Origin of the sequence: Pseudovibrio exalbescens DSM 16456 (genome assembly GCF_000422785.1) — a bacterium.
Classification (GTDB): domain Bacteria; phylum Pseudomonadota; class Alphaproteobacteria; order Rhizobiales; family Stappiaceae; genus Pseudovibrio; species Pseudovibrio exalbescens.
In genome coordinates this window covers 1-57,671 of the sequence record NZ_KE383919.1, presented here as the reverse complement: position 1 = coordinate 57,671, position 57,671 = coordinate 1, and the positions used below count along the sequence as shown (strand labels likewise).

The following is a 57,671-nucleotide window of genomic DNA, read 5'->3' as shown; positions in this document are numbered from 1 at the left end:
CACAGGTAGGACGCATTCTCACCGGCGATGCCGAGGCGTTGATGGGCGGTCCGCCCGTGACTGCCATGTTAATCCAGAATACCAATCCCATGTCGGTGGCGCCCGAACAGGAGCTGGTCAAAAAGGGATTTGCGCGTGAGGACCTGTTTACCGTGGTGCACGAACAGTTCATGACGGAAACGGCGGAGATGGCTGATATCGTGCTTCCAGCGACCCAGTTTCTCGAACATGACGACATCTACAAGGCGGGCGGCCAGCAAAGCATTCTGTTTGGTCCCAAGATCATAGAGGCGCCGGGGGAGGCCCGAGAAAACCTTTATGTCGTCAATGAGCTGATTGCCCGGCTGGGTGGCGCGCCCTTGGATTCTCATGAGTGGAGCGCACGCGAACATGTTGACTGGATGTTGCAAGCCTCCGGGTATGGTGGGCTTGAGCGTCTGGAGCGCGAGCGCTGGATCGATTGCCAGCCCGGGTTCGAAGAAAGCCACTACCTGAACGGGTTCGGTTATCCTGATGGCAGGTTCCGCTTCAAACCCGATTGGCTGAAAGTCCCTGCACCCAATGCCGGTCCGATGGGGCCTTGGCAGGATCTACCTGCTTTGCCCGATTACTGGGAAACACCGGAACACCCCAGCGCAGAAGAACCGTTCCGGCTCGTTACGGCGCCGGCCCGTTCGTTCTTGAACTCCAGCTTCAACGAAACCGAGTCCTCATTGAAAAAGGAAGGCAAGCCCGTAGCCATGCTGCATGCAGATGATGCGCAGCAGCTCGGCATTGCACAAGGGGATCTGATCGCACTTCAGAACACCCGCGGGGAGGTGCATTTGCACGCCGCCATTGGCGAGCATGTGCGTCAAGGCACCGTGGTGTCCGAAGGGCTTTGGCCGAACAAGTGCTTCGTCAATGGCAATGGCATCAACACGTTGACAGGAGCGGATCAGGTTGCCCCGTTTGGCGGAGCCGCGTTCCACGATACCCGCGTTGCGATCAGGAAACTTTCGAACTAGCAGTGCGCTGGGCTCGGGGGCGCAAAGCCAGGGCGTCCAAACCCGGCCCTTGGTGGTGGTCAGTTGTCACGCCGTGATCCTACCGATTGAAGCAGGGATTGATGCTCGCCTATGATTTGTAGTGGCGGTGGTGTTCCACGGGGAGAGGAGGCCACACGCCACACATCATACCTTGGGGCGCGGGAGGTCATGTGCTGCAGGACGATATCAGCGACATACGGACGCGTATCACGTGCACTCTCATTGAGTTTCTCGAATCTGTAAATGTCGACAAACCCACCAACGGCGCGGTGATCTACCGTGGCCAATCCCGTTCCGGCAATCTCTTGCCGTCAATTGCCCGCCACATGCCCAACTGGAACAGCACGCGCATTGAACAACAGATGATTTCCAAGCTGCGAGAAGTGGGAGCGCCCCATATCTCCGCCAAAGAAAGTGACTGGGAAGTCCTGGTGAAGGCCCAGCATTATGGTCTCAAGACGCGCCTTCTGGACTGGACGTCGAATCCGCTGGCTGCGCTTTGGTTCGCATGCAACAGCGTGCTGTCTCACAATCGCGCCTACACCTATGTCTATATGCTTGATACACGCAATTTGGACATGCAGCCGGACTTGGCGTTGGGGCCGTGGGATCAGGAGAAAACACGGGTATACCGTCCGGTGCGCAACAATCCGCGCATCATCGCGCAGAATGGGTACTTTACCGTCCACCAGTTCTCGGATGCGTATGGGCGGTTCCTGTCCCTTGATCACAGTCCGGAGGTTGGGGCCAACGTTACGGAGTTCAAGGTACCGCGTGAGTGCGTGCGGGCCATCATGGCCTCCTTGAGCTACCTTGGCATTGGGGCGGCCAGCCTCTACCCGGACCTGCAAGGGGTGTGCAACGCCATCAATCAGCAGTTCTTGTATGATCTGGATCTTGAGTGAATTAAATTCAACAGTTACAGGTCGCGCGGGGAGGCGGAGAGCGCTTGCAGGGCAGCCTGTTGCTCTCTGGAACGGAAGGTGTCTCTCTACAAGACGGCGGTGCGCTGGGCCGTGGATTTGAACGCATGAAATGACAGTTTCGCGCAAACGAACGCACGAATGAACGCATCCAACGACACAAAAACGAAATAGGGGACAGGCCGCGTCAGCTCAGGAGATACCCAACTCAAGGTCAAAGATATCCCCTGACGCAAAAGGGGATTACACCGTGGGTGCAATCAGGTCGTCATCCAGATCATCGCTGCCGATAATGGTTACCCGTTGGCCTTCAATGCGTGTCCGGTCTGCAGCCACCAGTGCCAGAGCCTCTGGGTATATCTGGTGTTCAACGTCAAGAACGCGTGCACCGAGGGTCTCCGGTGTGTCTTCGTCCAGTACAGGGACAGCACCTTGCATGATGATTGGCCCGGCGTCCATGTCACTGGTTACGAAGTGCACGGTGGCACCATGCAGCTTGACACCCGCCTCTAGCGCTCGTTCATGAGTGTTCAACCCCGGAAAACTGGGCAGCAAGGCGGGGTGGATGTTGATCATGCGACCTGCCCATTCCTCGGTGAAACCGCGCGTAAGAAGGCGCATGAAACCCGCCAGCACCACCAGATCGACCTTGTGTTGCTTCAACTTGGTGCTGAGCGCGGTGTCAAACGCCTCGCGATCCTTGCCAAAGGTCTTGTGATCCAGTGTAAATGTCTCAAGGCCTGCTTGAGAGGCCTTTTCCAGTCCCGGTGCATCTGGGCGGTTCGATCCCACGACCACGACTTCGGCCGGGTAACCGTCCTGGGTGGCGGCCTCAATCAAAGACACCATGTTGCTACCGCGCCCGGAAATCAGGATGGCGACGCGCTTCTTCGTTTGTTCCGTCATTCTTAAAGACCCAAAGTCCCTGTAAATTCAACGGCATACGCGCCGCGCTTCACCATTTCTCCGAGGCGGAAAACGCGCTCGCCAGCCTGAGTAAGACAGGTACTGACGGCGTCTGCTTCGTCCGCGGAAACAACCACAACCATGCCAACGCCGCAATTGAATGTACGCAGCAACTCGGCTTCCTCGATCTGACCGGTTTCAGCCAGCCATTTGAATACGGAAGGAGCCTTGATCGCCGTCAGGTCAATGCGCGCGCTCAAGGTGTCCGGAAGCACACGCGGTAGGTTTTCCGGCAGCCCGCCGCCTGTAATGTGGGCCAACGCCTTCACGCCGTTTGTGGTGCGTATGGCCTCCAGCAAGGGTTTGACGTAGATGCGTGTAGGCGCCATCAAGGCACGGCCCAAGGTGGTCTCGGCGTCAAACGGTGCAGCGTCGGTCCACTCTAGGCCTGAACGCTCGACAATCTTGCGCACCAGCGAGTAGCCGTTGGAGTGCACGCCATTGGAGGCGAGACCAAGCACCACATCCCCCTCGGCCAGATCGGCCCGCGGCAAAAGAGTGCCCCGTTCCGCAGCCCCGACGGCAAATCCGGCCAGATCATAGTCATCCTTGGCGTACATACCCGGCATTTCTGCGGTTTCGCCGCCAATCAGCGCGCAGCCAGCCTGTTTGCAGCCTTCTGCGATACCAGCCACCACGTCTGTGGCGCGGTCCACATCCAGCGATCCGCAGGCAAAATAATCGAGAAAAAACAGGGGTTCTGCGCCCTGAACAATCAGATCGTTGACGCACATGGCGACAAGATCGATACCAACCGTGTCGTGGGTGTCCGTATCGATGGCGATCTTCAGTTTCGTTCCCACGCCATCATTTGCCGCGACCAGTACCGGGTCCTTGAACCCTGCGCCCTTAAGGTCGAAAAGGCCGCCGAACCCGCCAATGTCGCTGTCAGCGCCGGGACGCCGTGTGGCCTTCACCAGAGGGCTGATCCGTTTGACAAGCGCGTTGCCTGCATCAATGTCCACACCTGCCTGAGCATAGGTGAGGGGAGAACCGCCATTCTGGCTCATGTTTCAGCTCCATATTCTAAGAGAGGCCACAGGCCACACGCCTTGTTGAATGTGCGCGCATAGAACCCAAAAACAGGGGCGAATGCAAGGGACAGGCCGCCAAATCCCATGGAGTTCGTCCCCAACGTGGCCCCGGGGTGGTCAATCGGCGCAACGCGGCGCCCTCGAGGCGGGGAAATCAAGCATGCCCATTTGGGTTTATGCCCGTTTAGGGATAATCTGCCTTGGAACTGGTGAAAGCCTTGACCCTCCATTGGCGGGGTGCTTAACACAGCAGGGAACGCAATTGGTAATTCGCGTTTAAAGTGTAGCGGGAGGGTGTTGAAGAAATGACTTTGCGTCAACAAGTGTGGTTCTGGGTCGCCACCTTCATTGGGCTTGTGCTGTTTCTCCTCGTTTTCAGCAGCATCCTTCTCCCGTTTGTAGCCGGCATGGCATTGGCCTACCTTCTTGATCCAGTTGCAGATTTTTTTGAAAGGCACGGCTTCGGCCGTCTATTGGCCACGCTGATTATCCTCGTTCTGTTTGTGGTCGTATTCATTTCGGTTCTACTGATCATCGGTCCTCTCGTCGGCAGCCAGATTGCTGGTTTTCTGGAAGAATTGCCCCGTATTGTGACCGGGCTGGAAGCTCTCATCACCGATCACATCGGGCCCTGGTTGCACGACAAGGGGTTGATCTCGCAGGCGCAGGTGCAGTCCTCCCTGGGGGATATAATGGGCAAGGCGGCCAGTTGGTTGGCGACGGTCCTGCAATCGGTGTGGAGCGGCGGACAAGCTTTGTTGTCCATCATTTCGCTTTTGGTGGTCACCCCGGTGGTTGCTTTTTATCTCCTTCTGGACTGGGACGACATGATTGCCCGCATTGATAGTTGGTTACCCCGTGCGCACCAACAGACCATCCGTGAATTATGCGGACAAATGGATGCGGCCGTTGCAGGTTTCGTGCGTGGTCAGGTACTTGTGTGTCTTATATTGGGAACATTCTATGCGGTGGGGCTGTTGCTGGTCGGACTGAAGTTCGGCCTGCTGATCGGGCTCACGGCGGGATTGGTGAGCTTTATCCCCTATGTCGGCGCTCTGGCGGGCTTTCTGATGTCAATCGGTGTCGCCTTGTTCCAGTTCTGGCCAGACCCGCTGATGATCGGAGCCGTCCTTCTGGTTTTCGCCACGGGCCAGTTTCTGGAGGGGAATATCCTGCAGCCCAAGCTTGTTGGCCATTCGGTGGGACTGCATCCCGTATGGCTGATGTTCGCCTTGTTCGCGTTCGGAAGCTTGATGGGGTTTGTCGGGATGCTTATTGCCATACCTGCCGCAGCCGCAGTTGGTGTGTTGGCGCGATTTGGACTTAGACAGTATTTGTCTAGTCCATTTTACGCTGCGGCACCGAAAGCTACAAATAAGTTGGAAGAATTGGAATGAACGGAACGATCACACCACAGCAATTGCCGTTGGTTTTGCCTCATGAGGAGGCATTGGGTATTGATGATTATTTGGTGAGTTCGTCCAATCAGGTCGCATTCAACCTAGTTAATAGTTGGCCGGAATGGCCTTCCCCTGTAGTTCTTCTTGCAGGCCCCATTGGGTCGGGCAAGACCCACCTGGCCAATGTGTGGGTCGAAATGAGCGGCGCCCATATCGTGCGAGCCGTTGATCTGCATCGGTTCGATATCAACACCCTGGCCGAAAGCGGCCCCGTGGTGGTGGAGGATATTCACGTCGGTTTTGACGAGCGCAGCTTGTTCCACTTGTTCAATGCGGTGCGCCTTCACGGCAGCACAATGCTGATCACAACCCGGAGTTGGCCGCAGTCGATGAACCTGCAACTCCCTGATCTTGCTTCCCGTTTCCGGGCCTGTACCCCCGTGGAGATCGAGGAGCCGGACGACATGCTGTTGCGCATGGTATTGACCAAGCTGTTCGCCGACCGACAGATTGCCATTGACGCCAACGTGGTGGATTTTCTTGTGGTGCGGATCGAGCGCTCCTTGAATACGGCAGCGCAGATGGTTGATCGGCTCGATCGACTGGCGCTGGCCAGCGGGCGCAAGATCACACGGGTCATGGCTTCGCGCATGCTGGAAAGTTTAGATGAATAAGTAGAGTTTTTGCCCGCACTGACAAATAGTTGTAACTATTTGGGTTGATTGAGGTCTTAACAGAAATTCCCTCCGGAGGTGCCAGAAATGAGTGAAGCAACGGAATTGAGCGCGCAGCCTATGACGACGCGCGAACAGGAGTTCGTCAATCTGGACGATGGTGCGGAGTTGATGCGTTCTCCAGAGCGCTTCGTCAACCGTGAGTTGTCGTGGTTGCAGTTCAACCGGCGGGTTCTGGAAGAGTCCATGAACCCCAGCCATCCGCTGCTGGAACGCCTTCGGTTCTTGTCTATCTCCGCAAACAATCTCGATGAGTTCTTCATGGTGCGCGTTGCGGGTTTGCGCGGCCAGCAGATCGCGGGGGTAACCAAGCGGTCGGATGATGGCCTGACCCCCAGCGAGCAACTGGAGAAGATCTCAGAGGCAACCGATCGCCTGCAAAGCGACCAGCAATCCCGATTCCGCCAGTTGCGCACCGAGCTGGCAGAAGAGGGGATTTTCATCATCGATGGCGAGGATTTGAGCTCTGATGAACGTGTTTGGTTGGAGGATTACTTTCTGGCTCACATCTTTCCGGTGTTGACGCCTCTGGCACTTGATCCTGCCCATCCATTCCCGTTCATTCCAAACCTTGGTTTCTCTCTGGTACTGGATCTGAAACCCGTGAAGGGCGGGGCCGGCATGACTGCGCTGTTGCGCATGCCGGGTCAGATCGGCCGCTTTGTCATGCTGCCGGAAACCAGCTTGGATAACGGTACCCAGGTCACCCGGTTCATCCCGGTCGAGACGATCATAAGCTTGTTCATACAGCAGCTTTTCCCCGGGTATGAAGTGCGCGGCAAAGGCGCGTTTCGCGTGATCCGCGACTCGGATCTGGAAATCGAAGAAGAAGCCGAAGACCTCGTGCGCCTGTTTGAAAGCGCCCTGAAGCGCCGCCGGTTGGGATCTGTCATTCGTCTGGAAATCGAGGAAGGCACGCCTGCAAACCTGATGCGTTTCGTGGCCGACGAACTCAATATCGTTGGTACGGAAGTGTTCAAGGTCAATGGAATGCTGGCTCTCAACGAGCTTTCTCAACTGATTGACATCAAGCGCGATGATCTCAAGTTCCCGAAGTACACGGCACGTTTCCCGGAACGTATTCGCGAACATGGAGGCGACTGCTTTGCTGCGATCCAGCAAAAGGACATTCTCGTCCACCACCCTTATGAGAGCTTCGATGTGGTGGTGCAGTATCTGCGTCAGGCCGCTCAGGATCCGGACGTTCTGGCCGTAAAACAAACACTCTATCGTACCTCCAACAACTCACCCATCGTCAAGGCGCTGATAGAGGCCGCCGAGGCCGGCAAGTCGGTAACGGCTCTGGTGGAGTTGAAAGCGCGGTTTGACGAAGAAGCAAACATTCGCTGGGCGCGAGATCTGGAGCGGGCGGGTGTGCAGGTTGTCTTCGGTTTTCTGGAACTGAAGACACATGCCAAGCTGTCCATGGTAGTGCGCCGCGAGCATGGTGGGCTTCGCACCTATTGCCACATCGGTACCGGCAATTATCACCCGATCACGGCTCGAATCTACACGGACCTGTCGTGGTTTACCGCAGATCCTGAAATCGCGCGGGATACTGCCAAGATTTTCAATTTCATCACAGGCTATGCAGAGCCGGGCGCGCTCGAGAGAATAGAAATCTCTCCAATGACCCTTCGCCAGCGGATCATTGACCGGATTGAAGCGGAGATTGAACATGCCCGCGCAGGTCGTCCGGCGCAGGTGTGGATGAAAATGAACTCGCTGGTCGATCCAGGCATTATCGATTGTCTGTACCGAGCTAGCCAGGCCGGGGTTCAGATAGATTTGATCGTGCGCGGAATTTGCTGCCTGCGTCCGGAGATTCCGGGGCTTTCAGACAATATCCGGGTAAAATCAATTGTTGGGCGTTTTCTTGAACATAGCCGAATTTTCTGTTTCGGAAACGGTCATGGGCTTCCATCTCGCGAAGCACATGTGTATATCGGCTCAGCGGACCTTATGCCGAGAAACCTTGATCGCCGCGTTGAAACGTTGGCGCCGGTGGTCAACCCGACTGTGCACGAACAGATTCTGGATCAGATTATGGTCGCCAACCTTGAAGATAACCAGCAAAGCTGGCGCTTGCTTCCAGACGGCAGTCATGAGCGTATCATCGCTGCGCCTGATGAAGATCCGTTCAATGCACACATGTACTTCATGACGAATCCGTCACTGTCTGGACGTGGCTCATCACTCAAGGGTGATAGCCCGAAACTGTTTGTGGAGCGCCCGAAAAGTGCCTGAAGGTTTAGAGGGTGAGTGTATTCGGGGCCGATTTACAGAAAACGGCCCCGTTGCCATCATTGATATCGGATCCAATTCTATCCGACTGGTTGTTTATGAGCGACTGTCACGCAGCCCCACGTCGCTCTTTAATGAAAAAATGCTGGCCGGACTCGGCCGGGGGCTGGGTGAGACGGGGCGATTGGCTGATGATCGGGTCGATGCGGCCCTGAAAGCCATTCGGCGCTATCGCCGCGTCTGCGACCACGTGGGTGTGCAGCAGCTTCATATTCTGGCCACTGCGGCGGCACGAGAAGCTGAAAACGGCCCCGATTTCATTCAAAAGGTCGAAGAAATCTGCCAGACGCCAGTGAAGATACTGTCTGGCAAGGACGAGGCCTACTACTCCGCAAAAGGCGTGGTTTCCGGCTTCTATTATGCTGACGGAATGGTCGGCGATCTTGGGGGAGGCAGCCTGGAACTGGTCAATCTGAACCAAGGCGAGATTGGGGAGGGGCGCACGTTCCCCCTTGGCGGCATCCGGCTTCAGGAAACCTCCAAGAAAAACGTTGCAAAGGCAGCCAAGATAGCCGCTGGCGAACTGGAAAAAGCAGAATGGCTCAAGGAAGGGAAAGACCGCACCTTCTTTGCAATTGGCGGCACATGGCGCTCTCTCGGACGCCTGCACCTCTTCCGAGAAGGATATCCGCTCCACGTAATGCACGACTACGAGATCCCCGCAGACGAGGCAATGGCTTTCTGCGAGCGCGTCATGCGCGATGAGGAGGTCTCTATGCGCGGTATCCAGTTCATCTCCAAAGCTCGTCGCGCATTGTTGCCTTACGGGGCAGCGGTCATGCGGCATGTCCTGCAGCAAAGCCGTGTTGACAAGGTTGTGTTCTCCGCTCTCGGCGTGCGCGAAGGTTTGCTTTATGAGTTGCTGGATGAAGCAGAGCGGGAGAAGGATCCGCTGATCGAAGCATCGCGTGAACTGGGTGTGCTTCGTGCCAGATCCCCGCAATATGGCGCGGAACTGGTTACATGGACCGACCGCATCATGAAGCTGGGGCAGGTGGACGAAACCGCCTACGAGCGCAGACTGCGCGTTGCCGCCTGCCATCTTTCGGACATCGGCTGGCGCGCCCATCCCGATTATCGAGGCGAACAGTCGCTCAACATCATCTCCAACGCGGGCTTTGTTGGCATTGATCATCCTGGCCGGGCCTATCTGGCCTTGTCTGTTTTCTATCGCCATGAAGGGTTGGTCGACGATGCCGTGTCCCCGCAACTGCGTGAGTTGTGTGATGAACGTCTGCTACAGCGCGCCAAGATACTCGGAGCCGCATTGAGGGTCGCCTCTTTGCTAAGCGCCTCGATTGCTGGTGTTCTCTCGGAACTGAGGGTCAATCTCGCAGATGGCCAGCTGACATTGGAATTGCCCGAGGGCTATTGGGACTTTGACGGTGAGCGGTTGCGCAAGCGTATGAATCAGCTGTCGCGACTTCTGGAGCTCGAGTCCCAAATCGTCCAGGCAGCAGCGTAAATTGAAACGCTTTACGGCTTATAAAAATGGCCCCGCCAATCGGCTGGGGCCATTTTTTATCAGGCATCGGAATTTGCCTTGGTATCCGTTTGTTTTGTCCGCGGTGGACGCGTGCGCCGGTTGCTGCTTTTTCGACTGGTGACAATCCGCTCGACGGGTTCACCTTGTTCGCAAAGGGTTACCTGGCGGCCATTGAATGCCAAGGCGACTTCTCCGCGCTTCAAGCGCAAGGCAGGCTCGCCAAACAGCTCTCTGCGCCATCCCTTCAAAGCGGCAACCTCGGCCTCGTCGTCTGCGGCAATCTTTTCAAGGTCTTCCACTGTCGCAATGATCTTTGGTGCGACACCGGAGTTCTCGCTTGTCATTTTCAGGAGAACCTTGAGAAGATCGACTGCAGCACCGGATCCATCGGGCGCAGGCCGTCCTTTGGGCAGCGACGGCAGATCATCCTCTGGAACATCCATGGCGCGTTTGACTGCTTGCAGGATGCCATCGGCATGCCGTGAGCGTTCAAATCCTTTGGGGATGGTCCGCAACTGGCCTAGTGCAGCTGCTGTGGTTGGATGCTGCACCGATATCTCGTAGATCGCATCATCCTTCAAAACGCGGCTTCGCGGAATATCGCGTCCTTGCGCTTCAGCCTCTCGCCATGCAGCCAGTTCCTTGAGAATGGCAAGATCTCGCGGCTTCTTGATGCGAAGCTTCAAGCGTTGCCAGGCTTTGGCGGGATCTGATCGATAGGTTTCTTCGGAGGTGAGGGTTTTCATCTCATCTTCGACCCAATGGGCGCGACCCTGTTCATCAAGGCGTTTGATGAGATAGCGATACACATTACGCAGGTGAGTGACGTCGGCCAGAGCGTAGGCAAGCTGTTTTTCGGTCAATGGCCGACGCGACCAGTCGGTAAAACGCGATGACTTGTCGATGCTTGTGCCGGTGACCTTTTGTACCAGCTGGTCATAAGAAACCGAATCGCCGAAGCCGCACACCATGGCAGCAACCTGGCTATCAAAGACCGGGCTGGGTACAAACCCACCCAGATGATAGATGATTTCGATATCCTGCCGGGCTGCGTGAAAAACCTTGGTCACAGCTTCGTTGCGCATCAGATCGAAGAACGGCGTCAGATCCAGTCCGTCTGCGAGAGCATCAACGATGACCGCGTCGTCGGGGCTGGCCATTTGAATGACGCAGAGCTTTGGCCAAAACGTTGTTTCCCGAAGAAACTCGGTATCGATCGTAATGTAGTCTGATTGTTCGAGTAGGGCGCAGGCCCGCGCCAACTCGTCGGTTGTGGTGATCATCTTCATGGTTTGCGAGCTATACCTCACCATCGCGTTTTTGTCGCGATGAAATTTGAGGGAAAAAGGTAGCAACGCGCATACCTCAATATTATTGACAGGAAGTTGCGAAACGCCCGGTTGGGGCCTCCGCGAAACTTCGTAATCTGGGAAATAATTGGCGTATGGACGTGTGTTTTGCTTGCGTCCCTTGACTTTGTCGCTATGACATGGCTTGTCCACCCGACGACCTGCTATGGCAGGACCTATCAGATCATTTTTCGAGATTTCTAAGAGTATCACTGAGGACGCTATGCATCGCTATCGAAGCCATACCTGCGGAGAACTGCGGGATACCCATGTCGGTGAAACGGTTCGCCTTTCCGGTTGGGTTCATCGCGTTCGCGATCACGGCGGCTTGTTGTTCATCGACCTGCGTGACAATTACGGTATGACGCAGTGTGTGGTCGACCCGGACTCCGATGCCTTCAAGCTTGCTGAAACTGTTCGCGCGGAATGGTGCCTCCGGATCGACGGCGAGGTAAAGCGTCGGTCCGACGAAACCGTGAACGACTCTCTGGACACGGGCCAGATCGAAGTCTTCATTCGCGGGATTGAGGTTCTGGGATCTTCTCTGGAGCTGCCACTGCCTGTTTTTGGCGAGCCGGAATACCCGGAAGATATCCGCCTGAAATATCGCTTCCTGGATCTGCGCCGTGAAACCCTTCACGCCAACCTCTTGAAGCGCACGCAGATCATCAACTCCATGCGTCGTCGCATGAACGAGGCAGAATTCAACGAATTCCAAACGCCGATCCTGACTGCCTCTTCGCCAGAAGGCGCTCGTGACTTCCTTGTGCCGTCACGCATTCATCCAGGCAAGTTCTATGCACTGCCGCAGGCTCCGCAGCAGTTCAAGCAATTGCTGATGATGTCCGGCTTTGATCGGTACTTCCAGATTGCACCATGTTTCCGTGATGAAGATCCGCGCGCTGACCGCCTGCCGGGCGAGTTCTACCAGCTCGACGTGGAGATGAGCTTCGTCACGCAAGAAGACGTGCTGACGACCATGGAACCGATCATCCGAGGTGTGTTCGAGGAATTTGCCGACGGCAAGGTCGTTACGCAGGAATTCCCGCGCATTCCTTACAATGAGGCTATTCGCAAATACGGCTCTGACAAGCCGGACCTGCGTAACCCGATTGAAATGCAGGAAGTGACCGAACACTTTGCCGGTTCCGGTTTCAAGGTGTTTGCTCGCATGATCGAGAGCGATCCGAAGGTTCAGGTTTGGGCGATCCCGGCACCAAAGGGCGGCTCCCGTGCGTTCTGCGATCGCATGAACGCTTGGGCGCAGAGTGAAGGTCAGCCGGGACTGGGCTACATCTTCTTCCGCAAGGAAGGCGATACGCTGGAAGGCGCAGGCCCGATTGCCAAAAACATTGGTCCTGAGCGTACAGAAGCGGTTCGTACGCAGTTGGGTCTTGATGAGGGCGATGCTGTCTTCTTTGCCGCAGGCGATCCGAAGAAATTTGCAGATTTTGCAGGCAAGGCCCGCACGCGCGTTGGCGAGGAACTGGAACTGATCGATGAAGATCGGTTCGCCCTGTGCTGGATTGTCGACTTCCCAATGTATGAGTGGGATGAAGACAACAAGAAGGTCGACTTCTCTCACAACCCGTTCTCCATGCCTGCAGGCGGTCTGGAAGGCCTCAACTCCACCGATCCGCTCGAGTTGAAGGCTTATCAGTACGACGTGGTCTGCAACGGTTTTGAGATCGGCTCGGGCGCCATCCGTAACCACCAGGTTGAGGTCATGAAAAAGGCCTTTGAAATTGCTGGTTATGACGAGAGCCTGCTTGAGGAAAAGTTCGGCGGCATGTACCGCGCATTCCAGTATGGTGCACCACCACACGGTGGCATGGCCGCCGGTATCGATCGCATCATCATGCTGCTGGTCGGCGCCAAGAACCTGCGTGAGGTTACATTGTTCCCAATGAACCAACAGGCGCAGGATCTCTTGATGGGTGCGCCGAGCGAGGTATTCCCGGCGCAGCTGCGTGACTTGCACATTCGCCTCAACCTGCCTGAAGCCTGAGAGCTTGGCGAATGAGGCGCGGTAAAACGCGATGAAAATTTGGGGGGCGGCCTTGTGAACAGGTCGCCCTTTTTGCCATAAGACGCGAGGTTTTTCTCGCGTTTTGAAAAGAGGACTTCAGGTGTTCAAAGCCCTAGGTAGCAAATTGTTTGCCGATGCTGACGGTGCGCCCGCGTTGATACGGCGCTTGATGCGGGAAAACTTTCGTGATTATCGCGGCCGGTATGCGCTCGCCTTTCTGTTCATGGCAGTGGCCGCTGCAGCCGGAGCGGGCAGCGCGGCGATCATGAAGAATGTCATCAACGAAGTCTTTATCAACCGTGATGCGCAGATGGTCTATATCATCTCCGCAGTCGTGATCGGGATCTTCACGGTGCGAGGCGCGGCAACCTATGGCCAGCAGGTGATCCTGAGCCGCATTGGCAACTCGATCATCGCCAAATTGCAACGCCAGATGTACGACAAGGTCAATCGTCTCGGCATGCGGTTCTTCGACCACACGTCGTTTGGTGAGATGGCCAACAGGTTCTCCCACAATACCAATGCGGCCCGTCAGGTCATGGATATGGTCATTCTGGCTGCCGGACGTGATGTCATGTCCGTTATTGGTCTCGTGGCGGTGATGATTTATCAGAATCCGCTGCTCAGTCTTATCTCCTTGACGATCATGCCACCGGCAGTATGGGCGGTTGCGCATCTCGTGCGTCGGGTGCGCAAAATTGCCAAGTCCCAGTTTGTCTCTCAGTCCAAGATCTTGTCGTTGGTGAAGGAAACGGCGATTGGCATTCGTGTCGTGAAATCCTTCAATTATGAAGGCGAAATGCAGCGCAGTATGGATCATGCCGTCGCAGATGTGGAACGTCAGGCCAACAAGATTGCCATTTTGACTGCCAGAACCTCTCCTTTGATGGAAACGCTCGGTGGCTTTGCCATCGCCATGATCATTCTTTATGGCGGCTACAGCGTGATTCATCTGGGTCAGGATCCTGGTGCATTTTTCTCCTTCATTACGGCGCTGCTTCTGGCTTATGACCCCATGAAACGGCTTGCTCGCCTTCAGGTGAACCTGAATACGCAGCTCGTTGGCGTGCGGTTGCTCTATGAAATCCTCGACATGGAGGACGGCCACCCAAATGATGACGCCAAGCCTGTGCTGAAGGTTCAAGGCGGCGAAGTCCGGCTTGAGAACATTACATTCAAGTACGATGAAGCTCCGGCACTCAATGGCATGACTCTCACCGCCAAGGCAGGTGAGGTAACTGCGTTGGTAGGAAGCTCGGGCGCGGGCAAGTCGACCGTTTTCGCCCTGATCGAGCGGTTCTACGAGCCGCAGGATGGGCGCATTCTGATCGATGACCAAGACATACGACAGTATTCGGTTTCATCGCTGCGTCAGCAAATTGCCATTGTCACGCAAGATACGTTTTTGTTCGACCGTAGCGTTCGGGAGAACATAGAAATCGGCCGGCCCGGTGCATCGCTCAAAGATATTGAGGAAGCCGCCAGGAATGCCAACGCTCATGAGTTCATCATGGCGATGGAGCGAGGCTACGACAGCCCGGTTGGGGAGGGAGGCCTGCTGCTTTCCGGTGGGCAGAGACAGCGGATCGCCATCGCGAGAGCCATGCTGTCAAATGCGCCGATTCTGCTTCTTGACGAAGCAACCTCGGCACTCGATGCCGAGTCAGAGAACAAGGTACAAATTGCACTTTCACGGCTTATGAAGGGGCGTACGACCCTGGTTATTGCACACCGGTTGGCGACTGTACGTGATGCGGACACGATTCATGTCCTCGAAGCAGGCAAGGTGATCGAAACGGGCAATCACGACCAGCTTTACAAGATGGACGGTATCTACCGGCGCCTTTGTGAACTGCAATTTCGATCGGAAACGCAGAACTGAAAGGCTGGACGGGTCCGATCCGCATACCTTCAGCCAGTAAAAAGCCCCGCAGCGTTACACTGCGGGGCTTTTCAGTTTCAAATTGAAAGATGGGCGGCGTGCGCCTAGTTCCGGATAGTTGCGCCCAAAACAGTTGGCAGGGTCTGTGGTGCCATCATGGCGCCGGCCATCAACTGCGTGAACGGAACCGGTTGCTGCGGTGCCATTTCGATTTCCAGCTTCTCCGGATTGAGCAGGAACAGTGTCAGCTTGTCCTTAAGTTCCTTGCCAAAGTCGGTGCCTGCGATCGGTTGAATGGACGTCATCATCTGACCGACCATCATGTCCGCCAGAGCTTCTTCGTCCATCTGTTGTTCTTCAGCCATCTTTTGCAGGAACTTGCGTGCCAACGGCGCATCTTCAACCCGTACAAGCGCATGATCAAACATCACGCTCAACAGTGCTTCCTCAGCGTTGTCAGGGTTTTCGATCAGGTTTCTTGTGACGCCGCTGAACTTCAGCGTGACCAATGCGTTGAACCCTTCGCTCATTTCCACGCGCAAATCGGAGATGCTCAGGGTATTGGTGCTCTCATCCCACTGAAGGTCGAGATTCTGGTTCACCGTAACTTCATCACCAGTCAGAAGAGCACGCAGATTGGCGTCCATTTCTTCCGGATTGAGTTTCAACGTGTCCGTGCGCAAAGCGATTTGTGTCGGGATGCTGTTGATGTAGTTGGCCAGCGACAACGACATGCCCTCAAGGCTGCCCATCTGGTCACCGTCTTCCAGCACCGTGATGCCGTTTACGGTAATACTGCCGATTTCCGGCATGTATTCCAGCATCCGCTGAACCGGTTTATCCATGTTTTCACCGGCGAAGGCGAGACCCTCCAGAACATTGGGATAATGTACATCGGTAATGGTGAACTGGTCGACAGCAACCGAGCTGTCTTCCCGACCGCTGCCCAGTTCAAGGCCTGAGAACGCAGCAGTGCTGAACCCTTCCGGTGCAACTTCTTCGATGTCAAAAGAGGACAGACGCATTTTGACTTCGTCGTTATCGACCGCAAGATCTTGAAGCTGGAAGTTTGTCAGGTGGTAGGTGCCCAGGTTTGCGATAATTTCGCCAAACATGTCAGGCGCGGACTTGCCGTTTTTGTCCTCGGCCGTCTCCACTTCCTTGATTGAGTCAAGGATCTCGGCAAGATTTCCGGGTGCATAGGTCAAGCGGCCCATGGAGACCAGACCGATGCTGAAGGTCGTTTCTTCGCCGGGTGTCGTGGCCTTGCCCTTTATGTCCTTGGCAGAATAGGAGCTGGATACTTCAACCGGCTCCTCTGAGCTTTCCGCAATGCCCATGAAGGCCAACAGTGGCATGACGTTGAGATCGCGCATGGAGACGCGGCCAACACTGTATTCGAAGGAGCTGCCTTCCTTGCCTTCTTGAGCTGCAAACGTGTCACGTCCGGTCTGCTCTGCCGCCTCATATCGTGCGATGCGACCATCGCGCCGATCAAGCATGTCAATGCCCGACTGCGACGTGATCTGCTCGGAGCCATTGGACATCTTGGTGCGGGTATCAAGTTGAACCAGTGTCTCGCGATCAGCCGAGCCCTTGATGCCAAAGTGAATCAGCTTGGCAAGATCGGCGAATGGGCCTGTTCCTGTAGCATTTTCAAACTGCGACGTTTTCGGATAGCTGACATTGAAACCGGTATAGTTGACCATGCGAGTGGTGGCCGAAACCGGGTAGGGAGCCTTGATGTCTTCATCAACAGGCAGATTGTAGTCCACGGCTGCCGTGAATTCTGGAATGGAAATCTCTTCAAACGTGAAGGAGATGTCTGTTTCTGCGGGTTTGACCAGAACCATTTCCGGCGCAGACACAGTAACGTCGAATGCGATCTTTTCTTCAGCAATGCTGAATGAGATCGGCACTTCGAAATTCACATCGCCCAGAACAACTGTTGTGCCATCCTGCGTGAATTCTTCATATGTTGCGGTTGTAAAGCCTGCAGCCTTGTGAGCGTCCATCATCTTGTCGATGATCGCGCGGCTGTCCTGTGACAATGCCGGTGTTGCTACAACACTGAATGCAAGAACACCTGCAAATGTTGCTGTGGCCGTGAGGGGAAATTGTTTTAGCATGCGTGATGAAACTCGGTTTGTGTGGTCCTTGAGAATACTGCGATTACTGAGAGTTCGCGTGAATGCTCGCCCCGAGCAAATAGGGCAGGCTCGAAGGCGACAGCATAATGGTTCCGAAAACCTGTTCAAATGTCACAGGTGCTGCTGGGGCAAGTTTGAGTTGAAAACTTTTCGGTTCCTGCAAAAAAGTGGCGGTAGCCGCCAAAAGTTGTTCCTTGAACTCGGGAGCTTGGAACGGAGCAAGGTAATGCTCTAGTGTTTCTGTCGTGTGTTGTGCCATTTTGGTGCGGGTTTGACCGCGTGCCTCCGCCTCAGCATCTAGTAAAGTCTCCAAATCACCCTCATTTTCGAGTACAAGGGTCAGATCAACCAGATTAACGCCCTGAAACAGATCAAGAGCCAATGTTTGCTCCTGTTGTGCGAGGCGTTGGAACTGGGCGAGTATGTCCTCGTCCAATCCCTCAATGGTGGTTGAAAGCCTAAGGGTTGCGTATTTATTCGCGGTAACGGTCAGGGGCTCGATATCAAGCGTGCCCGTCGTTTGCTGCCAACGTCCGTTTATCGTGCCAGAAAGTTCCAGTTCGTCGATACCCAGCTTGTCCAATGCGGCGCGCTGTCGATCGGAGAGAGCCGTGAAATCCACCTGCACGCCAGAAACCGAAACCTGTGCTTGTTCACCCATTGAGGTTTTTGGGGAGGCGGGTGTCAGTTCTATGGCGATTTGTGAGACCGGAACAGTTGCGCCGCTGGTGTAGTCTTGGAAAAGAGCATTTTGAACCGCAGCGGTTTCAAACTCAAACAACTCACGGGTTCCCGTTCTCATCATCGGGCTTTGAGTGGGCACGTGGAGATTGGTCAGCAAAATGCGCTCTGCATGAAAATCTAGGTCAGGCTGACCTTGCATGAAGTTTTCAATGGCAACGGCAGATGCGCTGAGGCCTCCATCAGAGCCGACTTCTGCATCGGAAAGCGCAATTCGGCCGAACTTGAGAACATGGTCGGCGCGCCCATTCAGTGTTGCTTCCACGTCATTGAGCAACACTTGATGGTCATCCGCAACAACTTGCCCCTGCGATACGATCGTTGCCCCGCGTTCCTCCAACAGCGCGATAAACGCATCTGCAGTTGGATGCGCCATTGCAGGCAGGGCCAAAACCGCCAAAGGCGCTGCGCAAAGCAAGACACGACGGGCGCGATTGGGGTATGTGTGCGGCGAGTTCACCAAAGCGTCTCCGACTGGTTGGACATGGAAGGCACTGAAAACTGTTTACCAACCGGATGCAATCGAAATTTGACGGCGCCAAGGCAGTGCGGGGATTGCTTCCCTTTTATGTTGGATGCAACGCACCGGCGGGGCGTAGCGTAGACAGAGGCAAGCAATTGGCGGCATCTTCAATATCCGTCAGGCGTGGCAGCGATGCTTCGTTGCCCAGAAAATGCAGCGAATGGGCTGAAGCAGCACGAGCAAATTGAAAGTGCTCCAACCAACTGCGTTTCGGATGTTTGAGATAGGAATACAGATAGGCACCGTGGAAAATATCACCCGCGCCGTTGCTATCACGCGTCTGATCAGGGCTGACGGCTAAAGCGGGCATGTGTTGCGGGGCGTTGCTGTGCTCGTACCACAGCATGCCATAGGGGCCGAGAGTAACACCGCCCACCTTGACGCCTTTCGAACGCAAGTAGTTCAGCGTTTCCAGATAGCCCAGCTGCATCTGATCACAGAACAGTTCGGAGACCACTGCAACGTCAATGTATTGGAGAATCTCATCCGTATCACAGCGATACGCGCCACCGTCGAATGATGTCAGCATTCCGGCGCCACGGGCCTGCCTGGCATAGTGCAGCGCTGCATCGGGCATATGCCCATCTATATGAAGGGCACGACAGCCATCCAACCTCAACTGCGGCAAGGGATGAATGAAATCGTTGTCGCGACAGCGCACGACGGCCCGGTGTCCATCATTGGGCATGATGAAGGACAGTGAACTCTCCTTGACTTTACGACCATGCAGACGAATGGGATACCGGTTTGCCATGTCTCGAAACATGTGGGCGAGCCAGTCGTCGGCCATGGTGCACAGCAAGTCTGACTTGATACCGAGTTTCGCACAGGTAAATGCCGCAGTGACAGCATTCCCACCGAAACTGACGGCATAATCCTCTGCCCGTGTTTTCTGGTCTCCATGTGGCAGCTCATCACACAGGAAGGTGATGTCAATATAGCTTTGCCCGATAAACAGCGCCTCCATGAATGCCTCCCAAGCTGATTTCAGCGCCCGCAATGTCCTTTATTGAAACATAAGTCTGCGAGTTACTGCAATTGGAAGGTGGTCAGCTTTGGAAAATCTTTACCCTTATTCTTGTAAGCAAAGATAACAGCGATGGCTGCAAACACGCTTTCAGGGCTCAATAGTGTCACGACGGTATACAAGTTTCATCAGGTCACTGTGCTTGGCGCTTATTTTTTCGCTGGGGCCGCTGATTGTCGCGAACTATGTTCTCGAAAATTTCGCGCACCAACAGGCAGCCGATGAAGCCCGTGCTATCGGAAATCGAATGATCACCAGAGCGGAACTCACCATCAATGAGGTGGTGCTGGGTCTGCAAGGGCTTAAAAGCGATGGCGATGTTACATGTCGGCGCTCGCATCTTGTCCGCTTGAACGAGTTGGTGGAAGCGTCGGCGTATATTGAAGGTGTGGGCATAGCCGCTACTACCGGCGAAGCCATGTGCATTGTTCCAAGCGGTTCTTCGCGCAGCAAGACAATGCTCCCTCCATACGAGGAAGGTGATCCGCTCATCGGGATAGGAATGGGCGATGGAAGTTATGAAGGCATCAAATCGGCTGTAATATCGCTTCGGTTGGAAAACAACTGGCGCCTGTTTGCAACGGTTTCACCTTTGGCGCTTCGCTTGGATCCCGGTCCCTCTTATCTTCGCAGCTCCATGCGCTCTGTCTTGAGGCTTGGGCCAGAAACCGTATGGGCCACTATCGGCCAACTCAAGCCGAGCGAAGCCCGCCAGATCAACGACCTGATTACCCAGACTTCGCTGTCCTCCTGGTACCCGGTTTCCGTCACAGTGGAAGTGGATCCGGACGCAGCCATGCAGCTGGTTACCCGTCTCCAGATCATTACCGCGATCGTGTGTGTGGCAGGGGCGGTCTTGTTTCTTTTGATTGCGGTTTGGATTTCGTGGCAGCCTGACAGTGAAACCGAAGATGAGTTTGTTTCCGCCATCCGGAACAATGAGTTCATTCCCTACTATCAGCCTGTGATTGACATTGAGACCGGGGTTTTACAGGGTTGTGAGGTGTTGATGCGCTGGCGACGTCCGAGCGGAGAGATGGTCTCACCCGGTCAGTTCATGACCTATGCGGAAACATCAGGCCACATTTTTGAAATGACACGCCGGCTTATGGTGCAAACCCTCGATGATCTCGGAGACTTGTACGAGAAAACGCCGGATTTGAAGATATCCATCAATCTGTTTGCAGGTCACTTCAAGAACCGCCAGATTATTGAAGATGTGCAAGACATCTACGGGGACAGCCCGATTGCTCTTGAACAGGTGGTGTTGGAGGTGACCGAGCGCCAGCCGTTGCATGATATCAATGCCGCCAAGAAGATCATTGCCGAGTTCCAATCCATGGGTGTGCGTATTGCACTTGATGATGTGGGAACGGGTCATGGCGGACTGGCTTATCTGCAAAAGCTCGGTATGGATATCGTCAAGATCGACAAGATGTTTGTGGATCCATTGGGACAGGAAACCAGTACTGCACGCATTGCCGATGCAATCGTGGAATTGGCCGAAAACCTGGGTATGGGGATCATTGCGGAAGGTGTGGAGACTTACGACCAGATTCTCCACCTGCGCCGTCTCGGGGTGACTGCCGCACAGGGGTATATATTTGCCGCGCCGCTGCCAGCAGAAGAGTTTCTGAAGTTGGCCAATGATCTGGAAGAGGGGCGGCGTAATGTGGTGGCGGAGTTGGACCGCCGTTATCAAAACCAAACGCCAGATGCACAAGAGACCGTAGAGGACGCCGCCGTCTCCTGAAGTGTGTTGATTGGATAGATACCGACATTTTTCTCCCCCCAGCAACGTACCCCAAAGCTCTTTCATAAAGTAATCCACGTCGATTGGTGGCCATCTACCATGATGGGGGCAGAGGGTCTGCCGTTCTTCGGTTGACATGCAAGTGCGGAATGCGGGGTAGCGCGCACCCCTCTGGTTGTGAACTGTTGAATAATCTTTTAAAATTCCATAACTATAGTGGGCCTTGGATTTTGACGAGTAAGCCCTCTGATCTATCGCTTTAGTGGAACAGCCAGAGCATTGAAGCGGTTGCATGCCATCAACCCGAAAGAATGTGTGGTAATACCAAGCGGGGTTTGCTATAGGCGGCCCCAAGTCTGCCTGTTCTAGGGGAGTGGCCTGCGGTAGATGATTATTTTACGCAGCACGGTCTTTCGGCGAGTTTCACCGTCGAATTGTCTCCAACTGAGGGCTATAACCGGAACCGAGCAGAAATCCATCAAACGAGATAGGTAGTCCAGATGAATGTCATCATGAAAGGTGAGGAGTTGGCGGCCGCGATTCCCGATAATGTGCATGCTGAAAAGGTGACGGCGGTAAAGCACTACACGGATCGATTGTTCCAGTTTCGCATTACCCGGCCGGCCAGTTTTCGCTTCCGGTCCGGCGAGTTCGTGATGATCGGTTTGATGATCGATGGCAAACCGTTGTACAGGGCCTATTCCATCGCCAGCCCTTCTTGGGATGAAGAACTGGAGTTTTTCTCCATCAAGGTTCCCGATGGTCCGTTGACCCAACATCTCCAGAAGATTGAGGTCGGCGATACAATCCTGATGAAAAAGAAGCCTACCGGCACGCTGGTCAATGATGCACTGCTGCCCGGCAAACGTGTCTACATGTTCTCCACGGGCACTGGGATTGCGCCGTTTGCGAGCCTTATTCGCGATCCGGAGACCTATGAGAAGTTTGATGAAGTCATTCTGACCCATACCTGCCGAAACGTGAATGAACTCAAGTACGGCGAAGAGTTGGTTTCGGCAATCGGCGAAGATCCTCTGATTGGGGAGATCGCCAAGGGGAAGCTGAAACTTTATAATTCCGTAACGCGGGAAGACTACCCACGCACAGGTCGTATCACCTCCCTGATCGACAGTGGCAAACTGTTTGATGACGTGGGCGTTCCCCCGCTTGATCCGCAGGTGGACCGCGCCATGATTTGCGGTTCCATGGAAATGATCCGAGATACGAAAGTCCTGCTTGAACAAAGAGGCTTGACAGAAGGGGCCAACAACAAGCCTGCCGAATTTGTCGTGGAACGCGCCTTTGTTGGATAGCGCATCTTGCTGACGCGCATTATTCAAGATGAATCTGGAGTGAGCAAAGGGCAGGAGAGGCAGTTGTGACGCCGGAGCGCAGGCGCAAATATTTGAAGAATGCAGCAGCCTATTACCTCTCCCGCCATGCGGCGTCAGAAGAACACTTGCGCCGCATTCTGGGGCGCAAGGCGATCCGGCGTGCGCAGGAACACGAGCAAGATCCCGAAGACTGGCATGATGATGTTGGGGCGATCGTCAACTGGTTTGTGGAGCAGGGCTTCGTCAATGATGCTGAGTATGCTCGCTCGAAGGCCAACATGGGTTTGGTTCGCGGCAAGTCGGCGCGGCGATTGGAACAGGAGTTGAAGGCCAAGGGCGTGGACAGCTCAACAGCCCGTGAGGCTATGGCCAACTCGGACCATGAGGACGACATTGCCTGCATCCGATTTGCTCGCCGGAGGCGCCTCGGCCCATTTGGCCGAGGTGATACGGAGGACGAGACCAGAGAAGTAGCACGTTTTGCCCGCGCGGGGTTTGGATTTGACACCATTCGCCGCGTACGAGCATTGACACGTGAAGAGGCAGAGGACGCACTGCTCGATGGCGTTATGCCGTGACTGCCATTAGGAAAGACCGTCGATTTCTCCCATTTCGTTGATGCTGATACGTTCTGCTGCCGGGCGTCGGGGCAATCCGGGCATGGTCATGATCGTACCCGCAAGCGCGACAACGAAACCGGCTCCCGCTGCGAGGCGTAATTCCCTGACGTCCAGAGTATGCCCGCTTGGCGCGCCAAGGGCCTTGGGGTCCGTTGAGAACGAGTAGGGCGTCTTTGCTACACAAACGGGCAGGTCTTCATACCCCATCTCAAGAATTGCCTTCAGTTGCGTGCGAGCAGGCCCAGACAACCTGACGTCTTTGGCTCCGTAAATCTCTTGAGCAACCAGAGTCAGTTTCTCCAGAAGCGGGAAAGATCCGTCATAAAGCGGCGCAAACCCCTCAGTGGCTTCATTGTCGATGAGATCAACCACAGCTCGAGCAAGGTGCTCTGTGCCGGCTGATCCATCTGCCCAATGGGTGCAGCGGATACTACGTGCGCCATTGGTTTCAGCAGCCCGAGAAATCACTTTGTATTCCTCTGGATCATCTCCGGCAAACTCGTTGATGGCCACAATCACCGGGATTCCGAATCTGCGCATATTGCGTATGTGGCGGGTAAGGTTTGCGCATCCGGCCTCAAGCGCCGTCAAGTTCGGTTCGTTCAACTCGGATTTGGCAACGCCGCCATGCATCTTCAGTGCCCGCACCGTCGCAACGACAACAGCAGCGTTTGGTATCAGGCCAGCGCTTCTGCACTTGATGTTGAAGAACTTTTCCGCCCCCAGATCGGCTCCAAAACCAGCCTCAGTCACCACGTAATCCGCGAGTTTCATGGCAGTTTTTGTCGCAATCACGGAGTTGCAGCCGTGGGCGATATTGGCAAAAGGACCGCCATGGATGAGGGCTGGTGTATGCTCCAGTGTTTGCACCAGGTTGGGCTGCACTGCATCTTTAAGCAAGGCGGCCATAGCCCCATGAGCTTTGAGATCGCGGCAGTAAACGGGCGTTTTATCCACTCGATAACCGACAATGATATTGCCCAGCCGCGTTTCCAAATCAGTCAGATTCTCTGCAAGACACAGGATGGCCATGACTTCGGACGCAACGGTGATATCAAAACCGGTCTCATTGACAAAGCCATTGCTTGGGCCGCCAAGTCCTGTTGTGATCTGCCGCAAGGATCGGTCATTCATGTCCAGAACACGGCGCCATACGATCCGCCGGGGATCAATTTGCAGTTCGTTGCCCCAGTGCACATGATTGTCCACCATGGCGGCGAGCAGGTTATGGGCGCTGGTAATGGCGTGAAAGTCACCCGTGAAATGGAGATTGATGTCTTCCATGGGAATGACTTGCGCATGGCCACCGCCAGCGGCCCCGCCTTTCATCCCAAAACACGGTCCCAGAGATGGTTCGCGCAGGCATATTGCGGTTTTTTTGCCAATGCGCCGAAGCCCATCTCCCAACCCAACGGTGGTAGTTGTTTTGCCTTCGCCTGCAGGGGTCGGCGAAATGGCTGTGACCAATATCAGCTTGCTTTCAGGTTGTGGCGGGAGGCTCTCGATGAACCTTGAAGAAATCTTGGCCTTGAGTCGACCGTAGGGTTCGATTGCTTCTTCTGGAAGCCCGAGTTCGGATGCAATCCTCTGGATTGGCTGAGGGGACGCGGCGCGCGCGATAGCAATGTCACTCATGAAAATCCCAAGATGACCGGTTGGTCCGGTGAGAATGAACTGACTGTCATGGATGGCGACTTAACAAAAGCCGCCAGTTCTGACAATGGGGCTTCCGCCGGGTAGCACGTCTGCAAGCAAATTGGTTTTGACCGGGCGAGTGAACCCATGGCCATTGCAGAATTGCGATCCATGTAAGTGGTAATTCGAGGGAGCCTTCCTTTTTGTTCAAAGGACGGATATCACTCATTTTCCTCGTTCACGCAGAGTTTTTTCTCATGTTTTTTTATGAACTTGCAGCCGTTGCTGCGGCGTTTTGCTGGGCTGTGGGCGGTCTGGTGTCGTCAAGACCCTCGGGACATCTGGGAGCCATTGGCTTCAACTGTGTTCGGATGTGGTTTGTTGTCTTGATGTTGTTGGTCTATTCCTTGGTTGCCGGCACCCTGACAACGTTTGACTTTGGTGCGACACCAGTTGTTGTTCTTTCAGGATTTATTGGAATCTTTCTCGGGGATACCGCGCTGTTCTTGACGCTCAATCGCATGGGCCCGAGGCGAACATCAATTCTGTTTGCCATGAATGCGCCCATGGCTGCGATTCTTGGCTGCATTTTTCTGGATGAAGTGTTTTCAGTTCAAGCAACCATTGGAGTTGTCTGTGTAATTGTCGGTGTGGTGTTGGCAATCATGTTTGGCAAGCGCAAGGAGCAGTTGCATAAATGGGAAGAAATCAAGGGGCCACTCTGGATTGGCGTGGGCCTGGGATTGATTGCCGCACTGTCACAGGCGATCGGTTCGTTGGTTATCCGTCCGGTGATGGAAACTGGCTCTGATCCGGTGGTTGTAGCTTTGTTTCGCTGTCTTGTGGCCGCCATATGCCTGACTGGCATGACCCAACTTCCCAATCCGCGTTTCAAGTTGGCCAATCCCCTGACGCTCTCCATTACCTTTGAAACGATCATGTCGGGTCTGATTTCTATGGGACTTGGTATGACGCTGCTTTTGCTTGCCTTGTCTGGTGGGGAAGTGGGTATCATTTCCACCTTGTCCGCCACAAGTCCCGCCCTTTTGCTGCCGTTATTATGGTGGCGCACCCGAGAAGTGCCGGCGCGAGGGGCCTGGTTCGGCGCCGGATTGGTTGTCATCGGCTGTGGGCTGATTTTCATGTCTTGATGTGCGCCAACAGGCGTTAGCGGTACCCAAAACACAGGAACCAATAGCAAAAATGCCGGCCCTCTAAAGGCCGGCATTTTTGTGTCTATGGCATTTCGATCAGCTCAGCAGTGGTCTTCAGCTGCAGCCGCTGGTGGAACCGCAGGTGTCGCATTTCAGACAAGTGCCATTGCGGACCATGGTGAAGTTGCCGCATTCGGCGCAGCTTTCGCCTTCATAGCCTTTCATGCGTGCTTGAGCCACCTGACTGGCGTAGGAAGCCTGCGGCTTGCTCTCTGCCACCCCGACTTCCGAAGAAACCGTTGTCGTGGTTACTGTGGTGGTTCCATGATCTCTGCTGAACGCTGTGGCAATGGCCTGGCTTTCAATGGAGATGTCGCCGTTGGCCATCCCAGCCGGTTCGCCGCCGGGAACCAGACGGAAGCGCTCTGTCTGTCCGCGTACGAGACCGTGAGACACGATTGCAGGCTGCCGTTCTTCTTCTTCCTGACCATCCGAAAGGGCCGTCGCGGTTGCAATGGCTTCCGGTGGTACATGAGCCAGATCATGACGGCCCAGATAAGATACCGCCAGCTCCCGGAAAATGTAATCCAGAATGGACGTTGCATTCTTGATGGCATCGTTGCCCATCACCATGCCGGCTGGCTCGAAGCGGGTGAATGTGAAGGCATCGACATACTCTTCCAGCGGCACTCCGTATTGCAGACCGAGGGATATGGCGATGGCGAAGTTGTTCATCAATGAGCGGAACGCCGCGCCTTCCTTGTGCATGTCGATGAAGATTTCGCCTATGCGGCCATCCTCGTATTCACCGGTCGTCAGGTACACCTTGTGCCCGCCGACGGATGCCTTTTGCGTATATCCCTTGCGCCGATTTGGCAGTCGTTCACGTGTGCGAACCGACCGCTCCACGATGCGTTCCACGATCCTTTCGGCAACCACTTCGGCACGAGCGGCCTGAGGTTGTGCCGCCAAAGCTTCAACGGCATCCTCAGCCTCGTCTTCGTCATCTTCAAGCAATTGGGAGTTCAAAGGCTGAGATAGCTTGGATCCGTCGCGGTAAAGTGCATTGGCTTTAAGGCCTAGCTTCCAGGACAGCATGTAGGCGTCCTTGCAGTCTTCGACTGTCGCGGCATTTGCCATGTTGATGGTCTTGGAAATGGCACCGGAAATGAAAGGCTGGGCTGCGGCCATCATGCGAATGTGGCTTTCCACCGACAGGTAGCGTTTGCCAATCCGACCACAAGGGTTTGCGCAGTCGAATACCGGATAATGCTCTTCCTTGAGGTGCGGCGCCCCTTCCAAAGTCATGGCCCCGCAGACATGTGTATTGGCAACTTCAATATCGGCCTTGGAAAAACCGAGATGGGCAAGAAGGTCAAACTCGAAATCATCCAGCTTGTCGGCTGGCACACCCAAGGTGTCTGTGAGGAAATTATCGCCTAGCGTGAAGCGGTTGAAAACGAACTTGATGTCAAACGCCGAGCCAAGGGAGCCTTCGATCTTTTCAATCGCTGCATCATCAAATCCTTTGGCCTTGAGGCTGGTGGGATTGATGGCGGGCGCCTGCTTCAATGACCCATGACCGACCGCGTAGGCTTCGATTTCGGCAATCTCGGATTCTGAGTATCCCAAAACTCGAAGGGCTGCTGGTACGGCGCGATTGATGATCTTGAAGTAACCGCCACCGGCCAGCTTTTTGAACTTGACCAGTGCAAAGTCTGGCTCGATGCCGGTCGTGTCACAGTCCATGACGAGACCAATCGTGCCTGTCGGCGCAATGACGCTGGTTTGTGCGTTGCGATAGCCATTCTTCTCACCAAGCGTGAGAGCGCTGTCCCACGCTTTTTGAGCGCGCTCAACCAGAATGGGTTCAGGGCAGGACTTGTGATCGAGAGCAACGGGCAGGGTATGCAGCCCCTCATAGCCAGAGGTTTCGCCGTGAGCCGCCCGGCGATGGTTGCGTATGACCCGCAGCATATGATCGCTGTTTTCTTTGTACCTAGGAAAGGCGCCGAGCTCACCGGCTATTTCGGCAGACGTGGCGTAGGACACACCGGTCATGATCGAGGTAATCGCACCGCACAATGCGCGGCCTTCGTCACTGTCGTATGGAATACCGGAGGTCATCAACAGCCCGCCGATGTTGGCGTATCCAAGACCAAGAGTACGGTATTCATAGGACAGCTGTGCAATTTGCTTGGACGGGAACTGGGCCATCAACACCGAGATTTCAAGCACAATGGTCCAGAGCCGCACACCATGTTCAAATCGCGCGTGGTCGAACGTGCCGTCCTCTTGACGGAACTGCAAGAGGTTCAGAGAGGCCAGATTGCAGGCCGTATCGTCGAGGAACATGTACTCCGAACAAGGGTTGGATGCCCGAATCTCGCCGCCAGCAGGGCAGGTGTGCCAATCATTGATCGTTGTGTGGTACTGCAGACCCGGATCGGCGGAGGCCCAGGCGGCATAGCCGATCTGCTCCCAGATCTCACGGGCTTTGACAGTCTTGATGGTTTCACCGCTTACACGGCCAATAAGGGCCCAATCCGAATCCTGTGTTACCGCATTAAGAAAGCCGTCGGTCACACGTACCGAGTTGTTGGAGTTCTGTCCGGCGACAGTGAGATACGCTTCGGAATCCCAATCCGTGTTGTAGGTTGGAAACTCGATTGTCTTGTAGCCTTGACGCGCAAACTGAATGACGCGTTGAATGTAGTTCTCCGGTACGAGCGCTTTTTTGGCGGCGCGCATCTCGCGCTTCAATGCCGGGTTTTTCTTGGGATCAAAACAATCATCCCCGCTGCCTTCGCAGTTTACGCAGGCGCGCATGACGGCTTGTAGGTGCTTTTGGCAGATCTTCGAACCGGTGACCAAAGCGGCCACTTTCTGTTCTTCAGTGACCTTCCAGTTGATGTAGTCTTCGATATCTGGATGGTCCACATCCACAACGACCATTTTTGCGGCACGGCGTGTTGTTCCGCCAGACTTGATGGCGCCCGCAGCCCGGTCGCCAATGCGCAAAAAACTCATCAGGCCTGAGGATTTGCCGCCACCGGCAAGGCTTTCACCCCCAGCACGCAAACGTGAGAAGTTGGAGCCGGTTCCGGAACCGTACTTGAACAGGCGCGCTTCACGAACCCACAAGTCCATGATGCCGTTTTCATTGACTAGATCATCGTCAACCGATTGTATGAAGCAGGCATGAGGTTGCGGGTGTTCATAGGCAGAGGCTGATCGCGTCAGCTCTTCGGTCTCGAAATCTACATAGTAGTGGCCTTGGCTGGGGCCATCGATACCATAGGCCCAGTGCAGACCGGTGTTGAACCATTGCGGGGAGTTTGGCGCCACCTTCTGGGTCGCCAGCATGTAACGAAGTTCATCATAAAAAGCGCGCGCATCGGCTTCGCTATCGAAATAGCCACCTTTCCAACCCCAATACGTCCAAGTGCCGGCAAGGCGGTCAAAGACTTGACGGGAATCTGACTCAGAGCCGTAACGCTCTTCCTTTGGCAACTCGGCAAGGGCGTCAACATCCGCCGTGTTACGCCACAACCAGGACGGCACGGTGTTTTCCTCAACTGGTTTCAGCCGAGCGGGAACGCCGGCCTTGCGGAAGTACTTCTGTGCCAGAATGTCGGAGGCAACCTGAGAGAATTGGGTCGGCACCTGAATGTTCTCCAATCGGAAAACAATGGACCCATCCGGGTTCCGGATTTCGCTCGTCGCATTCCGGAACTCGATCTCGGCATAAGGGGATTGCCCTTCATGCGTATAGTGCCGTTCGATCTTCATAAAATGCCCCCTTCAGCAGCACGCCATTTGCCAAAGGCGTGCGGGTCAACGAATTCGCTCTCCCCGAGCCTCCGCCGCTGGAGCTCATATGGGGCAAAAGCAGGATCTTCATAGTGTTCGGGCGGGTCACGCTCATACAATCGCGCCATACGCTATATATTGTGGTTGCCAATCGTTAATACACAATAAATAGGTTTTGATCGCGCAAAAAGCCACGGTTGCTTGGATTTAAATCAAGAAACACAAGCACCGATACGACTGATTTTTGTATGATTGCATTCGGCAAGAACGCGCCGATGGCTCCGCTTGGAACGGCACTCAAAGTAGATTGAATCACGCGCGCCCGTCAAGCAGAACGGCGCTAGCTATGGTGCTTTAAAAGGTGTTCGTGCCACCAAATATAGTGGATTAGCCGGTTGATAACTAATCGAGGGAAGATGGTGAATTTGGCTGTTTTCCGGTCTCTGGGTGCACTGAGATCCGTGGGGAACTACCAAGATATATCCTTGGAATTAAACTGGGGAGAAAAACCGAGTGTTGGAAACCTCGAAAACGGGTGGAAAAGGCCTGTGCCCTATGCCCTCTTGGGCCCATCATGAGATAGATTTGCTCCTGCCTGCAGCCAACGCAGGACACTAAAACATGCCGTAGTGTGCCGGGGAATGAGGGTAAGCAATTGACAGATCAGCACAAGGCGTTCGGCAAGCAACTGGCGGATCTGGATATCGCGGTGGTTGAGGATTCTCGATCCACGCAAACCATTTTGAGAAGTCTGCTTGCCTTCATAAAGATCAAGAAACACCGCATCTATGATTCGCCACGAGAGGCGGTGCCGGAACTGTTTGCAGATCCACCGGATGTGATTCTCAGTGATTGGTACATGAAGCCCGTGTCTGGCTACCAGATGTTGTGCCTGTTGCGTCAGCCGCGGATGGCTCCGCTGACACACGTACCTTTCATTTTTCTCACCGCTCATAGCACGCGAAGTTTGGTCAGCAAGGCAATGCGTGCGGGAGCCCACCACGTTTTGGTCAAACCCTTGTCGGCCAATGTGCTGGAATCAACGCTCGATTGGGTAACTCGCGATGAGCGCAAGATGATACCGGGCCGCGACGGTTCCTTCCACGTTGAAGGCGTACCGGAGCTGTTGGACCGAAATGAAGAAAAGTATGCGGCTTTGTCTCGGGCCGAAGAGATGCACCTTCAAAGTGATCAGGACGTGAAAGATCGTAATTTGAGACAGAAGGCTCATGATTTCGCCTCGCTTCTGCTTCATCCCGACATGGCAACGGAAGAAGACGAGCCAAAGGATGCGCGGAGCAAGCCTGCAACACAACAGGAGCGCTCCTCAAAGGCTTTTGGCCAGCGTCGAAGCGTGCACGACACGTAATCAGGACCGGATGATCCGGTGCATAGTTGGTTTTACTAGTCCTGGGGTCTGGACAGGCGCAGCCTTCGAGGCCATAGTCGCGCGCAAAGCCACACGGTAGGCGAGAAAAGAGTAGGAGCTACCGCTATGAAGCAATGGGTGCTTGAGCTGTTCACCTGGTGGAACGGCCAAACGATGGGAACGCGCTTCTTCACATGGCGCAAGGGCGAGTTCGTCGGTGAAGATGAGTTCGGCAACAAGTACTATCGTGAGCGCAATGGCAAACGGCGGTGGGTTTTGTACAACGGGACCGCTGAGGCCTCTCGAATTCCCGTAGGATGGCATGGCTGGATGCATCATCGAACAGACGTGCCGCCAACGGAAGATGGCTATCAACCCAAAGAGTGGGAGTTGGCCTACCAACCCAACCTCACTGGTACGCCTAACGCCTACCGCCCGAAAGGATCTATTCTCACACCTGAAAGCCGCCCGAAGGTGACCGGTGATTACGAGGCATGGGCTCCTGGCGACTGACCAAGCACAGCTTTATGATAATGACTATAAAAAAGGCCCGGATCCAATGATCCGGGCCTTTTTTGTGCGTTTATGAATGAAACAGTTAGCGCTGTTCTTCGCTGACCAGTCCTAAACGCCGGTCGAGATACGCAGAGCAGTCATCCATGAGAACGTCTACATTGTTCTCGAAGAAATGGTTGGCACCCGGCACGATCTGATGATCAATGGTAATGCCTTTTTGAGTCTTGAGCTTGTCGACCAATGCCTGCACATCTTTTTGTGGCACGACCTTGTCCTGATCGCCATGAATGATCAGGCCGGAAGACGGGCAGGGCGCAAGGAAACTGAAGTCATGCAAATTGGCGGGCGGTGCAACGGAAATGAACCCTTCCACCTCGGGGCGGCGCATCAAAAGTTGCATGCCGATCCAGGCACCAAACGAGAAACCTGCAATCCAGCAAGCGCGTGCGTCAGGATGAACAGTCTGCACCCAATCCAGCGCAGCTGCGGCATCCGACAGTTCACCTTGGCCGTGGTCAAACTGCCCCTGGCTGCGTCCGACGCCTCGGAAGTTGAAGCGCAGCACCGCAAAGCCGCGCTTCGCGAACATATAGTACATATTATAGACGATCTGATTGTTCATCGTGCCGCCGAACTGTGGATGCAGATGAAGAACCAATGCGATCGGCGCATTGCGCTTTTTTGCAGGATGGAAGCGGCCTTCCAGACGTCCTGCGGGGCCATTAAAGATCACCTCAGGCATAGGCGTGAGAAATCCCTCTAGGTTACGAGCTGTTTTCACAGCTGAATGTATGGACCGCATCGATGGTTTCCGATAAAACTTGACTCAGAAACACAGCTTTAATAGGGTCCAGTTTAGAATAATTCGAAAGAGGTTGGTGCTTCGCCAACGAACCTACCGCTCATTTAAAGGAGTGTGAGTGGGATCGCAAGCAAGAACCCCGAATGATTCTCGCAACTTCCTATATTCGCCGGGGTAAAGGCATTGAGTGGCCTGACGTAGCGGGTATTTGAGATGACAGACGGACCGAACAGCCAGCGTTGAGAAGACCGCATTGAAAACGAACAAGACATATCTTGATTATAATGCTGGAGCACCGCTCAGGAAAGAAGCGCTTGCCGCCATGTCTGACCTTTGGTCATCGGTTGGCAACGCGTCGTCAATTCATTCCAGCGGTAGAAACGCCCGTTCTGTCATTGAATCGGCTCGTGAGAGCGTGGCAGCGCTTTTTGATGCCTTGCCTGCCAATGTGGTGTTTACCAGCGGGGGCACCGAGTCGAATGTTACCGCTCTATCTCCTGTGTGGCTTCAGGACGGTGTTCCTTTTTCCGTAGATCGCCTGTTTGTAAGTGCAGTTGAACATCCATCGGTGCTGGCGGGCGGTCGGTTTTCGCCCGACAAGGTGCACAAGATCAATGTTGATGATTGCGGACGGGTGGATCTGGGCGATTTGGCGCAGCAACTGGCCGGAATTCCGTACGGAGAGAAGGCACTGGTTTCTGTCATGGCGGCGAATAGCGAGACCGGCGTCTTGCAGCCGATCAAGGAAATTGGGGTCGTTGTTGAGGATGCGGGGCACTTATTCCACGTTGATGCAGTTCAGGCCGCCGGACGTATGGATCTGTCGATTGCCATGATGGGATGCCAAGCCTTGTCTGTTTCCTCTCACAAGCTGGGTGGTCCGCAAGGTGTTGGCGCGCTCGTTCTAGCAAAGGGGAGTGTGCGACCGGCGCCGTTGATGACAGGTGGCGGGCAGGAAAGCTGGCGGCGTGCAGGAACGGAGAATACGGCAGGCATTGCCGGTTTTGCGGCTGCTGCGGAAGCATCTCTTAATGTCGATGAACGCGCACGACTGGCTCGGATGCAGCAACAACTCGAATCCCAACTGAAATCTCAGTATTCGGATCTCTTGATTTTTGGCTGCGAAGCGCCACGTCTGGCAAATACTACGTGTTTTGCTGTAGAGGGTGTGCCGGCGGAAACCGCTCTTATCTCGTTTGATTTGTCAGGCGTGGCGGTCTCCTCGGGATCAGCCTGTTCCTCAGGCAAGGTCGGTGTCTCGCATGTATTGACAGCCATGGGGGTCGATGAACCCACCGCGCGTGGCGCTATTCGCGTCAGCATGGGGTGGGGCACACGTGAAGATGATGTGAATGCATTCTTGAAAGCATGGAAAAGAATATACGACCGCATGAGTCCGCAAAAGAAAAAGGAACGAGCGGTTTGAAACGCACCGGGTGAGTGGCCGGTGCCCCCATCTAACTGGTGAACAGTCGAAGACAAGAGAATGCGAAAGCGTTCTGAAAGCGGAAAACCGCATACGGAGTGAAAAATGGCGGCAGTCCAAGAAACCATTGATCAGGTCAAGGCCATTGATGTCGATCAGTACAAATATGGCTTCGTGACGGATATCGAATCCGAGCTGGCTCCCAAGGGCCTGAACGAGGACATTATTCGGTTCATCTCGGAGAAAAAGGGTGAGCCTGAATGGATGTTCCAATGGCGGCTGGACGCCTTCAAACGCTGGCAAACCATGATCGAGCCGAGCTGGGCTCGTGTGAGTTACCCAAAGATCGACTTTCAGGAATTGCACTACTATGCAGCCCCGAAGAAAAAGGAAGGGCTCAAGAGCCTTGATGAAGTTGATCCCGAAATTCTGGAGACCTACAAGAAGCTAGGTATCCCGCTTGCCGAGCAGGAAATATTGGCAGGGGTTGCGCCAGAAAACCGCGTCGCAGTTGATGCGGTGTTTGACAGTGTTTCTGTTGCAACGACCTTCAAGGAAGAACTGGCCAAGGCTGGTGTGATCTTCTGTCCGATTTCGGAAGCCATTCGGGACTACCCCGACTTGGTGAAGAAGTACCTTGGTTCGGTGGTACCGATCAGCGACAACTACTATGCAACGCTGAATTCTGCTGTGTTTTCTGACGGTTCGTTCGTGTACGTACCTGAAGGTGTGCGTTGTCCAATGGAGCTGTCCACCTATTTCCGGATCAATGAACAGAATACCGGACAGTTCGAACGCACACTGATTATTGCCGATAAGGGCGCCTATGTTTCCTATCTGGAAGGGTGTACCGCCCCGCAACGCGATGAAAACCAGCTTCACGCAGCTGTTGTGGAACTGGTGGCGTTGGATGATGCGGAAATCAAGTACTCCACTGTTCAGAACTGGTACCCGGGCGATTCCGAAGGCAAGGGCGGTATTTACAACTTCGTGACAAAGCGCGGTGATTGCCGCGGCAAGAACTCGAAGATCGCCTGGACACAGGTTGAAACGGGATCGGCGATTACATGGAAGTATCCAAGCTGCATCTTGCGAGGTGACAACTCGGTGGGCGAGTTCTACTCGATCGCCATTTCCAATGGCCATCAGCAGATTGATAGCGGCACCAAGATGATCCACTTGGGCAAGAACACGTCAAGCCGGATCATTTCCAAGGGGATCTCCGCTGGTGTTTCCGAAAACACCTATCGTGGTCAGGTATCCGCACATCGCAAAGCCACCAACGCGCGCAACTTCACCCAGTGTGACTCGTTGTTGATCGGTGACAAGTGTGGTGCCCATACCGTCCCCTATATCGAAAGCAAGAACGCCACGGCGGTATTCGAACATGAAGCCACGACCTCTAAGATCTCTGATGATCAGATGTTTTATTGTCAGGCTCGAGGGTTGGACGAAGAAGAAGCTGTCGCCCTGATCGTTAACGGATTTGTGCGTGACGTGATCCAGCAACTGCCTATGGAGTTTGCTGTTGAAGCACAGAAACTGATTGGAATTAGCCTTGAAGGTAGTGTGGGTTAAGGCCTTGCCGCCCCGCGATCAAGTCAGGAACTAGTAAGAAACGAGACCGAAACTATGTTGGAAATCAAGAACCTGCACGCCCATGTTGAAGGCAATGATATTCTTCGCGGCATTGATCTGACCGTCAAGCCAGGCGAGATCCACGCGATAATGGGGCCGAACGGATCCGGCAAGTCCACCTTGTCCTACGTTCTGGCAGGCAAGGAAGACTACGAGATCACAGAGGGCTCCATTACCTACAACGGCAAGGATATGCTGGATTTGGGTGCGGATGAACGTGCAGCCGCCGGTATGTTCCTCGCGTTCCAGTACCCCATTGAGATCCCGGGCGTGGCGACCATGACCTTCCTCAAGACCGCTCTTAATGCGCAGCGCCGCGCACGCGGTCAGGAAGATCTGCCAACGCCAGAATTCATGAAGCTGGTCAAGGAAAAAGCCAAAGACCTGAACGTGAGCCCGGAAATGCTGCGCCGGCCTTTGAATGTCGGGTTCTCGGGTGGTGAGAAGAAGCGCGCGGAAATTCTTCAGATGGCGCTATTGGAACCATCCCTTTGCATTCTGGATGAGACCGACTCCGGGCTGGATATTGATGCGCTGCGCATCGTTTCCGAAGGCGTCAACAAACTTCGTGATCCCAATCGTGCGATGATTGTGATTACGCACTATCAGCGTTTGTTGAACCACATCGTACCGGACCATGTTCACGTGCTCTCGCGTGGCAAAATCGTGAAATCCGGTGGCAAAGAACTGGCGCTTGAGCTGGAAGAAAACGGATACGCTGATTTTATCGATGAAGAAGCAGCTTGATTGGGTGAGGTGAGCAATGAATGCTGAAGCACGGGTGAAAGAAACCCAGGCCGAGGCCAGCCTGATTGAGCAGTTTTCCAAACTTGCCAAGGATCAGGGTGGACTGGCTGCCGAGACACGGGAAAAGGCTTTTGCGGACTTTCGGTCCGCAGGTTTACCACACCGGCGTGTCGAAGAGTGGCACTACACGGATCTGCGTGCCAAGATGCGAGAAGCCTATGCACCCGCCGAAGGTGGTAGAACACCAGAGGTATTGCCGGCTCCGGTCGATGACGGCCCAGTGCTGCGTCTGTTCATCGTCGATGGACAGTACAGAGCGGATCTTGGTTCCTCTGCGATGCCTGAGGGCGTAACCGTCTCTTCTCCACGTGAAGTGGAAGTGAAGGACAGTTTGTTCCCGTCCAAGGATGCTGTGATCGATCTGAATACGGCGTTTTGTCAGGGTGGTGTCGTTGTGACTGTGGCGCCCGGAACGGAACTGACCGAAGCAATCGAGATTGTGCATCTTGTAACCCAACCGGAAACAGCGAGCTACAGCCGCAACCGGATCGAAATTGGGGCACAAGCCTCGGTACTTGTGATCGAGCGGTTTGAAGGTGCTGCCTCGGATGCAGCATATCAGACCAATGCCGCCTCTGAGATCTCGGTTGGCGATAAAGCGCGGGTCAACATAATCAAGCTTCAGGATGAGGCGAAAGCCGCACAACATCTGGATAGCGTGAGCATCAAGGTGGGCGCTGAGGCCGATGTACATCATTTCACATTGAACGCAGGTGGGGATCTGTCACGCACGCAGATGTTTGTCGAGTTCTTGGGTGAGGAGGCCAAGCTTGGGTGCCGCGGCATATCGATCCTTGGTTCAAAACAGCATTCGGATGTGACGTTGTTTGTTGATCATGCTGTACCCAATTGTGAGAGCCGCGAGCTCTACAAATCAGTGATCGACGAGAAGGCGCGTTGCGTATTTCAAGGTAAGATCGTCGTGCGGCCGGACGCGCAGAAGACGGACGGTCAGATGATGGTCCAGTCCCTGTTACTCTCTGAAGAAGCAGAGGTGAATGCCAAGCCGGAGCTGGAAATCTTTGCAGATGATGTGCAGTGTGCCCACGGCTCCACGACGGGCGATATCGATGAGGACCTGCTGTTTTACCTGCGGGCCCGCGGCATTCCCGAGGCTGATGCACGCAAGATGTTGATTCTTGCCTTCTTGGCCGAGGCCGTTGAAGAAACAGAAAATGACCGGGTTATTGCTCTGCTGGAAAGCAAGGTTAGAGCGCTACTCGGCGCCGAGGAATATGCAGAATGAGCTTGCCTTTAAGCCAGTCTACAAAAACCGGGTACAATGTTTGGGAAGTCCGCAAGGACTTCCCAATCCTGTCCCGAGAAGTTCATGGTAAGCCTTTGGTTTATCTGGACAATGGAGCTTCGGCTCAAAAGCCGCGGGCCGTCATTGACGCGATCACAAGGGCCTATGGCCATGAATACGCAAACGTACATCGTGGGCTTCACTACTTGTCCAATACGGCGACGGACAACTTTGAAGCAGCCCGTGAGAAAGTGCGTGCCTTTTTGAACGCGTCAAGTGCTGAAGAGATCGTTTTTACACGCTCTTCTACGGAGGCCATCAACACGGTTGCCTATGGTCTGGCCGATGAAATTGGTGAGGGTGACGAAATCATCCTTTCCATCATGGAGCATCATTCCAACATCGTGCCTTGGCATTTTCTGCGTGAACGCAAAGGTGCCGTGATCAAGTGGGCGCCCGTTGATGAGGATGGCGTTCTGGAAGTTCAGGCTGTCTCAGATCTGGTCACGGATCGAACCAAAGTGATTGCGATCACTCACATGTCCAATGTGACGGGGACTGTTGTACCTGTTAAGGCCATATGCGCCATGGCACGCGAGCGTGGGATCAAGGTGCTTCTGGATGGTTCCCAAGCCGCAGTACATATGCCGGTGGATGTTCAGGATATTGGCTGCGACTATTACGTCTTTACAGGCCACAAGCTCTATGGACCAAGCGGTATCGGTGCCTTGTATGGTACCGCGGAAGCCCTTGACCGGCTCCAACCATTCAATGGTGGTGGTGAGATGATCAAGGACGTGTTTGAGGATCGTGTGACTTATGCGGATCCTCCACATCGCTTTGAGGCAGGAACACCGCCAATTGTTCAGGCGATTGGTCTGGGAGCAGCCATCGACTATGTGGAAGGTTTGGGCCGTGAAGCGATTGCCGCGCATGAACACGAGCTCAAAGAATACGCCCAAAAACGCCTTACCGAGATCAACTTACTGCGGATATTCGGTAACGCAAAAGAAAAAGGGGCAATCTTCTCCTTTGAAATTGAGGGGGTGCATGCCCATGACATTTCAATGGTAATTGATCGGGAGGGGGTTGCTGTGCGGGCCGGAACCCATTGCGCACAGCCCTTGTTGGCACGATATGGTGTAACAAGCACCTGCCGCGCGAGCTTTGGCCTGTATAACACCACCGAAGAGGTTGATGTTCTGGTTGATGCCCTGCAGAAGGCAGTCAGGTTATTTGGATAGGACGAGCGATGAGTGAACAGCCAGCGATGAGCGAATTCTCAGATGAGCCGCTGAAGCAAACCGAGATCACTCAGGAATCTGCCATTCCGGCAGACGAGTTGGAGCGTTTGGCCACAGACATCGTCGCGGCTTTGAAGACGGTCTACGACCCCGAGATCCCGGTAGATATCTACGAACTGGGATTGATCTACAAGGTCGACATCGAGGACGACCGTTCCGTGAAAATCGACATGACACTGACCGCGCCGGGCTGTCCTGTCGCGGGTGAAATGCCGATATGGGTCGAAAATGCTGTGGCCTCGGTGCCGGGTGTCAGCTTTGTAGATGTATCGATGGTGTTTGATCCCCCATGGGATCCGAGTCGGATGTCCGATGAAGCACGGGTCGCACTGAATTTCTTCTAGGCATGTGGCAATACGTGCCAAAAGGCAAGGAAGAGCACTGATATGATGAATGCAGCGACATTTCAGGTTTTGAAACTGACTGATGACGCCGCCGACCATGTTCGCGAGCTGGTGGAAAATGCGGATGGAACCCCTTTGGGGTTGCGCATCGGCGTTAAAAAGGGCGGTTGTGCCGGCATGGAATATGACATGAGCCTTGCCTATGAACACAAGCCGGGTGATGACCTTGTCGAGGACAAGGGTGTAAAGGTTTTTGTCGATCCATCTGCGGTTTTGTACCTGCTTGGTACCGAGATGGGGTATGAAACAACCACGTTCAGATCCGGGTTTACTTTCAAGAACCCCAATGAGGTTTCCGCATGCGGATGCGGAGAATCCGTGGAGTTGCGTCCTTCGAGTGAAGCCAGTCTGACCGGTAATTGAAATGAAATTGTTTGATCGATTGAAAGACGCCGCTGCAGGCAGTTGGCGCGACTACACGCATCATGAGTTCGTTGAAAAAATGGCCGCAGGCACTTTGCCTCATGATGCGTTCCGCCGCTATCTTCTGCAGGACTACCTGTTTCTGATTGATTTCAGCAGGGCGTACGCGCTTGCAATTTATAAGAGTCAAACTCTTGGCCAGATGCGGAGCAATCTCGTTGGTCTCAAGGGGTTGATCGAGATGGAAATGGACCTTCACGTTCGCATTTGTGAGCGATGGGGTCTATCCGCGGAAGATTTGGAAAAGACACCGCAGCGGACAGAAACACTGGCATATACCAGTTACGTTTTGGAAACGGGCCATCGCGGCGACCTTCTGGATCTCAAGGTAGCCTTGGCTCCCTGTGTTATTGGATATGGCGAGATTGGCGAACGCCTCGCGGCCATTCCTGGCGCGTTGGATGAGCGCAACCCGTATGCTGAATGGATACGCGAATATTCTGGCCCGGATTATCAGGAGCTCCGTCATCATGCGATAGCCGAACTGGATGACCTCGCTCCTGACGGCATCGGTGAAGGGCGCTTTCGCCAACTGACAACGATTTTCGATCAGGCAACACGCTTGGAAACAGATTTTTGGCAAATGGGTCTGAAACGCTGACCTAGTTGACGAACACTGTGGATACCCGGCCACTTTAGTGATAATCAGCCCTCTGGCTAATTGCGATAATCGGTCGCACTGCGTCATCATTTTTACGTAGAAAGGGTGACGCTTCATGATGACGGATAGTTTAAGTGGTCGGGCTTTGAAGTCTCTGCAATCCCTGAGTGGCGTTCGTACAAGAAAAATGTTTGGCGGTACCGGCATTTTTCACAGTGCCGTGATGTTCGGATTAATCAGTGATAATAAGCTTTACTTCCGAACCGGTGCAACGAATGTCGCACACTACCTCAAGCAGGGCCAGACACCTTACATTCACAGCTGTTTCGGAACGTATTTCGCGCTACCGTACTATTCGGTACCAATATTCGTTCAATTGGACGAGGGGACACTGGCGGAATGGGCTGAGAAAGCTATGGATGTTTCTAAGCAACCCTCACAATCATCACGCAAATACTTTGCAAAATGGACAGAGTTTAACGTCCGGCCGACTTATCAGGTGTGATCACGCCACATTGTTGGTTGCAGAGGAGCGATTGATATCGGTCTCGGCACGCACGAGATTACGACCTGCGTTTTTTGCGGTATAAAGCGCCTCATCAGCACGCGATACGATCGAGTGGATTGTATCGTCCGGGTGGGAAACCGCTACGCCGATCGAGATCGTAATACGCCCCAGATTCTCACCGGTGGAGCGTTTTACCAATTCTTTGGACGTCACGGTTCGTCGAATCCGTTCCGCCACTTCCTTTGCCTTCGGCAGAGTTGAGTGCGGCATGATGATACCAAACTCTTCCCCTCCATAACGACAGGCAATATCGTGATTGTTGATGTTCTGCTTTACGGAGAGTGCAACAAGCCTCAAGACCTGATCACCGGTTTGGTGTCCGTAATTGTCGTTGAACTGCTTGAAGTGGTCGATGTCGGTGAGCAAAAGGGCAAGGGGACGGCCGGTGGAAGCGGCTTCTTGCAATTGTTTTTCGAGTGATTGATCAAAATGCTTGCGATTGTTGAGCGTCGTCAGTTCATCTGTGAGGCTCTCATATCGAATTGCCTCCAAACTGTCTCGCAAGGTACCGATCTGCTTACGGGCACCTATGAGTTGATTCTTCAGATCCTGATTGACTTCCGCCGTCTGAGTGGTTGCACGAATAAGGCGTATGACGAGCGCTTCAAGTTCGTCGCGAGTCTCAACATTCTTCAAGACTTCAAGGGCCTGGTGAAGCTCGCCGCCAAACTGATCACTAGCGGACTTGCCTAGATCAATCGAACTCAGAAGCGCTTTGACTTCGGCCGAAATCTGCTCTCCGACCTCGTCAATGCGTTCTCCAAGCCGGTTGGGAGACAGGAAACGGTTGTAAATCTTCTGGGTTTCGTCGGCCGAGATGCCACCGTTCTTCTCAATGATCTTGTTAATCGCCCGGTTCAGGGACTGATTAAAGCCGGAGGCGTAGCTGTACCAAAGCTCATAGTTCCGCGGATAAGCCGGTAGACTATTGGTTTTGATGAAATCCAGCGCCGTCTCGCCATAAGCGATCGTGCGAAGAAAATCGTCCCCAGTGCTCATAAGCTTCTCGCATATTGGCAGCAATCACCGAAACAACAATTGCCTGTTTCCATCACCCTTGAATTTACGAATATTAGTATATACCTAATTAAAAATTAAGGATGAACTTAGACTTATCCTGAGGCTGCGCGCCTTTTTGTCTCTCGCAAAAGAAACGCGGGTATATGTCCGCTTTCCTTGAACGTGATTCCATCGCTGTTTCCGGAATTGCGCCGATTTGGCGCCTTGCGAGCAGACCCTGAAGAGAATTGGGTAACGTTTCCGCTGTCCTGAATTGCTGGAACTGTTTCCGCAGAATCGTCGACAGCAGGGTCTTTTTTGTTTTTGGCAGGTGAGTCCTTACGTGGCTTTTTGGTCTCTTTGCTTACCTTGCCTTTTTCGGACTTCCGATTTTTACGACGGTTCTTGCGTTCCTGCTTTGCTTCTTCAAAGTCTACGGGATCGCCAATCCATTCCAGGGTGCGGCTAATCGTTTTCTGAACTGCGTCCAGAGCCTTCTCGTCCTGACCGGTAACGATGGAAAAGGCGGCGCCTTCACGACCCGCGCGACCCGTGCGACCAATTCGGTGCACATAGTCTTCGGGATGCATCGGCAGATCAAAATTGAACACGTGGCTCACCGACGGAATATCCAGACCACGTGCAGCCACATCACTGGCGACCAGAATCTTGATGTTCCCGTTCTTGAAGTTTTCAAGCATGGTCATGCGCGAAGACTGATCCATGTCACCATGAAGGGCGCCTACGGAATAGCCGTGGCGGTCCAGTGAACGGAACAATGTTGCGACATCGCGCTTTCGATTACAGAACACAATTGCGTTTTGAAGATCAGTTGCGTTGTCGATCAAGTCGCGTAAAACAGCGCGCTTGTCATAGTCTTCTTCTCCCGAAGCCGCCAACTTCTGTGTAACGGTATCAGCTGCGGAAGAGGCTTTGGCGATTTCGACGCGTTCCGGGTTGTGCAAGAAGGTATCAACCAGACGCTGGATTTCGTTTGGCATGGTTGCCGAGAAGAAAAGGGTCTGGCGTGTAAACGGGATCAACTTGCAAATCCGCTCGATATCGGGAATGAAACCCATATCCAGCATGCGATCAGCTTCGTCGATAACCAGAATTTCGACACCTTGAAGCAGCAGTTTGCCGCGTTCGAAATGATCAAGGAGTCGTCCCGGAGTGGCGATGAGAACATCAGCTCCCTTTTCCAGCTTGCGATCCTGATCCGCAAAGGAAACGCCGCCAATCAAAAGAGCAACATTCAGCTTGTGATTAACGCCATAACGCTGAAAGTTTTCCTCTACCTGCGCAGCAAGTTCGCGCGTCGGCTCGAGAATGAGGGTGCGAGGCATGCGAGCGCGTGCACGTCCTTTTTCCAGCATGGTAATCATGGGAAGCGTAAAGGACGCTGTTTTGCCGGTGCCGGTTTGAGCGATGCCCAGAACATCCCGGCGCTGCAGCGCAAACGGGATGGCGCGCGCCTGAATTTCGGTAGGTTCCGTGTAACCAGCAGATTCAACTGCGGAAAGAACTTTCTCGCTGAGACCTAGTGAAGAAAATGACATATTTGTGCGATCTTTGTGGTGCCCACTTATAGCCTGAGTGCCAACACCTGTATTGGACCAGAACTCGTCTAGATTTTCGCCACACCACAGGCACACTCTCCTGATCATCGGGACCAGTTGAATGCACTCTATGCGACTTCCATAGGAAATCGGATTAATCGCTGGGTTGGAACCGCGCTAAACCGACCCTGTAGCGTGTCGAGTAAACATTTCTAAGTCGCTCTTGTAACGATTTGCGAGATGAAACTCAACCTCTGCAACATTGTCGGTCCTCTGAAAATGGAGGGAGAAGTAATCCTGAAGCTCTCCAGAGCTGAAATGGCCAATCTCGACCCCGGCGCGGTGAAGTAGAATCGCTCTCAGACCTTGCAATCCGGCCTCCAGCTGGTCAGTTGCCAGCACAAAATCGGGTAGGAACTCTCCCTTGTAACTCAGTATGTCGATCTGGCTGCGGAAGTAGTTGTCTGCTCGAAAATCCGGTACCTGACGGATCCGGCGAACAAACCGCTCCAAAGGGGTGTCCGGGCCGAGGCCGTAGTGATTCAGCCGGGGGGAGGGTGTTCCGTCGCCGCAAAAATGTTCGTAGTAGCAGGTGAGGATACGTTGGATGGGGTCTTTGAGAATGGCCAGCACCATAAGATTGGAGTAGGTGCGTTTCAGGTCTCTGGCTTCCACGCAGGCAAGCGCCGCATAGGGGCAGGTAGTGTCCATGTAGCGTTCAGGCGCAGTGCCGTCATGGTCATACTCCAATCGTGCGAGGCGCCGCAGGATCGGGTCACGTGCACATCCGCATACTCCGGGTATACGGGCATAGGCCATCCCTAAATGCGGAAGAACAAAATAACTTCGATTTCGAAGAGGACGGCGTGAACGATCATAAAGACCATATAATCTGCGAAGCATTTCCTGACCCGAATCTCATGTAACAACCACTAGATGTTGTTTACCTTAAGTCAGGAAATGCGTCACGCAGTCAGATGTCGAGGCTTGTCGCAAACTCGGCGCGCTCTTGAATGAACTGGAAGCGGGCCTCTGGTTTATTGCCCATCAATTTTTCTACTGATTGCCGGGTTTCATCTGCAAACTCGTCAGTTATGACGACCTTAAGGAGCATTCTCTTGGCCGGGTCCATTGTTGTTTCTTTCAACTGGGCTGGCAGCATCTCACCAAGACCCTTGAATCGCCCGATTTCAACTTTTCCACTCTTTTTGAAGTGCTTGCTGAGCAACTCGTCACGGTGCTTGTCGTCACGTGCGTACATGGTCTTACCGCCCTGACTGATGCGGTAGAGTGGTGGCACCGCGAGATACAGATGTCCATCACGGATGATTTCGGGAATCTCCCGATGGAAGAAGGTGATCAACAACGAGGCGATGTGTGCCCCGTCCACATCAGCATCAGTCATGATGATGATGCGTTCATAACGCAAATCATTCGTGCGATAGTTGGAACGCGTTCCGCATCCCAGCGCCTGTATCAGGTCGGCAATCTGTTGGTTGGCAGCCAACTTGTCCCGTCCCGCGTTGGCAACGTTGAGTATCTTGCCTCTCAGCGGCAGGATGGCCTGAGTGGAGCGATTTCGTGCCTGTTTGGCAGACCCGCCCGCAGAGTCACCTTCCACGATAAACAGTTCGGTGCCTTCCGCTTGGCTGGTAGAGCAATCCGCCAGCTTACCTGGGAGGCGAAGTTTACGTACCGCTGTCTTTCGAGCAACGTCGCGTTCCTGGCGTCGGCGCAAGCGCTCTTCGGCCCGATCGATCACCCACTCCAGAAGCTTGTTTGCCTGATTGGGGGAGGCAGTAAGCCAATGGTCAAATGCGTCGCGTACAGCATTTTCGACGATTTTGGTTGCTTCGTTGGTGGCCAGACGGTCTTTTGTTTGACCAACGAATTCCGGTTCCCGGACAAACACAGAGAGCATCGCGCCAGACGACGTCATGACGTCGTCACCGGTAATGACGCTGGCTTTCTTGTTTCCGATCAGTTCTCCGTAGGCTTTCAGGCCGCGCAAGAGTGCGTAGCGCAATCCGGATTCGTGAGTGCCTCCCTCGGGTGTTGGCACTGTGTTGCAGTAGGAGTTCACGAAACCGTCTCCAGCAAACCAGGCGACTGCCCATTCGACCGCGCCATGTTTGCCGGTTGCAGACGTGCGCCCGGAAAACACTTCTTCGGTGACTTTTCGTTCGCCCTTGAGTGTTTCCTCGAGAAAATCCTTGAGACCATTCGGAAAGTGAAAGGTTGCCTCCGACGGGACATCCTTGCTGCTTTCAAGCAGTTCCGCGTCGCATTTCCAGCGTATTTCAACGCCGCCAAACAGATAGGCTTTAGAACGCGCCATGTTCATCAGGCGCTCAGGGCGAAACCGGCAGTTTTTCCCGAAGATTTCTTCATCCGGTTTAAAGCGCACCAACGTGCCGCGGCGATTGTGAACATCGCCCACGTGCTCCAGTTTGCCTGCCGGCAGGCCGCGGCGGAAAACCTGACGATACAGCTTGCGGTTTCGAGCAACCTCGACAACCAGCTCTTCGGAAAGCGCGTTGACAACAGAAACACCGACGCCGTGCAGCCCGCCCGAAGTTTCATAGACTTTGCTGTCAAACTTGCCGCCGGCATGGAGGGTTGTCATGATGACTTCAAGTGCAGAGCGATCGGAAAACTTGGGGTGAGGGTCAACGGGGATACCACGCCCGTTGTCAATCACCGTCAAGGTCCCGTCCTTGGACAAGTGGACCTCAATCCAGCTGGCATGGCCGGCAACAGCTTCGTCCATGGAGTTGTCAATCACCTCTGCGAAAAGGTGATGCATCGCCTTGTCGTCCGTGCCGCCAATATACATGCCCGGACGGCGACGTACTGGCTCCAGTCCTTCAAGAACCTCAATATCTGCCGCTGAATAGCCCTGATCTTCAACTGAGGGCTTTTGCGCCGCACTCGACGCACGGCTGCGCGCTTTGCCCGCACCTTTTTGCGCGGGCGCCTCCGCGGGATCCGGTGTCGGTTCCAGCGCTGGTAGGTCTGCATTGGCAAAAAGGTCGTCTTTAGAGCTCATGGTGGTCCGGGTTCTCGTTGAAGTGTTGCCTTCACATCCTTTAAAAGGTGTGTATCGAGCCGTGCCGGGTGAAGGGCAATAACGCAAACATGCGCCTGCTTTAATGTCTCTTGCATTAACCCGACGAAATATGGCCCCTTTTAGTAATGCGTGCCCGCTTTATAGCGATAGAAAGTGCGCTTTGTCTAAGGTGATTAACAATCCTGTGGGTAGCGTGCCCAAGTTATTCAGCTCTTATTCCCGAAACAATGAGCCCGCAAACAGCGCGTATCCGCAAAAGATCGCAATCACACGTATGCGTTCACACTGTCAGGTGTGGTGCATTGGCAACAGCTCGGCACCTATTACGCTCAAGGCCTGTTGGCTCCATAGTTTCTCCAAAATTGACCTGTCTTTTCGGCTTCACAACGCGTGTAACTTATTCTATTTTCACCTCGTTTTGTGAGGGGGCAGAATAAGGACAGCAGCGTTTCAGGCCAATAATTGCCTTTGCTTGGATGTCTTTTAGTGCCAAAAATGACACTTTTATTGGTTAGGTTTCGGGGAGTAGTGGGTAGTCATTCTGCCCGCATAAATTAAGTGGGCCAAACCGGGTCATGAGTTGTTTTTTAAAAAACAAGGTGCATATGCGCTCCGATAGCAAATGGGGAAAAAATCTTCTGGCTGCCGTCTTGGTGACGTTGGGCACTACCAGTGTAAGTTCCGCTCAAGCCACAAACGATGCGAATGAAGACCCTTTAAAAGCTATCGAGAAGCTGGATAACTCTAAAAAGGACACAGGCTCGATCACGCCATTGGAGGCGCTGAAGATCGGCGCGAGAGCCTATTTCGCCGGCGACAAGGCTGGGGCTGTGGATCCGCTGCATTATGCGGCTGAGCATGGCCAGCCATTGGCAGCGTGGAAACTCGGACAGATGTATTCCGTTGGAGACGGGGTCAAGGAAGACGATCTGCGTGCATTTCGTTATTACTCTCAAGTGGCGAGTTCATATTCCGAGGATCGCAGGGATTCACCGTCGCCAGCGTTGGTCGCTGACTCCATCGTTGCGCTTGGCACCTATTATGTGACCGGCATTGGTGATAGTCCGGTCAAGCCAAACGTCGCCAAAGCACGGCAGTTGTTCGCTTATGCTGCCTCCTATTTCGGTGATGCCGACGCCCAATACAACCTTGGAAATTTGTACCTTCAGGAAGATGCCAAACGCCAAGCAGCTCGGTGGCTGAAACTCGCCGCAATGAAGGGGCATGTAAGTGCGCAGGCCAAATTCGGTGAGCTGTTGTACAACTCCGCAAATCTGCAGCATGGAAAGCTTGTCGGTCTGCAATGGATGACGCTAGCGCGTCGTCAAGCGTCTCATCCGCAAGATGACTGGATTGTCAAACTGCATGAAAAAGCGTTTGCGCTTGCCTCTGAGGGGGAACGGCGCACCGCCGCAGAGTGGGCTGATCAATGGCTGGTGCGCCACGACAAGGCGCAATCTGTTGCCTCTAGCAATTAGAAGAGTGATTGATCCGGCCCCAAACCGAACCCGGTACTTGAAAAGAGTGCCGGGTTTTTTCGTCTGGCGTGCGGTTGACAGATCGCATCACCTGATTTTATAAATATGATTGTAAAACTCATGTTTTATGTTTCGTCGGATCTTCGAGCGGTTTGGCGGATCTCTGGAAACACCTTGGAGCAGACATTGTCTGCTCCCTTTTCCATATCCGTATCAATTACTTAATAGTCCCATGCCAAAAACACGGAAGCTGTGTTGATTGGTCCACTAGCGTTTTGGATAAAATCCATTTTTGGTATTGCCATCCCAGTGTCATCTGAATATAAGGCCCCTCAAGAAACGGTGCAGAGCACCTTTGGAAGTTACACGGGGCATAGCGCAGCCTGGTAGCGCATCTGGTTTGGGACCAGAGGGTCGCAAGTTCGAATCTTGCTGCCCCGACCACTTCCTCAAAGTCTTTGCAATCGGGGCATAGCGCAGCCTGGTAGCGCATCTGGTTTGGGACCAGAGGGTCGCAAGTTCGAATCTTGCTGCCCCGACCATTTCTTAAAACTCTACAACGTCGGGGCATAGCGCAGCCTGGTAGCGCATCTGGTTTGGGACCAGAGGGTCGCAAGTTCGAATCTTGCTGCCCCGACCAAAAAATCTTCCCCTCAAAATTAGTTTGGTAACACATTCAGTAAAGATCTGGATGTTAAGCTTGTTATGCAAAAAAGCCTACCCAAGGGGCAGGCTTTCTCATTGCATTCGCGCGTTTTATGCGTTTTGGCCTATTGGCCAGTGGAGAGCGCTGTCAAACCTGCAAAAATCAACGCTGAGAGGCCAGCTGCTGCGGGTACGGTGATGACCCATGCCGCGACGATTGTCATGAAATGAGAGCGCCGTACCAGCTTTGGGCGGCGGTGTGTTTCTGCCCGGCGGCTATATGTCGTGCGACCGGTCTCCAGCTGTACATACCGCATCCGGCGTTTGGATGACTGCGTGTACCATTCTCTGAAAAAACCAACTCCAAAGACTGCACCAACCGCAATATGAGTTGAGCTTACCGGCAACCCGAGCCCGGAAGCGACGATAACGGTGATGGCCGCCGACAGCGCTACACAATAGGCGCGCATTGGATTCAGTTTTGTGATTTGCTGTCCCACCATGCGAATGAGTTTGGGGCCAAACAGCAACAACCCGAATGAAATTCCGAAGGCGCCAATGGTCATTACCCACAATGGTATGGATACCTTGGCAGCAACTTCACCAGCACTGATGGTATGTACAATGGCCGCAAGGGGGCCAATTGCGTTGGCCACATCATTGGCTCCATGGGCGAAAGAAAGCAGGGCCGCAGAGCAAATGAGCGGAATCCGGAACAGTTTGCGTAGCGACTGATTTCGGTTCTCCAACCCCTCGGACTGGTGCCGAATAAGCGGTCTGACCAGGAGCCAGGTTGTCACAAACGCCACAATGCCAAGGACACTTGCCTGAAACAGGCTGATGGAAACAACTTTCTTGAGACCCTTGACAGACAAGTACGCTGTAAACGCACCGGTCATGATGGCAATAAGCACTGGTACCCAGCGTCGGGCAGCGGCGATCTTGTCTTTCTGGTAGATGATAAAGGTTTTGATGAAAAACAGAAAAGCAGCTGCAATCAAGCCGCCGAGAACCGGTGAGATAACCCAACTCGCGGCGATGCTGCCCATGGTGGCCCAGTTGACAGACGTGTATCCCGCTGCCGCAATACCGGCTCCCATAACACCGCCGACCACGGCGTGGGTTGTGGAGACTGGAGCACCGATCCAGGTCGCTAGATTGACCCAAAGAGCGGATGAGATCAGCGCGCCCAACATGACGCGTACGAAAACGCCGCTATTGGAGACGGTTGCCGGGTCGATGATGCCTTTGGAAATCGTGCCGACCACATCACCGCCGGCAATCAAGGCACCCGCACTCTCAAAGATTGCTGCAATCAACAATGCGCCGGTGATGGATAGGGCCTGAGAGCCAACGGCGGGACCAACATTGTTAGCTACATCATTCGCACCGATGTTCAAGGCGAGATAAGCACCGACACCGGCTGAGGCTATAACGACACCTGTGCCCAATGTGCCAGAGAAGTAGATACTGGCTATGCCCATGGCAACCAGAAGAAAGAGAAAACTCAGCCCGGGTGCAACGAAGGTTCGGCTAAGATTTTTGGTGGCGCCCTGAAGCTGGGAAACCTTCTCCAGATCCTTGTCGAGGGTGGGTTTTAATGCAGAGTTCGTCATTGGTGAGCAGGCTCATGGCGAAGAAAATGGGAATGGGTGGAGGAGGGGTTCAACAAGCTTGTCTCATGGGTCGAATGCTGATCGGACCTAATGGAGCGAAACAGGCGCTTGGATAACGAGACATGGCTGAAAGCCCAACAGTTTTATGAAAGTTTTATGACCGCTCCATAATCCGACCAACTTAGGTGGCGCAATATCAAATTCTGCTCACTTGAAGTCGTTTCCGTTGTTTTTCAGGGAAAACACGGGAAAAAATCTCTAATGTCGCGCAGGTGCGCAAATATTGCGCTTTTGGCTGCCTCTCTTTTTCCTTCGCGGAAGAAGCAAACTAATTGGTTAGATTATGCCTGACATATCTCAAAGCGTGGCTTCATCGAGAAAGTGTTGTTAAGAGTGCGGAATGTGCCTGTTGATTTTAAAGCGATAAATGCGGGTGGTATCACGTATCTCGCATTGACAAATCTGAGGTTTTTCTGAAAAACCTTTTAGCAGTTAGTGTTCTTCAATTCCCGTAACAGTCGAGGTAGGGCGAATCTATGGTTGCTCGTATTTACCGACCATCCAAAACAGCAATGCAGTCTGGTAAAGCCAAGACGGAGAATTGGGTTCTGGACTTTGATCCGGAAGCGGCCAAGACCATTGAGCCGTTGATGGGCTACACGACGTCCTCTGACATGAAGCAGCAGGTACGCATGACCTTCCGCACCAAGGAAGAGGCGATCGCATATGCTCAACGCAACAAGATCCCTTATCGCGTCATTGAAAAGCAGCCAAGGAAGGTGCGTCCGGCATCTTATTCGGATAATTTCCGTCACGATCGCGCTATGCCGTGGACTCATTGAAATTCGGCATTGAGATCTGATCGCAGCTGCCGTATCTAACGCCGAACCGGTACTCTGACGTACCGGTCCAAGGTTCTGGCAAATGGCCCCTTAGCTCAGCTGGATAGAGCACCGGCCTTCTAAGCCGACGGTCGCAGGTTCGAATCCTGCAGGGGTCGCCAGACTTTATTTATATAAATCAATTATTTAGAATCTTGTCGAGATGGCGTAATGAGCTGTTTCCGGACCTGTTTTCCAGAATGTTTTTCAAAAACAGGTTAATTCTGTTCGCCGTCTATTCTTGGTATGACAACATCACCCAAGCGCTGGTGGTCAGCTAGATAGTGTGCTTCCATGATCTTTCCCACATCCTTCATGCTGTAATCTGAGTGCAGCGCGATTTCAGGGCATTGTATCTCTGCATAGCGCCCTACGTCATTTTAGAGCTCGATGACGAGATCTTGTGACCCATACCTCCACGCGCATTGCCTATCTGCGAAATGCCGCGATGGCATCGTTTAAAAGGGGGGTAAGTGCATGAGCGAGAGGCTGAGCCTGTTTTTCATCACCGCTTTGTAGATCTGCGTTGGCCAGAATGCGGTTCCAGTTTCTCAGGTATTTCTTTTTGTCTTGCCTTTCGAGCATTGTCTGGTAGGCGCCATGAGCCAAACGACTGCGTAAAGTGGGATTGTCCATGAGCATGGCCATCGCGTCAGCAAGGCTTTTGACTTCCGGCTCACGGCTTATGATAAGCCCATCTACCTGATCCGTCACCAATCCCCTATAACCTTCACAATCTTCAAACCCGATTGTCGGTATGCCCGCCAACATGGATTCATTGACCGTGTTGGGATTTCCTTCTTCAAACGAGCACAAAACAGAGAATTCCGCCGCTCTGTATTCCGGTTCCATCTCATCAACCAGTCCGCGCTGAACGATCCTTCCTTGAACACTTGGCAGGCGATTGAGGCGTTCAATTTCATTGGCAAATCTGTTGACCCCATAAAAGTGAAGCTCCCAACCTGGATAGATGGCAGCAAGGCTGGCAAAGGCGCGGGCCGCGACAACACCATTTTTGTTGAAGTCTTTCAATCCGCCCACGCAAACGATGCGTTTTCCTTTCTTGGGTTCGGCTGGTGAGGGCCGTTCCGGAGCCCCCTGACAGTTATAAAAGGCGGCAGTCTTGTAACGCAGGGCCGGGGCGACGCTCTTCAGATAGCTCGGTAATACCAACCTGATGCCACTAACGGATGCAAATATTGCTTGCCGTAGTAGGAATGCTGCCTTGAAATCGTAGTCGGCTCCAAGTCTTTCCATTCCCTTGATGAGGTTTCGAACCCCCCTGATGGGACTTGTGCATTCCTGTACGGCAATAGGGCATTCGAGCCGTTTGAAGAACGGCAATTGCCATAAAATGCTGATGTCAGCATAGAAGATAATCACAATGTCGGGGCGAAATGCCCGGACACGTCGTTCTTCAGCGGCAAGAACATTTGGTTGCTGGCTGTTATAACGACTGGGAAGGCGGGTGATACCTTCGTTCAGGGGGTAAGCGGGATGGGCTCCTCCTTTTGCGTTGAAAATGACACCTACCTTGTGTCCTGTTTCATCCCAAGCGTTGGCAAGGTCGCTGGCTGTTTTTTCCGCGCCTCCCTTGCCCCGAGACAGCGACGGAACGCTCAATAGAATCCTCATGTCTCCGCCTTCTGCGGTGAAGGTGGAGATGCAGGGGTTGGATCCTGAAACAACGTTTGCGACAGGCGGTCGAACTCGCGAATATCATCGCGCAAGCGGATTTTGTAGATTTCGCGATAAAACTCCAGGTCGTCGATCTCCTGTTCAATTTGAGAAATCCGAACCAATCGATAACCTAGAACCCCGAATACGGCATTCAACAGACGCCGGATAATACTCATGAAATGCTACCCCAGTTAAGCCGAGACGGTACATTGCGTAAAAACCATTGATACCGATTTGCAACCTAGCCCCTTGAAGCAACTTCGCACCATCCGAAGAAGTTGAGTTAAAAATTGTTATGGGGCCGCTTGGGGGAGAAAGGACTGTAAAGTACGCTCCAAGCCAGTTTCCAGATCGACTTCTGGTTTCCAATTCAGGTGCTGCTGTACTTTGCGGGTAAGCGCGTAGGTGTCTTGCACCTCGCCAGACAATGGGGAGCTGTGGCGGACAGGAGGCATCGATAGCCCTTGGCGCTTCGCCTGTTGCTCCAGTAAATGCAAAATCTCAAGAATGGATGTGGGGCGCCCATTGCCCAACTGGTACAACTCGCCTCCGATCCCGTTGGTGAACGCTGCGCGCATGATTGCTCCCACGGCATCGTCGACATAAAGAAAATCGCGAGTTTGTGTGCCAGTACCGTTAATTGCAATTGTCTCACCTTGTAAAATTGCATCGCAAAATTTGGCGATGACGCTGGTCTTGTGCTTGGAACCCGGTCCATAGAGATTCGAAAACCGAAGAGACACAGTATCTAGGCCATAACTGTGATGATACGCCGAGCAATACCCTTCACCTGCGAGTTTGCTGGCGCCATAAGGCGACAAGGGGCGTGGTATCACACCTTCATGTACGGGCGCCGGAGCCGCTCCCACAGGAGCGCCAGAGGAGGCAAAAACGAAACGTTTTGGGTTACTTGCACGGGCGGCTTCAAGATAAGCCAATGTTCCCAGTACATTGCTTTGGCAATCCATCATGGGATCGGCAATGGACGGTTGGACGCCCGTGTTGGCGGCCAGATGAACAATGATATCTGCTTCTTGAGAAACGAACTGGGCGGCAGCCGCATCACTAATGTCGAATGCAAAGACATCAACTTGGTTCTCTGACCAGGTATTGGCGGTGGGCAGCGTCTTCAAGATTTTGTGGGGTACAGGGTGGAGTGCATCAGCCTTGCCAGCCGACAGTCGATCCACCACCCGTATGGATGATCTATGCTGCTGCCACAGGTGGTTGACCAATGCTGCGCCGACAAAACCACATCCCCCGGTAATGACCCATCTCATTGCGCGTATGCCTCATGTGTTTCATCAGATTGTTCTAAAGGTTGGCGTGGCACCAAAACCGATCGTACCCGGTTGTTGGCGTTCACCAAGGTGTAGATTTCGCCAATTCTCCCAGTCTTGACATCGTTTTAGTGCACCTTGATTTCCTTCGGACTGCCGAAAGAGATTGGAGAGCGAGGTCGAACGATTTAGGCCTATGGAGTACAAGGCCGGCTTCAAACGTTTGTGAGCTCTTGGGCCATAGAAGAGTTCCAGTCGCGCAATGAACTCGCAGTCGGCTCCCAGTAGATGGCGATAAAAATTGCCGATGCGTTGAAGCGCTGATCGGCGAACCAGAAATGAAGAGGGGTTCCAACGCAGGAAATTGCGAGCATCCCGTGTGAAGGGATGCCCGGTCTCTTCATCAATCCTCATATAGTGGGAGGAGGTTGCCTGCAGGTTTGTATCTCGCAACAAGGGAGCCACCTGATCCGCAAGCTTTCTGGGATGCGACCAGTCATCTGCATCATGCATCGTGACGAACTCACCGTCAGCCAAGGCGATCCCGACGTTCTTTGCGGCCCACAATCCTATATTTTTCGGCAGGGTTACACAGCGTACACGATCATCTCGTTGGGCGATGTTTTGAATGATGGAGCTCGTTCGGTCGGTACTTCCGTCATCAATTATGATGATTTCTAGATTTTGCCAGGTTTGGCGCAGCAACGAGCGAACCGCAGCCTGGATCCATCGTTCTTCGTTGTAGGCGGTCATTACCACTGAGATTAAAGGTCCATGCCTTGTTTGGGCGGCTGTCTGTGGGACGTAAAGTTCATGCAGGTCGATACCCTCTTCGGTAATGCCGCGGGAGACCGGTTCCAAACCTTGTTGAGCATAGGCCTCCGCGAATATTTTTTTTGCGGAGGACAGGTTTCCGCACTTGAGCGCCGCATACAGCCGATGCAAATGCGGGAGGCCCGCGGTATGGTGGTTCGATCGACGGCCCAGATGGCTTTCACAATAGGCCTTTACAGGTGCCAGGTGATCGGTTTGCGGAAGCATAGACAAAACTTCCTCTGGAACGGCGGGTGCCAAAACTCCGTACATCTGGGGCGTATGGCGATCCGGTTTGAGACGGGAGGCGAGTGCTAGCGCACTCTGCCAATCACCGAGTTTTGCCTTGGCAATGGCGTGACACGATGTTTGTTTCTGGGTTTGATCCAGAATTGACAGAAACATGCCCGCACCCAACAAGACCTGCGGATCTTTCTGTCGGCAGATCTCCAAAGCACGATAATGGTCGCCTTGCCTTGACCACCACCGCGCCACTGCATTTCTCATCATTTTATGCCCACGCAACTCCCCGCACTATGCATGGTTGGTGAACCGCATGGCGGTATTGCAGAACAAGCGACAACATGGCATCCATACGAGACTCGGTAAGCAAGTGCGGCTTCAAACCCAAATCAGTCAATGCAGAGTGCCTTGGATTGTAGTAGTGGTCTTCCAGCTCTTTTCGGGGATTTGGAAAACGCTGTACCTCAACGTCAAGTCCTAGTCGGCGGCCAGACTCTGCGACCTTTTCTGCCAGCTCATTTACGGAAAATGTTTCGACAAACTGGTTGAAAATGCGCATGTCTCCCGGCGCTGCGGGTGTTTCGAGCGCGAGGCGGACACACTGCAGGGTATCCTTGATACTTAGATAACCTCGCGTCTGCCCGCCTTTGCCATAGACGGTTAACGGATGGCCGCAGACAGCTTGAACCATGAACCGATTCAAAACGGTTCCAAAGATTTCGTCATAGTTGAAAGCAGAATACAGATCGGGGCAGCCCTCGTTTTCAGCTGTTTCAATCCCGTAAACGGGCCCCTGCATGAGATCAGTCACGCGCAGGCCCCAAACCCGCACATAGAACCACAGCAGATCCGTGTCCATTACCTTGGTGGTGTGGTACAGGCTGCCTGCCTGGCGTGGATACAAAAAGCGCCCTGTACGCCCGTTGTGGGTGATGTCCAGCCATCCTTCTTCTATATCGATGTTCGGCGTCCCATATTCACCCATCGTGCCGAGTTTGATGAGATGACAGTCAGGCATGAACAGGTGAATTGCCTGAACAAGATTGAATGTAGTTGTAATGTTGTTGTGCAGCGTCAAATGACCGGCTTCACGCGATTTCATGGAGTAGGGGGCGGAAGGCTGCTCTGCATAGTGGATCACGGCATCAGGTTTGAAGTCATCAAAGACCTTCTCGACAAATCCCCAATTGGTCAGATCGCCAATTGCGGTGCCAATGGTTATTCCGGTTTTCTGCTTCCAATGGCGAACGCGATCGTGAAGAGAGACTATGGGAAAGAGCGAGGGGCAATCCTCTGCATGACATAGTTGCCGACGCAAAAAATTATCAACAACGAGAGTGTCATGACCCAAGGCTGATAAATGCATGGCCGTGGGCCACCCAAGGTATCCATCTCCTCCGGCTATCAGGATTTTCATAGAGCAACCTCCGTTTGCCGTGCCGCGTGAGTTTCGGTGTCAACTCTGGTCTGGGTACAAGCTTGTTGAACGCTCTCCGGCAAAACATCTTGCTGTAGGAGGAACTCGCGGATCTGCTGCGGCGTCATGGGTGGCTCCGACTCCGAGCTGTAGATCCTCGCTATGGTTTTAAAACCCTCGTTCTGGTAGCGAGCTCTTAGGTGTTTTTGCCGTTCTGGAGCTTCCGGGAGAACGCACAGAAACCTGCCGTTGCTCATCAGACGATGGTTTTCGGCCTCACTTGTCAGTTCTTCTTTCAACTTCTCGCCAGCTCTTATGCCCTTCACCTCAATCGGGTAGTTGACAGGATCCCAACCATAATGGGTCGCCAGCATTCGAACCATCTCAACCGCAAGATCTCGAATGCGCAAGGATGGCATCTTGGCAATGAGGATTTCACCGCCTTGGGCAAGGATTGCACTGCTGAGAACAAGATCTGACGCCTGTCGCGGCGTCATTACAAAGTGTGTCATGTTTGGATCGGTGAGTGGGATCGGAACGCCCAGCTTTATCGCTTCATGAAAGCGGGGAATGACAGAACCGCTGGATCCACCGATATTCCCGAAACGCAGGCTAGCCGTGCGGGTGCCCTGATTCTGGTATGTGGTCTCAGTAGGGATGCCGGCTAGGGCCTGTTGACAAAGTGGGTTCCCAAATCAGCTGAACTGTGATTCAAGACTGTCTTTTAGGAGGCAGCCTTGGCACGTGGCGATTTGACAGACGCGGAATGGGAATTGATCGAAGCGTTGCTTCCGTCAGAGCGGGGCCGAAAGTCCCGTCCAGCTCAGGATAACCGCCGTTATCTGAATGGTATGCTACATGTGCTGCGCGTTGGCTGCCCCTGGCGCGACATGCACGAGCGCTACGGGAAATGGAATTCGGTCTATGTGCGCTTTCGCCGGTGGGCAGAGCAAGGCGTCTGGGATGGTCTGCTGGAAACGCTGGTGGATCTCGGGCTCACC

46 protein-coding genes and 4 tRNA genes (1 of these 50 running past the window's edge) are annotated in these 57,671 nt (G+C 53.8%); 30 read left to right on the top strand and 20 right to left on the bottom strand.

Annotated features, from left to right (window positions below; all coding sequences use genetic code 11):
* Positions 1 to 1,007: the 3' end of a molybdopterin-containing oxidoreductase family protein gene (locus G512_RS0117100; RefSeq protein ID WP_028482767.1), read on the top strand. The gene continues 1,090 nt to the left of window position 1, outside the view; the window shows 1,007 of its 2,097 coding nt (coding positions 1,091–2,097); its start codon lies off the left edge, out of view; the stop codon is at positions 1,005 to 1,007.
* Between the two features lie 191 nt (positions 1,008 to 1,198).
* Positions 1,199 to 1,933, top strand: coding sequence for an FRG domain-containing protein (locus G512_RS0117095; RefSeq protein WP_028482766.1), 735 nt, complete (start codon positions 1,199 to 1,201; stop codon positions 1,931 to 1,933).
* A gap of 261 nt (positions 1,934 to 2,194) precedes the next feature.
* On the opposite strand, the gene purN is transcribed toward G512_RS0117095, so the two are convergent.
* The gene (purN, locus tag G512_RS0117085) at positions 2,195 to 2,857 is read right to left on the bottom strand and encodes a phosphoribosylglycinamide formyltransferase (RefSeq protein ID WP_028482765.1); all 663 of its coding nucleotides are present in this window, start codon (positions 2,855 to 2,857) and stop codon (positions 2,195 to 2,197) included.
* Between the two features lie 2 nt (positions 2,858 to 2,859).
* Positions 2,860 to 3,927, bottom strand: coding sequence for a phosphoribosylformylglycinamidine cyclo-ligase (purM, locus tag G512_RS0117080; RefSeq protein ID WP_028482764.1), 1,068 nt, complete (start codon positions 3,925 to 3,927; stop codon positions 2,860 to 2,862).
* Between the two features lie 329 nt (positions 3,928 to 4,256).
* Here purM and G512_RS0117070 point away from each other — a divergent pair, with 329 nt between their 5' ends.
* From G512_RS0117070 to ppx, 4 genes are all read left to right on the top strand, one after another.
* Positions 4,257 to 5,348 carry an AI-2E family transporter gene (locus G512_RS0117070; RefSeq protein ID WP_028482763.1) on the top strand — a complete coding sequence of 364 codons (1,092 nt, stop codon included), beginning with the start codon at positions 4,257 to 4,259 and terminating at the stop codon, positions 5,346 to 5,348.
* Complete coding sequence (locus G512_RS0117065) at positions 5,345 to 6,025, top strand: HdaA/DnaA family protein (protein ID WP_028482762.1); 681 nt, start codon at positions 5,345 to 5,347, stop codon at positions 6,023 to 6,025. Before G512_RS0117070 ends, G512_RS0117065 begins: the two co-directional genes overlap by 4 nt.
* An 87-nt stretch (positions 6,026 to 6,112) precedes the next feature.
* Positions 6,113 to 8,332, top strand: coding sequence for an RNA degradosome polyphosphate kinase (locus G512_RS0117060; protein WP_028482761.1), 2,220 nt, complete (start codon positions 6,113 to 6,115; stop codon positions 8,330 to 8,332).
* Entirely contained in the window at positions 8,325 to 9,854 is a 1,530-nt protein-coding gene (gene ppx / locus G512_RS0117055; protein WP_228130528.1) for an exopolyphosphatase, read from the top strand. The genes G512_RS0117060 and ppx overlap by 8 nt, the downstream gene beginning before the upstream one ends.
* 59 nt (positions 9,855 to 9,913) lie before the next feature.
* Here ppx and rnd read toward each other — a convergent pair whose 3' ends face one another.
* Positions 9,914 to 11,158: a ribonuclease D gene (gene rnd / locus G512_RS0117050; RefSeq protein WP_208975071.1), complete on the bottom strand. Its 1,245-nt coding sequence runs from the start codon at positions 11,156 to 11,158 to the stop codon at positions 9,914 to 9,916.
* A gap of 289 nt (positions 11,159 to 11,447) precedes the next feature.
* On the opposite strand from rnd, the gene aspS reads away from it, so the two are divergent.
* Positions 11,448 to 13,232 carry an aspartate--tRNA ligase gene (gene aspS / locus G512_RS0117045; protein ID WP_028482758.1) on the top strand — a complete coding sequence of 595 codons (1,785 nt, stop codon included), beginning with the start codon at positions 11,448 to 11,450 and terminating at the stop codon, positions 13,230 to 13,232.
* A 121-nt stretch (positions 13,233 to 13,353) separates the two neighbouring features.
* Positions 13,354 to 15,135 carry an ABC transporter ATP-binding protein gene (locus G512_RS0117040; protein WP_028482757.1) on the top strand — a complete coding sequence of 594 codons (1,782 nt, stop codon included), beginning with the start codon at positions 13,354 to 13,356 and terminating at the stop codon, positions 15,133 to 15,135.
* Positions 15,136 to 15,239: 104 nt separating this feature from the next.
* Here the strand turns inward: G512_RS0117040 and G512_RS0117035 are convergent, their stop codons facing one another.
* The 3 genes from G512_RS0117035 to G512_RS21590 all read right to left on the bottom strand — a co-directional run bounded on the left by G512_RS0117035 (position 15,240) and on the right by G512_RS21590 (position 19,516).
* Positions 15,240 to 17,264 (bottom strand): hypothetical protein, encoded by a 2,025-nt coding sequence (locus tag G512_RS0117035; protein ID WP_028482756.1) that lies wholly within the window; start codon positions 17,262 to 17,264, stop codon positions 15,240 to 15,242.
* Between the two features lie 43 nt (positions 17,265 to 17,307).
* Complete coding sequence (locus G512_RS0117030; RefSeq protein ID WP_028482755.1) at positions 17,308 to 18,486, bottom strand: hypothetical protein; 1,179 nt, start codon at positions 18,484 to 18,486, stop codon at positions 17,308 to 17,310.
* A 106-nt stretch (positions 18,487 to 18,592) separates the two neighbouring features.
* Positions 18,593 to 19,516: a PfkB family carbohydrate kinase gene (locus G512_RS21590; protein WP_051269549.1), complete on the bottom strand. Its 924-nt coding sequence runs from the start codon at positions 19,514 to 19,516 to the stop codon at positions 18,593 to 18,595.
* A 202-nt stretch (positions 19,517 to 19,718) separates the two neighbouring features.
* On the opposite strand from G512_RS21590, the gene G512_RS21585 reads away from it, so the two are divergent.
* From G512_RS21585 to G512_RS21580, 3 genes are all read left to right on the top strand, one after another.
* Positions 19,719 to 21,329, top strand: a complete 1,611-nt coding sequence (locus G512_RS21585; RefSeq protein WP_208975053.1) for an EAL domain-containing protein — start codon at positions 19,719 to 19,721, stop codon at positions 21,327 to 21,329.
* A 500-nt stretch (positions 21,330 to 21,829) separates the two neighbouring features.
* Positions 21,830 to 22,642 (top strand): ferredoxin--NADP reductase, encoded by an 813-nt coding sequence (locus tag G512_RS0117015; protein ID WP_028482754.1) that lies wholly within the window; start codon positions 21,830 to 21,832, stop codon positions 22,640 to 22,642.
* A gap of 65 nt (positions 22,643 to 22,707) precedes the next feature.
* Positions 22,708 to 23,241 carry a regulatory protein RecX gene (locus G512_RS21580; protein WP_051269545.1) on the top strand — a complete coding sequence of 178 codons (534 nt, stop codon included), beginning with the start codon at positions 22,708 to 22,710 and terminating at the stop codon, positions 23,239 to 23,241.
* Between the two features lie 6 nt (positions 23,242 to 23,247).
* Here G512_RS21580 and G512_RS0117005 read toward each other — a convergent pair whose 3' ends face one another.
* On the bottom strand, positions 23,248 to 24,918 hold the full coding sequence (locus tag G512_RS0117005) for a formate--tetrahydrofolate ligase (protein ID WP_036490048.1): 1,671 nt from the start codon (positions 24,916 to 24,918) through the stop codon (positions 23,248 to 23,250).
* Positions 24,919 to 25,175: 257 nt separating this feature from the next.
* Here G512_RS0117005 and G512_RS0116995 point away from each other — a divergent pair, with 257 nt between their 5' ends.
* A complete protein-coding gene (locus G512_RS0116995) occupies positions 25,176 to 26,069 on the top strand; it encodes a DMT family transporter (RefSeq protein WP_028482752.1) in 894 nt (297 codons plus the stop codon).
* A gap of 117 nt (positions 26,070 to 26,186) precedes the next feature.
* Here G512_RS0116995 and G512_RS0116990 read toward each other — a convergent pair whose 3' ends face one another.
* The gene (locus G512_RS0116990) at positions 26,187 to 29,864 is read right to left on the bottom strand and encodes a vitamin B12-dependent ribonucleotide reductase (protein ID WP_028482751.1); all 3,678 of its coding nucleotides are present in this window, start codon (positions 29,862 to 29,864) and stop codon (positions 26,187 to 26,189) included.
* Between the two features lie 676 nt (positions 29,865 to 30,540).
* On the opposite strand from G512_RS0116990, the gene G512_RS21575 reads away from it, so the two are divergent.
* Together G512_RS21575 and G512_RS0116980 are read left to right on the top strand one after the other, a co-directional pair.
* Positions 30,541 to 31,254 carry a response regulator gene (locus G512_RS21575; RefSeq protein ID WP_051269543.1) on the top strand — a complete coding sequence of 238 codons (714 nt, stop codon included), beginning with the start codon at positions 30,541 to 30,543 and terminating at the stop codon, positions 31,252 to 31,254.
* 126 nt (positions 31,255 to 31,380) lie between these two features.
* Positions 31,381 to 31,767: an NADH:ubiquinone oxidoreductase subunit NDUFA12 gene (locus tag G512_RS0116980; protein ID WP_028482750.1), complete on the top strand. Its 387-nt coding sequence runs from the start codon at positions 31,381 to 31,383 to the stop codon at positions 31,765 to 31,767.
* An 85-nt stretch (positions 31,768 to 31,852) separates the two neighbouring features.
* Here G512_RS0116980 and G512_RS0116975 read toward each other — a convergent pair whose 3' ends face one another.
* On the bottom strand, positions 31,853 to 32,512 hold the full coding sequence (locus G512_RS0116975; protein ID WP_028482749.1) for an alpha/beta hydrolase: 660 nt from the start codon (positions 32,510 to 32,512) through the stop codon (positions 31,853 to 31,855).
* Between the two features lie 313 nt (positions 32,513 to 32,825).
* Here G512_RS0116975 and G512_RS0116970 point away from each other — a divergent pair, with 313 nt between their 5' ends.
* The 9 genes from G512_RS0116970 (at position 32,826) to G512_RS21570 (ending at position 40,926) form a co-directional block, all read left to right on the top strand.
* Positions 32,826 to 33,998 carry a cysteine desulfurase family protein gene (locus tag G512_RS0116970; RefSeq protein ID WP_028482748.1) on the top strand — a complete coding sequence of 391 codons (1,173 nt, stop codon included), beginning with the start codon at positions 32,826 to 32,828 and terminating at the stop codon, positions 33,996 to 33,998.
* Positions 33,999 to 34,103: 105 nt separating this feature from the next.
* Positions 34,104 to 35,576 carry a Fe-S cluster assembly protein SufB gene (gene sufB, locus G512_RS0116965; protein WP_028482747.1) on the top strand — a complete coding sequence of 491 codons (1,473 nt, stop codon included), beginning with the start codon at positions 34,104 to 34,106 and terminating at the stop codon, positions 35,574 to 35,576.
* A gap of 54 nt (positions 35,577 to 35,630) precedes the next feature.
* Entirely contained in the window at positions 35,631 to 36,383 is a 753-nt protein-coding gene (gene sufC, locus G512_RS0116960; protein ID WP_028482746.1) for a Fe-S cluster assembly ATPase SufC, read from the top strand.
* Between the two features lie 16 nt (positions 36,384 to 36,399).
* On the top strand, positions 36,400 to 37,689 hold the full coding sequence (sufD, locus tag G512_RS0116955; protein ID WP_028482745.1) for a Fe-S cluster assembly protein SufD: 1,290 nt from the start codon (positions 36,400 to 36,402) through the stop codon (positions 37,687 to 37,689).
* Positions 37,686 to 38,933, top strand: a complete 1,248-nt coding sequence (locus G512_RS0116950; RefSeq protein ID WP_036490041.1) for a cysteine desulfurase — start codon at positions 37,686 to 37,688, stop codon at positions 38,931 to 38,933. Before sufD ends, G512_RS0116950 begins: the two co-directional genes overlap by 4 nt.
* Before the next feature lie 26 nt (positions 38,934 to 38,959).
* Positions 38,960 to 39,337, top strand: a complete 378-nt coding sequence (locus G512_RS0116945) for an SUF system Fe-S cluster assembly protein (RefSeq protein ID WP_169568632.1) — start codon at positions 38,960 to 38,962, stop codon at positions 39,335 to 39,337.
* 42 nt (positions 39,338 to 39,379) lie between these two features.
* Positions 39,380 to 39,760: a Fe-S cluster assembly scaffold SufA gene (sufA, locus tag G512_RS0116940; RefSeq protein WP_028482742.1), complete on the top strand. Its 381-nt coding sequence runs from the start codon at positions 39,380 to 39,382 to the stop codon at positions 39,758 to 39,760.
* A 1-nt stretch (position 39,761) separates the two neighbouring features.
* The gene (gene tenA, locus G512_RS0116935; RefSeq protein WP_028482741.1) at positions 39,762 to 40,421 is read left to right on the top strand and encodes a thiaminase II; all 660 of its coding nucleotides are present in this window, start codon (positions 39,762 to 39,764) and stop codon (positions 40,419 to 40,421) included.
* Between the two features lie 115 nt (positions 40,422 to 40,536).
* Positions 40,537 to 40,926, top strand: coding sequence for a TfoX/Sxy family protein (locus tag G512_RS21570; RefSeq protein WP_073833303.1), 390 nt, complete (start codon positions 40,537 to 40,539; stop codon positions 40,924 to 40,926).
* Here G512_RS21570 and G512_RS0116925 read toward each other — a convergent pair whose 3' ends face one another.
* From G512_RS0116925 to parE, 4 genes are all read right to left on the bottom strand, one after another.
* Entirely contained in the window at positions 40,927 to 41,988 is a 1,062-nt protein-coding gene (locus G512_RS0116925) for a GGDEF domain-containing protein (protein ID WP_028482740.1), read from the bottom strand.
* Positions 41,989 to 42,101: 113 nt separating this feature from the next.
* On the bottom strand, positions 42,102 to 43,547 hold the full coding sequence (locus tag G512_RS0116920) for a DEAD/DEAH box helicase (protein WP_028482739.1): 1,446 nt from the start codon (positions 43,545 to 43,547) through the stop codon (positions 42,102 to 42,104).
* A gap of 177 nt (positions 43,548 to 43,724) precedes the next feature.
* Positions 43,725 to 44,366: an SANT/Myb-like DNA-binding domain-containing protein gene (locus G512_RS0116915; protein ID WP_028482738.1), complete on the bottom strand. Its 642-nt coding sequence runs from the start codon at positions 44,364 to 44,366 to the stop codon at positions 43,725 to 43,727.
* 154 nt (positions 44,367 to 44,520) lie between these two features.
* The gene (gene parE / locus G512_RS0116910; protein ID WP_028482737.1) at positions 44,521 to 46,596 is read right to left on the bottom strand and encodes a DNA topoisomerase IV subunit B; all 2,076 of its coding nucleotides are present in this window, start codon (positions 46,594 to 46,596) and stop codon (positions 44,521 to 44,523) included.
* Between the two features lie 626 nt (positions 46,597 to 47,222).
* Here parE and G512_RS0116905 point away from each other — a divergent pair.
* The 4 genes from G512_RS0116905 to G512_RS0116890 all read left to right on the top strand — a co-directional run bounded on the left by G512_RS0116905 (position 47,223) and on the right by G512_RS0116890 (position 48,735).
* Positions 47,223 to 48,095 (top strand): tetratricopeptide repeat protein, encoded by an 873-nt coding sequence (locus G512_RS0116905; RefSeq protein ID WP_081657538.1) that lies wholly within the window; start codon positions 47,223 to 47,225, stop codon positions 48,093 to 48,095.
* Between the two features lie 367 nt (positions 48,096 to 48,462).
* Positions 48,463 to 48,539, top strand: a tRNA-Pro gene (locus G512_RS0116900).
* A 21-nt stretch (positions 48,540 to 48,560) separates the two neighbouring features.
* Positions 48,561 to 48,637: transfer RNA gene (locus tag G512_RS0116895), tRNA-Pro, on the top strand.
* A 21-nt stretch (positions 48,638 to 48,658) separates the two neighbouring features.
* Positions 48,659 to 48,735: transfer RNA gene (locus G512_RS0116890), tRNA-Pro, on the top strand.
* A gap of 130 nt (positions 48,736 to 48,865) precedes the next feature.
* Here G512_RS0116890 and G512_RS0116885 read toward each other — a convergent pair.
* Positions 48,866 to 50,356 carry an inorganic phosphate transporter gene (locus tag G512_RS0116885; protein WP_028482735.1) on the bottom strand — a complete coding sequence of 497 codons (1,491 nt, stop codon included), beginning with the start codon at positions 50,354 to 50,356 and terminating at the stop codon, positions 48,866 to 48,868.
* Between the two features lie 536 nt (positions 50,357 to 50,892).
* On the opposite strand from G512_RS0116885, the gene G512_RS0116880 reads away from it, so the two are divergent.
* Together G512_RS0116880 and G512_RS0116875 are read left to right on the top strand one after the other, a co-directional pair.
* On the top strand, positions 50,893 to 51,198 hold the full coding sequence (locus G512_RS0116880; RefSeq protein WP_028482734.1) for an ETC complex I subunit: 306 nt from the start codon (positions 50,893 to 50,895) through the stop codon (positions 51,196 to 51,198).
* Positions 51,199 to 51,282: 84 nt separating this feature from the next.
* Positions 51,283 to 51,359: transfer RNA gene (locus G512_RS0116875), tRNA-Arg, on the top strand.
* A 307-nt stretch (positions 51,360 to 51,666) separates the two neighbouring features.
* On the opposite strand, the gene G512_RS0116870 is transcribed toward G512_RS0116875, so the two are convergent.
* From G512_RS0116870 to G512_RS21560, 6 genes are all read right to left on the bottom strand, one after another.
* Complete coding sequence (locus tag G512_RS0116870; protein ID WP_028482733.1) at positions 51,667 to 52,872, bottom strand: glycosyltransferase; 1,206 nt, start codon at positions 52,870 to 52,872, stop codon at positions 51,667 to 51,669.
* Positions 52,869 to 53,093 carry a hypothetical protein gene (locus tag G512_RS0116865; protein WP_028482732.1) on the bottom strand — a complete coding sequence of 75 codons (225 nt, stop codon included), beginning with the start codon at positions 53,091 to 53,093 and terminating at the stop codon, positions 52,869 to 52,871. The genes G512_RS0116870 and G512_RS0116865 overlap by 4 nt, the downstream gene beginning before the upstream one ends.
* A 117-nt stretch (positions 53,094 to 53,210) precedes the next feature.
* Positions 53,211 to 54,197 carry an NAD-dependent epimerase/dehydratase family protein gene (locus G512_RS0116860; protein ID WP_028482731.1) on the bottom strand — a complete coding sequence of 329 codons (987 nt, stop codon included), beginning with the start codon at positions 54,195 to 54,197 and terminating at the stop codon, positions 53,211 to 53,213.
* Between the two features lie 24 nt (positions 54,198 to 54,221).
* Positions 54,222 to 55,520, bottom strand: a complete 1,299-nt coding sequence (locus G512_RS22260) for a glycosyltransferase family 2 protein (protein ID WP_081657537.1) — start codon at positions 55,518 to 55,520, stop codon at positions 54,222 to 54,224.
* Position 55,521: 1 nt separating this feature from the next.
* On the bottom strand, positions 55,522 to 56,670 hold the full coding sequence (locus G512_RS0116850; protein WP_028482730.1) for an NAD-dependent epimerase/dehydratase family protein: 1,149 nt from the start codon (positions 56,668 to 56,670) through the stop codon (positions 55,522 to 55,524).
* Positions 56,667 to 57,329 (bottom strand): polysaccharide biosynthesis protein, encoded by a 663-nt coding sequence (locus tag G512_RS21560; RefSeq protein WP_081657536.1) that lies wholly within the window; start codon positions 57,327 to 57,329, stop codon positions 56,667 to 56,669. Before G512_RS21560 ends, G512_RS0116850 begins: the two co-directional genes overlap by 4 nt.
* A gap of 78 nt (positions 57,330 to 57,407) precedes the next feature.
* On the opposite strand from G512_RS21560, the gene G512_RS0116840 reads away from it, so the two are divergent.
* Positions 57,408 to 57,671: transposase (locus G512_RS0116840; RefSeq protein WP_028483020.1), on the top strand; the 264-nt coding region annotated here is incomplete at its 3' end.

What these genes read in the sequence shown, in the direction of transcription:
- G512_RS0117065 (WP_028482762.1), top strand. Translation starts at nt 5,345, where the DNA reads ATGAACGGAACGATCACACCACAGCAATTGCCGTTGGTTTTGCCTCAT.
- G512_RS0116915 (WP_028482738.1), bottom strand. Translation starts at nt 44,366, where the DNA reads ATGGCCTATGCCCGTATACCCGGAGTATGCGGATGTGCACGTGACCCG.
- G512_RS0116870 (WP_028482733.1), bottom strand. Translation starts at nt 52,872, where the DNA reads ATGAGGATTCTATTGAGCGTTCCGTCGCTGTCTCGGGGCAAGGGAGGC.
- G512_RS0116905 (WP_081657538.1), top strand. Translation starts at nt 47,223, where the DNA reads ATGCGCTCCGATAGCAAATGGGGAAAAAATCTTCTGGCTGCCGTCTTG.
- purN (WP_028482765.1), bottom strand. Translation starts at nt 2,857, where the DNA reads ATGACGGAACAAACGAAGAAGCGCGTCGCCATCCTGATTTCCGGGCGC.
- G512_RS0116860 (WP_028482731.1), bottom strand. Translation starts at nt 54,197, where the DNA reads ATGAGATGGGTCATTACCGGGGGATGTGGTTTTGTCGGCGCAGCATTG.
- G512_RS0116925 (WP_028482740.1), bottom strand. Translation starts at nt 41,988, where the DNA reads ATGAGCACTGGGGACGATTTTCTTCGCACGATCGCTTATGGCGAGACG.
- purM (WP_028482764.1), bottom strand. Translation starts at nt 3,927, where the DNA reads ATGAGCCAGAATGGCGGTTCTCCCCTCACCTATGCTCAGGCAGGTGTG.
- G512_RS0116950 (WP_036490041.1), top strand. Translation starts at nt 37,686, where the DNA reads ATGAGCTTGCCTTTAAGCCAGTCTACAAAAACCGGGTACAATGTTTGG.
- sufC (WP_028482746.1), top strand. Translation starts at nt 35,631, where the DNA reads ATGTTGGAAATCAAGAACCTGCACGCCCATGTTGAAGGCAATGATATT.
- G512_RS21570 (WP_073833303.1), top strand. Translation starts at nt 40,537, where the DNA reads ATGATGACGGATAGTTTAAGTGGTCGGGCTTTGAAGTCTCTGCAATCC.
- tenA (WP_028482741.1), top strand. Translation starts at nt 39,762, where the DNA reads ATGAAATTGTTTGATCGATTGAAAGACGCCGCTGCAGGCAGTTGGCGC.
- sufD (WP_028482745.1), top strand. Translation starts at nt 36,400, where the DNA reads ATGAATGCTGAAGCACGGGTGAAAGAAACCCAGGCCGAGGCCAGCCTG.
- aspS (WP_028482758.1), top strand. Translation starts at nt 11,448, where the DNA reads ATGCATCGCTATCGAAGCCATACCTGCGGAGAACTGCGGGATACCCAT.
- G512_RS0117060 (WP_028482761.1), top strand. Translation starts at nt 6,113, where the DNA reads ATGAGTGAAGCAACGGAATTGAGCGCGCAGCCTATGACGACGCGCGAA.
- sufA (WP_028482742.1), top strand. Translation starts at nt 39,380, where the DNA reads ATGATGAATGCAGCGACATTTCAGGTTTTGAAACTGACTGATGACGCC.
- G512_RS0116990 (WP_028482751.1), bottom strand. Translation starts at nt 29,864, where the DNA reads ATGAAGATCGAACGGCACTATACGCATGAAGGGCAATCCCCTTATGCC.
- G512_RS0117005 (WP_036490048.1), bottom strand. Translation starts at nt 24,918, where the DNA reads ATGAGTGACATTGCTATCGCGCGCGCCGCGTCCCCTCAGCCAATCCAG.
- rnd (WP_208975071.1), bottom strand. Translation starts at nt 11,158, where the DNA reads ATGATCACCACAACCGACGAGTTGGCGCGGGCCTGCGCCCTACTCGAA.
- G512_RS0116920 (WP_028482739.1), bottom strand. Translation starts at nt 43,547, where the DNA reads ATGTCATTTTCTTCACTAGGTCTCAGCGAGAAAGTTCTTTCCGCAGTT.
- G512_RS0117070 (WP_028482763.1), top strand. Translation starts at nt 4,257, where the DNA reads ATGACTTTGCGTCAACAAGTGTGGTTCTGGGTCGCCACCTTCATTGGG.
- G512_RS0116880 (WP_028482734.1), top strand. Translation starts at nt 50,893, where the DNA reads ATGGTTGCTCGTATTTACCGACCATCCAAAACAGCAATGCAGTCTGGT.
- G512_RS0116850 (WP_028482730.1), bottom strand. Translation starts at nt 56,670, where the DNA reads ATGAAAATCCTGATAGCCGGAGGAGATGGATACCTTGGGTGGCCCACG.
- G512_RS0116995 (WP_028482752.1), top strand. Translation starts at nt 25,176, where the DNA reads ATGTTTTTTTATGAACTTGCAGCCGTTGCTGCGGCGTTTTGCTGGGCT.
- G512_RS0117015 (WP_028482754.1), top strand. Translation starts at nt 21,830, where the DNA reads ATGAATGTCATCATGAAAGGTGAGGAGTTGGCGGCCGCGATTCCCGAT.
- G512_RS22260 (WP_081657537.1), bottom strand. Translation starts at nt 55,520, where the DNA reads ATGATGAGAAATGCAGTGGCGCGGTGGTGGTCAAGGCAAGGCGACCAT.
- G512_RS0116945 (WP_169568632.1), top strand. Translation starts at nt 38,960, where the DNA reads ATGAGCGAATTCTCAGATGAGCCGCTGAAGCAAACCGAGATCACTCAG.
- G512_RS0116975 (WP_028482749.1), bottom strand. Translation starts at nt 32,512, where the DNA reads ATGCCTGAGGTGATCTTTAATGGCCCCGCAGGACGTCTGGAAGGCCGC.
- G512_RS0116885 (WP_028482735.1), bottom strand. Translation starts at nt 50,356, where the DNA reads ATGACGAACTCTGCATTAAAACCCACCCTCGACAAGGATCTGGAGAAG.
- G512_RS0116980 (WP_028482750.1), top strand. Translation starts at nt 31,381, where the DNA reads ATGAAGCAATGGGTGCTTGAGCTGTTCACCTGGTGGAACGGCCAAACG.
- parE (WP_028482737.1), bottom strand. Translation starts at nt 46,596, where the DNA reads ATGAGCTCTAAAGACGACCTTTTTGCCAATGCAGACCTACCAGCGCTG.
- sufB (WP_028482747.1), top strand. Translation starts at nt 34,104, where the DNA reads ATGGCGGCAGTCCAAGAAACCATTGATCAGGTCAAGGCCATTGATGTC.
- G512_RS21590 (WP_051269549.1), bottom strand. Translation starts at nt 19,516, where the DNA reads ATGGAGGCGCTGTTTATCGGGCAAAGCTATATTGACATCACCTTCCTG.
- G512_RS0117035 (WP_028482756.1), bottom strand. Translation starts at nt 17,264, where the DNA reads ATGCTAAAACAATTTCCCCTCACGGCCACAGCAACATTTGCAGGTGTT.
- G512_RS0116865 (WP_028482732.1), bottom strand. Translation starts at nt 53,093, where the DNA reads ATGAGTATTATCCGGCGTCTGTTGAATGCCGTATTCGGGGTTCTAGGT.